The 44,853-nt window shown below is 64.4% G+C and carries 43 protein-coding genes (1 of these 43 running past the window's edge); 29 read left to right on the top strand and 14 right to left on the bottom strand.

Features of this window, described 5'->3' with window-relative positions:
- Window positions 1-167: 167 nt before the first annotated feature.
- Window positions 168-944 (bottom strand): enoyl-CoA hydratase, encoded by a 777-nt coding sequence (locus QFZ94_RS32465; RefSeq protein WP_410850280.1) that lies wholly within the window; start codon window positions 942-944, stop codon window positions 168-170.
- A gap of 136 nt (window positions 945-1,080) precedes the next feature.
- On the opposite strand from QFZ94_RS32465, the gene paaN reads away from it, so the two are divergent.
- From paaN to paaK, 4 genes are all read left to right on the top strand, one after another.
- Window positions 1,081-2,781 carry a phenylacetic acid degradation protein PaaN gene (paaN, locus tag QFZ94_RS32460; protein ID WP_429461829.1) on the top strand — a complete coding sequence of 567 codons (1,701 nt, stop codon included), beginning with the start codon at window positions 1,081-1,083 and terminating at the stop codon, window positions 2,779-2,781.
- A gap of 168 nt (window positions 2,782-2,949) precedes the next feature.
- The gene (paaG, locus tag QFZ94_RS32455; RefSeq protein WP_429461827.1) at window positions 2,950-3,741 is read left to right on the top strand and encodes a 2-(1,2-epoxy-1,2-dihydrophenyl)acetyl-CoA isomerase PaaG; all 792 of its coding nucleotides are present in this window, start codon (window positions 2,950-2,952) and stop codon (window positions 3,739-3,741) included.
- Between the two features lies 1 nt (window position 3,742).
- Window positions 3,743-4,204, top strand: coding sequence for a hydroxyphenylacetyl-CoA thioesterase PaaI (gene paaI / locus QFZ94_RS32450; protein WP_368584304.1), 462 nt, complete (start codon window positions 3,743-3,745; stop codon window positions 4,202-4,204).
- Between the two features lie 112 nt (window positions 4,205-4,316).
- Entirely contained in the window at window positions 4,317-5,621 is a 1,305-nt protein-coding gene (paaK, locus tag QFZ94_RS32445) for a phenylacetate--CoA ligase PaaK (protein WP_410850278.1), read from the top strand.
- Between the two features lie 187 nt (window positions 5,622-5,808).
- Here the strand turns inward: paaK and mltA are convergent, their stop codons facing one another.
- Window positions 5,809-6,927 carry a murein transglycosylase A gene (mltA, locus tag QFZ94_RS32440; protein WP_429461824.1) on the bottom strand — a complete coding sequence of 373 codons (1,119 nt, stop codon included), beginning with the start codon at window positions 6,925-6,927 and terminating at the stop codon, window positions 5,809-5,811.
- 28 nt (window positions 6,928-6,955) lie between these two features.
- Between mltA and QFZ94_RS32435 the strand changes: the two genes are divergently transcribed.
- Entirely contained in the window at window positions 6,956-7,117 is a 162-nt protein-coding gene (locus QFZ94_RS32435; protein WP_429461822.1) for a hypothetical protein, read from the top strand.
- A gap of 145 nt (window positions 7,118-7,262) precedes the next feature.
- On the opposite strand, the gene apaG is transcribed toward QFZ94_RS32435, so the two are convergent.
- Window positions 7,263-7,637: a Co2+/Mg2+ efflux protein ApaG gene (apaG, locus tag QFZ94_RS32430; protein ID WP_176110233.1), complete on the bottom strand. Its 375-nt coding sequence runs from the start codon at window positions 7,635-7,637 to the stop codon at window positions 7,263-7,265.
- A gap of 327 nt (window positions 7,638-7,964) precedes the next feature.
- On the opposite strand from apaG, the gene rpe reads away from it, so the two are divergent.
- The 8 genes from rpe (at window position 7,965) to QFZ94_RS32390 (ending at window position 15,315) form a co-directional block, all read left to right on the top strand.
- Window positions 7,965-8,648 carry a ribulose-phosphate 3-epimerase gene (gene rpe / locus QFZ94_RS32425; RefSeq protein WP_429461820.1) on the top strand — a complete coding sequence of 228 codons (684 nt, stop codon included), beginning with the start codon at window positions 7,965-7,967 and terminating at the stop codon, window positions 8,646-8,648.
- A 7-nt stretch (window positions 8,649-8,655) separates the two neighbouring features.
- Window positions 8,656-9,372, top strand: a complete 717-nt coding sequence (locus QFZ94_RS32420; protein ID WP_429461818.1) for a phosphoglycolate phosphatase — start codon at window positions 8,656-8,658, stop codon at window positions 9,370-9,372.
- Window positions 9,373-9,748: 376 nt separating this feature from the next.
- Window positions 9,749-11,242, top strand: a complete 1,494-nt coding sequence (gene trpE / locus QFZ94_RS32415) for an anthranilate synthase component I (RefSeq protein WP_429461816.1) — start codon at window positions 9,749-9,751, stop codon at window positions 11,240-11,242.
- Between the two features lie 13 nt (window positions 11,243-11,255).
- Window positions 11,256-11,873: an aminodeoxychorismate/anthranilate synthase component II gene (locus QFZ94_RS32410; RefSeq protein WP_429461814.1), complete on the top strand. Its 618-nt coding sequence runs from the start codon at window positions 11,256-11,258 to the stop codon at window positions 11,871-11,873.
- Between the two features lie 19 nt (window positions 11,874-11,892).
- Window positions 11,893-12,924, top strand: coding sequence for an anthranilate phosphoribosyltransferase (trpD, locus tag QFZ94_RS32405; RefSeq protein WP_368584311.1), 1,032 nt, complete (start codon window positions 11,893-11,895; stop codon window positions 12,922-12,924).
- An 18-nt stretch (window positions 12,925-12,942) separates the two neighbouring features.
- Window positions 12,943-13,728, top strand: coding sequence for an indole-3-glycerol phosphate synthase TrpC (gene trpC, locus QFZ94_RS32400; RefSeq protein WP_368584312.1), 786 nt, complete (start codon window positions 12,943-12,945; stop codon window positions 13,726-13,728).
- Window positions 13,729-13,760: 32 nt separating this feature from the next.
- A complete protein-coding gene (locus QFZ94_RS32395) occupies window positions 13,761-14,387 on the top strand; it encodes a CYTH domain-containing protein (RefSeq protein WP_429461812.1) in 627 nt (208 codons plus the stop codon).
- Between the two features lie 97 nt (window positions 14,388-14,484).
- Window positions 14,485-15,315, top strand: a complete 831-nt coding sequence (locus tag QFZ94_RS32390; protein ID WP_429461810.1) for a uracil-DNA glycosylase — start codon at window positions 14,485-14,487, stop codon at window positions 15,313-15,315.
- A 126-nt stretch (window positions 15,316-15,441) separates the two neighbouring features.
- Here the strand turns inward: QFZ94_RS32390 and QFZ94_RS32385 are convergent, their stop codons facing one another.
- From QFZ94_RS32385 to QFZ94_RS32365, 5 genes are all read right to left on the bottom strand, one after another.
- A complete protein-coding gene (locus QFZ94_RS32385) occupies window positions 15,442-16,038 on the bottom strand; it encodes an FMN-dependent NADH-azoreductase (RefSeq protein WP_410850270.1) in 597 nt (198 codons plus the stop codon).
- 195 nt (window positions 16,039-16,233) lie between these two features.
- The gene (locus tag QFZ94_RS32380; protein WP_429461807.1) at window positions 16,234-18,024 is read right to left on the bottom strand and encodes a M61 family metallopeptidase; all 1,791 of its coding nucleotides are present in this window, start codon (window positions 18,022-18,024) and stop codon (window positions 16,234-16,236) included.
- Between the two features lie 145 nt (window positions 18,025-18,169).
- Window positions 18,170-18,895 carry a DsbC family protein gene (locus QFZ94_RS32375; protein WP_429461805.1) on the bottom strand — a complete coding sequence of 242 codons (726 nt, stop codon included), beginning with the start codon at window positions 18,893-18,895 and terminating at the stop codon, window positions 18,170-18,172.
- Window positions 18,896-19,121: 226 nt separating this feature from the next.
- Entirely contained in the window at window positions 19,122-20,294 is a 1,173-nt protein-coding gene (locus QFZ94_RS32370) for a UbiH/UbiF family hydroxylase (RefSeq protein WP_429461803.1), read from the bottom strand.
- A gap of 86 nt (window positions 20,295-20,380) precedes the next feature.
- Window positions 20,381-20,743 carry a hypothetical protein gene (locus QFZ94_RS32365; RefSeq protein ID WP_410850266.1) on the bottom strand — a complete coding sequence of 121 codons (363 nt, stop codon included), beginning with the start codon at window positions 20,741-20,743 and terminating at the stop codon, window positions 20,381-20,383.
- Window positions 20,744-21,017: 274 nt separating this feature from the next.
- Between QFZ94_RS32365 and ychF the strand changes: the two genes are divergently transcribed.
- The 7 genes from ychF (at window position 21,018) to QFZ94_RS32330 (ending at window position 29,982) form a co-directional block, all read left to right on the top strand.
- Window positions 21,018-22,112, top strand: a complete 1,095-nt coding sequence (gene ychF, locus QFZ94_RS32360; protein WP_368584320.1) for a redox-regulated ATPase YchF — start codon at window positions 21,018-21,020, stop codon at window positions 22,110-22,112.
- Window positions 22,113-22,456: 344 nt separating this feature from the next.
- The gene (gene ugpB, locus QFZ94_RS32355) at window positions 22,457-23,782 is read left to right on the top strand and encodes a sn-glycerol-3-phosphate ABC transporter substrate-binding protein UgpB (RefSeq protein WP_429461801.1); all 1,326 of its coding nucleotides are present in this window, start codon (window positions 22,457-22,459) and stop codon (window positions 23,780-23,782) included.
- A 72-nt stretch (window positions 23,783-23,854) separates the two neighbouring features.
- The gene (ugpA, locus tag QFZ94_RS32350; RefSeq protein WP_429461799.1) at window positions 23,855-24,739 is read left to right on the top strand and encodes a sn-glycerol-3-phosphate ABC transporter permease UgpA; all 885 of its coding nucleotides are present in this window, start codon (window positions 23,855-23,857) and stop codon (window positions 24,737-24,739) included.
- Window positions 24,736-25,581 carry a sn-glycerol-3-phosphate ABC transporter permease UgpE gene (gene ugpE / locus QFZ94_RS32345; protein WP_429461797.1) on the top strand — a complete coding sequence of 282 codons (846 nt, stop codon included), beginning with the start codon at window positions 24,736-24,738 and terminating at the stop codon, window positions 25,579-25,581. Before ugpA ends, ugpE begins: the two co-directional genes overlap by 4 nt.
- A gap of 50 nt (window positions 25,582-25,631) precedes the next feature.
- A complete protein-coding gene (locus QFZ94_RS32340) occupies window positions 25,632-26,711 on the top strand; it encodes a sn-glycerol-3-phosphate import ATP-binding protein UgpC (protein ID WP_429461795.1) in 1,080 nt (359 codons plus the stop codon).
- Between the two features lie 317 nt (window positions 26,712-27,028).
- On the top strand, window positions 27,029-28,693 hold the full coding sequence (gene ettA / locus QFZ94_RS32335) for an energy-dependent translational throttle protein EttA (RefSeq protein ID WP_152853645.1): 1,665 nt from the start codon (window positions 27,029-27,031) through the stop codon (window positions 28,691-28,693).
- 164 nt (window positions 28,694-28,857) lie between these two features.
- Entirely contained in the window at window positions 28,858-29,982 is a 1,125-nt protein-coding gene (locus QFZ94_RS32330) for a DUF748 domain-containing protein (protein WP_429461793.1), read from the top strand.
- 14 nt (window positions 29,983-29,996) lie between these two features.
- On the opposite strand, the gene QFZ94_RS32325 is transcribed toward QFZ94_RS32330, so the two are convergent.
- Genes QFZ94_RS32325 through QFZ94_RS32315 form a run of 3 tightly spaced genes read right to left on the bottom strand, consistent with a single transcriptional unit; the run spans window position 29,997 to window position 32,754 of the window.
- Window positions 29,997-30,620: an HAD family hydrolase gene (locus QFZ94_RS32325; protein ID WP_410850252.1), complete on the bottom strand. Its 624-nt coding sequence runs from the start codon at window positions 30,618-30,620 to the stop codon at window positions 29,997-29,999.
- A 34-nt stretch (window positions 30,621-30,654) separates the two neighbouring features.
- On the bottom strand, window positions 30,655-32,469 hold the full coding sequence (locus QFZ94_RS32320; RefSeq protein WP_429461790.1) for an aminopeptidase P family protein: 1,815 nt from the start codon (window positions 32,467-32,469) through the stop codon (window positions 30,655-30,657).
- Between the two features lie 18 nt (window positions 32,470-32,487).
- Window positions 32,488-32,754, bottom strand: coding sequence for a hypothetical protein (locus tag QFZ94_RS32315; RefSeq protein ID WP_368584326.1), 267 nt, complete (start codon window positions 32,752-32,754; stop codon window positions 32,488-32,490).
- Between the two features lie 229 nt (window positions 32,755-32,983).
- On the opposite strand from QFZ94_RS32315, the gene QFZ94_RS32310 reads away from it, so the two are divergent.
- The 7 genes from QFZ94_RS32310 (at window position 32,984) to QFZ94_RS32280 (ending at window position 39,148) form a co-directional block, all read left to right on the top strand.
- A complete protein-coding gene (locus tag QFZ94_RS32310) occupies window positions 32,984-33,694 on the top strand; it encodes a response regulator transcription factor (protein WP_368584327.1) in 711 nt (236 codons plus the stop codon).
- Window positions 33,695-33,773: 79 nt separating this feature from the next.
- Window positions 33,774-35,060: a glutamyl-tRNA reductase gene (gene hemA / locus QFZ94_RS32305; RefSeq protein ID WP_368584328.1), complete on the top strand. Its 1,287-nt coding sequence runs from the start codon at window positions 33,774-33,776 to the stop codon at window positions 35,058-35,060.
- A gap of 120 nt (window positions 35,061-35,180) precedes the next feature.
- The gene (gene prfA, locus QFZ94_RS32300) at window positions 35,181-36,263 is read left to right on the top strand and encodes a peptide chain release factor 1 (RefSeq protein ID WP_013090660.1); all 1,083 of its coding nucleotides are present in this window, start codon (window positions 35,181-35,183) and stop codon (window positions 36,261-36,263) included.
- A 10-nt stretch (window positions 36,264-36,273) separates the two neighbouring features.
- Window positions 36,274-37,161, top strand: coding sequence for a peptide chain release factor N(5)-glutamine methyltransferase (gene prmC, locus QFZ94_RS32295; protein WP_429461787.1), 888 nt, complete (start codon window positions 36,274-36,276; stop codon window positions 37,159-37,161).
- A gap of 112 nt (window positions 37,162-37,273) precedes the next feature.
- Window positions 37,274-37,585: a Grx4 family monothiol glutaredoxin gene (gene grxD, locus QFZ94_RS32290; RefSeq protein ID WP_008918687.1), complete on the top strand. Its 312-nt coding sequence runs from the start codon at window positions 37,274-37,276 to the stop codon at window positions 37,583-37,585.
- 40 nt (window positions 37,586-37,625) lie between these two features.
- The gene (locus QFZ94_RS32285) at window positions 37,626-38,228 is read left to right on the top strand and encodes a UbiX family flavin prenyltransferase (RefSeq protein ID WP_429461785.1); all 603 of its coding nucleotides are present in this window, start codon (window positions 37,626-37,628) and stop codon (window positions 38,226-38,228) included.
- Window positions 38,229-38,362: 134 nt separating this feature from the next.
- Entirely contained in the window at window positions 38,363-39,148 is a 786-nt protein-coding gene (locus tag QFZ94_RS32280; protein ID WP_152853639.1) for a DODA-type extradiol aromatic ring-opening family dioxygenase, read from the top strand.
- Between the two features lie 121 nt (window positions 39,149-39,269).
- Here the strand turns inward: QFZ94_RS32280 and QFZ94_RS32275 are convergent, their stop codons facing one another.
- Complete coding sequence (locus tag QFZ94_RS32275) at window positions 39,270-40,865, bottom strand: APC family permease (RefSeq protein WP_429461783.1); 1,596 nt, start codon at window positions 40,863-40,865, stop codon at window positions 39,270-39,272.
- 422 nt (window positions 40,866-41,287) lie between these two features.
- On the opposite strand from QFZ94_RS32275, the gene QFZ94_RS32270 reads away from it, so the two are divergent.
- Window positions 41,288-41,491 carry a cold-shock protein gene (locus QFZ94_RS32270; RefSeq protein WP_429461781.1) on the top strand — a complete coding sequence of 68 codons (204 nt, stop codon included), beginning with the start codon at window positions 41,288-41,290 and terminating at the stop codon, window positions 41,489-41,491.
- A 132-nt stretch (window positions 41,492-41,623) separates the two neighbouring features.
- Here QFZ94_RS32270 and QFZ94_RS32265 read toward each other — a convergent pair whose 3' ends face one another.
- Complete coding sequence (locus QFZ94_RS32265) at window positions 41,624-42,874, bottom strand: Hsp70 family protein (RefSeq protein WP_429461778.1); 1,251 nt, start codon at window positions 42,872-42,874, stop codon at window positions 41,624-41,626.
- 187 nt (window positions 42,875-43,061) lie between these two features.
- Between QFZ94_RS32265 and QFZ94_RS32260 the strand changes: the two genes are divergently transcribed.
- The gene (locus QFZ94_RS32260; protein ID WP_368584334.1) at window positions 43,062-44,585 is read left to right on the top strand and encodes an MFS transporter; all 1,524 of its coding nucleotides are present in this window, start codon (window positions 43,062-43,064) and stop codon (window positions 44,583-44,585) included.
- Between the two features lie 42 nt (window positions 44,586-44,627).
- Here the strand turns inward: QFZ94_RS32260 and QFZ94_RS32255 are convergent, their stop codons facing one another.
- Window positions 44,628-44,853, bottom strand: the end of a protein-coding gene (locus QFZ94_RS32255) for a nitroreductase family protein (protein ID WP_184141689.1). 368 nt of this gene lie beyond the right edge of the window; only the last 226 of its 594 coding nucleotides appear in the window; the start codon falls outside the window, past its right edge; its stop codon occupies window positions 44,628-44,630.

Below are 44,853 nucleotides of genomic sequence, written 5' to 3'. Positions count from 1 at the left end.
TCCGCCGGATCGTCAACAGGTTTTTATCACCCGCTTAACCTGCCCACGCCGCTGAAGCCCTCGCCATAAAGGCTTCCCGCTTCCCCGCGCTCCGGTGTCCGGAGCACGAAAGAGCGGAATTCTAGTCGCCGCCATTGCGACTTGCAAGCGATATTTTGACAAGCGTATTAACGGTGCTTGAAAACCGGTTTGCGCTTCTCTACGAACGCGGCCATGCCCTCCTTTTGGTCTTCGGTAGCGAAGAGCGAATGGAACAGGCGGCGCTCGAAATGCACGCCCTCCGCGAGCGTCGTTTCATAGGCTCGATTGACCGACTCCTTGACCATCAGCACCGCTGGCAGCGGGAACTCCGCGATAGTGGCAGCCGCACCAACCGCTTCGTCAAGCAACGATGCCGCCGGGATCACGCGCGAAACCAGTCCGGCGCGCTCCGCTTCGGCGGCATCCATGAAACGGGCGGTCAAACAAAGGTCCATCGCCTTCGCTTTTGACACCGCCCGCGGCAAGCGTTGCGTGCCGCCCGCGCCCGGCATGATCCCGAGCTTGATTTCCGGCTGACCGAACTTCGCCGTGTCGGCGGCGAAAATGATGTCGCACATCATCGCGAGTTCGCAGCCGCCTCCGAGCGCGAAGCCCGCCACCGCGGCAATGATCGGCTTACGAATCGAGCGAACCGTTTCCCAGTTTCGCGTGATGTAGTCACCCTTGTAGACATCCATATAAGTGTAAGACGCCATCATGCCGATATCCGCGCCGGCCGCGAACGCTTTCTCGCCGCCCGTTACGACGATCGCGCCAATCGATTCGTCGCCGTCGAACTCGCGCAACGCGGCGCCCAGTTCGTCCATCAGCGCGTCGTTCAGTGCATTTAGAGCCTTTGGACGGTTGAGAGTAATCAGTCCGACCCGTCCCCGCGTCTCAACCAGAATGTTTTCGTAAGCCATGCCGCCTCCATAAGGGTTAATCGCACGCGAAAAACGCTTCGCGCATCGTTCGTAGTGATGCTACCATTCCCCAACCAACCGGTCGGTCAATTATTTGACAGTTTTTCCCCCAACGTACAGCCGAGCCCCCTTTGCCATGACACATCCGCTATTCACCAAGCACGAAGACACGCTGCACAAAGCGCTCGCCGCGCTCGAAACGCGCGGCTACTGGAGCCCGTTCGCCGAGATGCCCAGTCCGAAAGTGTACGGGGAAACAGCCAACGCGGACGGCGAAGCCGCGTTCAAGGCGCATCTAGACAAGACGTTCGACCTCGACCAACCGTCGACTGGAGAAACCGTCGGCGCGGAAGTCTCGCCGTTCGGCTTCCCGCTCGGCGTGCGTTACCCGAAAGCCGATCCGGGCGCGCTTATCGCCGCATCCACGGCGGCGCAACGCGAGTGGCGCGCGGCCGGCCCGCAGGCATGGATCGGCGTGAGCCTCGAAATCCTCGCGCGTCTGAATCGCGCCAGCTTCGAACTCGGCTACAGCGTGATGCACACGACCGGCCAGGCGTTCATGATGGCCTTCCAGGCAGGCGGCCCGCACGCGCAGGATCGCGCGCTCGAAGCGGTCGCGTATGCCTGGGATCAACTGCGTCGCATTCCTGCCGACGCGCATTGGGAAAAACCGCAAGGCAAAAACCCGCCGCTCGCGATGCACAAGCGCTACACCGTCGTGCCGCGCGGCATCGGTCTCGTGCTCGGCTGCTGCACATTCCCGACGTGGAACGGCTATCCCGGCCTGTTCGCCGATCTAGCCACCGGCAACACGGTAATCGTCAAGCCGCATCCGGGCGCAATCCTGCCGCTCGCGTTGACCGTGCGCATCGCGCGCGACGTGTTGCGCGAAGCGGGCTTTGATCCGAACGTCGTCACGCTGCTGGCCACCGACCCGAACGACGGCGCCCTCGTCCAGCAACTGGCACAGCGCCCCGAGATCAAGCTGATCGACTTCACGGGCAGCACCCAGAACGGCACCTGGCTCGAGCGCAACGCGCACCAGGCGCAGGTCTATACCGAGAAAGCCGGCGTCAACCAGATCGTCATCGACTCGGTCGACGACATCAAGGCGGCCGTCCGCAACATCGCGTTCTCGCTGGCTCTGTACTCGGGCCAGATGTGCACGGCGCCGCAAAACATCTATGTGCCGCGCGGCGGCATTCGCACCGCAGAAGGCACGCTCAGCTTCGACGATGTCGCCCAGGCGCTTGCCGGCGCGGTGCAAAAGCTCGTCGCCGACCCGGCCCGCGCTGTCGAACTGCTCGGCGCGATCCAGAACGAAGGCGTCGTGCAGCGCATCGATGAAGCCGCCAAACTTGGCCGCGTTCTCGTCGCGAGCCAGACTCTCGAACATCCGGCCTTTGCCGGCGCTCGCGTGCGCACGCCGCTCGTACTGCAACTCGACGCCGCGACCGATCACGCCCGGTTCACGAAAGAATGGTTCGGGCCGATCTCGTTCGTCATTGCGACGAACTCGACCGCGCAGTCGCTCGAGCTCGCTGGCGACATCGCCGCCGAGCATGGCGCGCTGACGCTGGCGGTCTACAGCACGGACGACGCGGTGCTCGAAACCGCGTACGAAGCGTCGATTCGCGGCGGTGTCGCGCTGTCGATCAACCTGACCGGCGGTGTGTTCGTCAACCAGTCCGCGGCTTTTTCCGACTTCCACGGCACCGGCGCCAACCCGGCCGCCAATGCCGCGCTGGCCGATGCCGCTTTCGTCGCGAACCGCTTCCGTGTCGTTCAAAGCCGCGTTCATGTTGAACCGAAAGCGGCGCCGGCGGTAGCTGGCTGAAAGGCGTAAGACACGGCTTCAACGCTACGCACGACTTCGTCCTATGCCGTTCGGCAGATGGACCGGGTCGTGCGCTCTGACTAACATCAAACATCCGGTCGGCATCACGCGCCGCCCCCAGCCGAGCCACCGCGCCCATCGGCCAAAGAGAGTTTGAGGAGACACCCCATGTCATATGAAGCGATCCGGCTGGACATCGACTCATCGAGCCACGTCGCCACCATCACGCTGAACCGCCCGGATAAGCTCAACAGCTTCACGCGCGCGATGCATCAGGAACTCCGCGCGGCGCTCGACCAGGTCGAAAAGTCCGGCGCCCGTGCGCTCGTGTTCACCGGCGCAGGCCGCGGCTTCTGCGCCGGCCAGGATCTCGCCGACCTCGATTTCACGCCCGGCGCCATGACCGACCTCGGCGCCGTGATCGATGAATACTTCAATCCGCTGATCCGCCGTCTGCAGGCGCTGCCGTTTCCGGTGATCGCGGCGGTCAACGGCACGGCTGCCGGTGCGGGCGCCAATCTGGCGTTCGCGTGCGACCTGGTGCTCGCGGCTCGCTCCGCGAGTTTCATCCAGTCGTTCGTGAAGATCGGCCTCGTGCCGGATTCGGGCGGCACGTGGTTTCTGCCGCAGCGCGTTGGCATGGCCCGCGCGCTCGGCCTCGCGGTCACCGGCGACAAGCTCAGCGCCGAAAAAGCCGAAAGCTGGGGCTTGATCTGGCAAGTGCTCGACGACGCTGAACTAGCGCCGGCAGCGGCAAAACTCGGTGCCCAGCTCGCCCAGCAACCGACGCGCGCGATCGCTGCGATCAAGCGGGCGATGCGTGCCGGCACGACGCAAACGCTCGACCAGCAACTCGATCTCGAGCGCGATCTGCAGCGCGAACTAGGCGCCTCGCACGATTACGCGGAAGGCGTGCAGGCATTTATCGAAAAACGCGCGCCGCGTTTCGAGGGACGTTGAGATGTCGACACAAACCACCCGCCCCGACCAGATGACGGCAGACGAACTCGCCCGCGCGACAGCCGCCGCAATGTACGAAAACGACGCCTGCAGTCGCGCGCTCGGGCTCGAGATTCTCGAAGTGCGCCCCGGCTATGCGCGGCTGCGCATGGCGGTGCGCGACGACTTCCTGAACGGCCATCAGATCTGCCACGGCGGCCTGATCTTCACACTCGCCGATTCGACCTTCGCGTTCGCCTGTAACACCTACAACATCAATACGGTCGCGGCCGGCTGCTCTATAGAGTATCTGCGGCCGGTCCACGGCGGCGACGTGCTGAGTGCCGAAGCGGTCGAACAGACATTGAGCGGGCGCACTGGAATCTACGATATTCGCGTCACGAATCGCGCCGGCGAGACCGTCGCAATGTTTCGCGGCAAGTCGGCGCAAATCAAGGGTAACCTGATTCCCACCGGCGACTAACAATTGACGGCGGCCAGCCAGAACCGCCCACGCGGACGATTGTCCGCGTGGCGCTCTGGCGCCAATGCGTCACATATCAGACTTAGATACTGAGGCAGCAAGGAGACATTCGATGAGCACCGCTCTTCCGCTCGATCCGATCGAGACCGCCAGCCGCGACGAGCTCGCCACGCTCCAACTTGAACGGCTCAAATGGTCGCTCACCCATGCGTATGAAAATTCGCCGGTGTATCGGCGCAAGTTCGACGAAGCCGGCGTCCATCCGGGCGATGTCAAGTCGCTCGCGGACCTCGCTCGGTTTCCGTTCACGACGAAAAAGGATTTGCGCGACAACTATCCGTTCGGGATGTTCGCCGTGCCGCAAGAGCAGATTTCGCGAATCCATGCGTCGTCCGGAACGACCGGCAAGCCGACTGTCGTCGGCTATACGGCGCGCGACATCGACACCTGGGCGAATCTCGTCGCCCGTTCGGTGCGCGCCGCCGGCGCGAAGCGCGGCGACAAGGTGCACGTGAGCTACGGCTACGGCCTCTTCACGGGCGGCCTCGGCGCGCATTACGGCGCCGAGCGCGCGGGGCTCACCGTGATTCCGTTCGGCGGTGGCCAGACCGAAAAGCAGGTCCAGCTGATCCAGGACTTCCGGCCCGACATCATCATGGTGACGCCGAGCTACATGCTGTCGATCGCCGACGAATTCGAACGCCAGGGTATCGACCCGGCCAGCTGCTCATTGCGCATCGGCATTTTCGGCGCTGAGCCGTGGACCAACGATATGCGCGAGGCGATCGAAAAACGGATGGGCATCGACGCGGTCGACATCTACGGTCTTTCCGAAGTGATGGGCCCGGGCGTCGCCTCGGAGTGCGTCGAAACCAAAGACGGCCCGACGATCTGGGAAGACCATTTCTACCCCGAGATCATCGACCCCGAAACGGGCGAGGTGCTGCCCGATGGCGAACTCGGCGAGCTCGTGTTCACGTCGCTGACGAAAGAAGCGCTGCCGATCATCCGCTACCGCACGCGCGATCTCACACGCCTGCTGCCGGGCACCGCCCGCACGATGCGGCGTATGGAAAAGATCACGGGCCGCTCGGACGACATGATGATCGTGCGCGGCGTCAATGTGTTCCCGACGCAGATCGAAGAACTGTTGCTCAAGCAGCGCGCGCTGGCGCCGCACTATCAGATCGTGCTGACGAAGGAGGGGCCGCTCGACGTGTTGACGCTGAACGTCGAACCGTGCCCCGAAAGCGCGCCGGATACCGCCGCGCTAACCGCCGCGAAAAACGCGCTGGCTTACGACATCAAGGCGCTGATTGGCGTGAGCGCCGTGGTGAACGTGCTGCCGGTGAACGGAATCGAGCGCTCGGTGGGCAAGGCACGGCGCGTGGTGGACAAGCGCAAGTCGGGCCTCTAACTCGGGCCACGCGCAACGCCGCGCAGCGTAAGAGCCCAACGAAAAACGGCGTCACGCACGGATCCTGATCCACACGTGACGCCGATCTCAACGACATCTATTGACGGCTTCGCAGCAGCCTCAAACCCGCCTCGCGAAAACTGCTGCGATTCAAGCGGCAGTCACGCTTCGTCTCCACCCCACCGCCTCACGAATTCGGCAGCAGCAACCACATCCGGCCGCCCTGCTTCATCTTGCCAGCCAGATCGCCGGCATCGTCGCCGAGGCCCCAGAAGTAGTCGGCGCGCACGCCACCTTTGATCGCGGTGCCAGTGTCCTGCGCGAACACGAGACGGTTCATCGGCGAATTCGTCAGCGGCCGCGTGGTCTGCAGGAACACCGGCGTGCCGAGCGGAATCGCGCTCGGATCGACCGCAATCGAGCGCTCCGGCGTCAACGGCACGCCGAGCGCGCCGATCGGACCGTCCGCGCCGCCGCTCGGCACACTTTCGGCCGACGGCATCTCGCGGAAAAACACGAAGCGCGGATTGGTGTCGAGCAGGCCATCGACGCGCGTCGGATTCGCGCGGGCCCATGCCTTGATGCCCTGCATCGTCGCCTGCGCCGGCGTGATCTCGCCATGATCGAGCAGCCAGCGGCCGATCGACTTGTACGGCTGATTGTTGGTCCCCCCAAAGCCGACTCGCATCACACTGCCGTCTTCCATCACGATGCGCCCGGAGCCTTGCACCTGCAGGAAGAACGCTTCGATCGGATCGTCGACCCACACGAGTTCGTTGCCGCTGAGCGCGCCCGAGCGTTCGAGCTGGGCGCGCGCCGGCAACGGCGCCCCCGCGCGGTAGGCGGCGGGCCAGCGGTATAGCGCGGTCTGATATACGCCGTGCCGCGTGCGCGAGCCCCTCAGCAGGGGCTCGTAGTAACCGGTGACCAGACCGTCGAGCGTGCCGTCGCTATTCGCGAGCTGGAACGGCGTGAAGTAGGCTTCGAAGAAGGCGCGCGCGCTGGTGACGTCGAGATCGTCGATTTGCACGGCCGCCGCGCAGGCACGCGACCAGTTCGGCTGACGCGCGAGCCTCGTGCAGTTTTGCCGCAACGCGGCGGTCACGCCGATCAGCGAGTCGTCCTGCCAGCCCGGCACCTGTTGCCATGCAACCGCGGTCAGGCGCGCCGACGCGATCTGGCCAGGGATGATCGCCGCGCCGCTCGGCGGTGAAGGCCGGATCGCGCCGCCGCCCCCGCAGGAGGCAAGCAACACTGCAACCGACAATGCTCCGAGCCACGCGCCGGCCCTGCGGATAAAACGCATACAATGTTCGTTCTTGATGGAAACCGCCATGTCTGATCTGTTCGACGAATACCCGATGCTCATCTTCGCGCTGGAATCGCTGGTCGCGCTATTCCTGCTCGTCTTTATCGTTGTGTGGACGTCGTCCGGCAAGAAAAAAGCGGGACGTGCGAGGTCGGCGGACCGGTCCCAACAGCAAAAGCCGCATTGACCCTGGCCAGCGGGCTGCACGCAACACCGCGCAACCCCTCGTGCATCAAGTGCTCGCCCGAGCGCTCATCCAACCTGCTACTCAACTGCCCGCTGCGTCGCGCGCCCACACGAACTCATTAAAGACCGCGCAGCGCCGCGCCGGTTCAATGCAACGTTCGCGGCATGCGCAATACGAACTCCGGCACAGGCGCCTCGAAGCGCTCGCCATCCTCCGCCACGCAGAAGTAATCGCCGCGCATCGTGCCGACCGGCGTCGCGATCACCGCCCAACTCGTGTATTCGAAATGCTCACCCGGTTTGAGCAGCGGCTGATGACCGACCACGCCCAGGCCTTTGACTTCCTGTACGGTGTTTTCGCTGTCGGTGATGATCCAATGACGCGCGATCAACTGTGCAGGCACCTGGCCGGTGTTACGGATGGTCAGCGTGTAGGCAAAGGCGTACTGGCGACGCTCCGGGTCCGATTCTTCGGGCAGGTATTGCACCTGCGCCGACACGCTGAATTCGTACTGGCTCATCCTGATTCCGATCTGATCAAACGGGCTGTGAAAAATCGTGGGAGGCCCCGAACGCCAATGGTCTGCAGGTGCAGCGGCGATGCGGCGCTCATGGAGTGGCATTCTGCTTGATGCGCGGCATGGCCGCAACCTGACGCGCCTTTCGGCCAGGAGTGTCTAAGACGTTGAGACACGGCCGCTTGCCGCGCTGCCTTTCGATGCCATTATTGCGCCGCCGCTTTGCAACGTTTCATCGAGCGATTCCGCCACGCCAGGCGCTGCGCGCACGCCGGTCCGCACGCGCAAAACCGGTAAAATGGCGCTTTCCCGCTTGCATTCGCCCCCGTCATGACGCAATTTCGCATCGCCCCCAGCATTCTCTCCGCCGATTTCGCCCGTCTGGGTGAAGAGATCCGCAACGTCGTCGCCGCTGGCGCCGACTGGATCCACTTCGACGTGATGGACAACCACTACGTACCGAACCTGACCATCGGCCCGCTCGTTTGCGAAGCGATCCGCCCGCACGTCGATGTGCCGATCGACGTGCACCTGATGGTGCGCCCCGTCGACCGCATCGTGCCGGACTTCGCGAAAGCCGGCGCGAACCTGATCAGCTTTCACCCGGAAGCGTCGGATCACATCGACCGCACGCTGTCGCTGATCCGCGATCACGGCTGCAAGGCCGGCCTAGTGTTCAATCCGGCGACGTCGCTGAACTATCTCGATCATGTGATGGACAAGGTCGACCTCGTGCTGATCATGTCGGTGAATCCGGGCTTCGGCGGCCAGTCGTTCATCCCCGAGGCGCTCAACAAGCTGCGCGAAGCGCGCAAGCGCATCGACGCGTACAACGAGCGCACCGGCCGCGAGATCCATCTCGAAGTGGACGGCGGCGTGAAGGTCGACAACATCGCGGAAATCGCGGCGGCCGGCGCGGACACGTTCGTGGCCGGCTCGGCAATCTTCGGCCAGCCCGATCACAAGGTCGTGATCGACAAGATGCGCGCCGCCCTCGCCACCGTCCAGCGCTGATCCGACGATGACCGCTCCGTACCCCGCCCCGTCCTTCACCGGCCCGCGCCTCGAAGCCGCGATCATCGACCTCGACGGCACGATGATCGACACCGCCGACGACTTCACCGCCGGCCTGAACGGCATGCTCGCTCAGCTCGACGCGGAAGAAACGACGCGCGAGGAAGTGGTCGGCTACGTCGGCAAGGGTTCGGAGCATTTGATCCGCAGCGTGCTCGCGCCGCGCTTCGAAACCGAACACGCGCAAGAGCGCTTCGACGAAGCGCTCGCGATCTATCAAGCCGAGTACGCGAAGATCAATGGCGTGCACACGCGGCTTTATCCAGACGTCGAAGCCGGTCTGCGCGCGCTGCGCGACGCGGGCCTGAAGCTCGCCTGCGTGACCAACAAGCCGCACCGCTTCGCGCTCGAATTGCTGCAGCAATATGGACTCGCGCAGTATTTCAGCGTCGTGCTCGGCGGTGACAGTCTCGCTAAAAAGAAACCCGACCCGCTGCCGATGCTGACCGCCGCCGCGCAACTCGGCGTCGAGCCGAGCGCCACGGTCGCGATCGGCGACTCGGAAAACGACGCGCTGGCGGGCCGCGCGGCCGGCATGGCGACGTTGACCGTGCCCTACGGCTACAACCACGGCCAAGCTATACAAACAATAAAATCCGATGGTATAGTTGCCTCGCTGCTCGACGCCGCCAAGGCGATCGCAGCGCACCAATCCACGACTTAACAGTCCTTCATCCTCATGTTTCTGAATAAAAAACGGAGTCTGATTAGCATCGACCGGGGAGCCTGGCCCTGGCGTCGCTGGTCGCGCTAACCTCGCCTGAGGTACGCTGAAGCTTGTCTTCGGCAACCGTTTTTTACTTCGCTGCGCTCACGCGCTTTTTCCATCGTTCTGTATTTGCGCTGCTGCATCGGCTGATTGGGCCTGCGCGTACCCGCAAGGTACCGTTGCTCACCGGCACCGCTCGCACGCGCCGATGGAAGACCCGCGCCGGTCGGTATTATCGTGTCGAGAACGTCGACCCATGCTCTGACCGGAGGCGCTCAGCCCCGCTTTGCCCGACGCTTGCTGCCGCCGGACCACCGTACAGGATCGGAACATGACCGAACTCGAATTCCAGTCCCTCGCCAACGAGGGTTTCAACCGCATCCCGCTGATCGCCGAAGCGCTCGCCGACCTCGAAACGCCGCTGTCGCTGTACCTGAAGCTCGCGCAGACCGAGCGCAACGGCGCAAACTCTTTCCTGCTGGAGTCGGTAGTCGGCGGTGAGCGCTTCGGGCGTTATTCGTTCATCGGGCTGCCGGCGCGCACTCTTGTGCGCACGCGCAACGGCGTGTCGGAAGTGGTGCGCGACGGCAAGGTCGTCGAAACGCACGACGGCGATCCGCTCGCCTTCATCCAGCAGTTCCAGGCGCGCTTCAAGGTCGCGCAACGCCCGGGGCTGCCGCGCTTCACGGGCGGTCTCGCCGGCTACTTCGGCTATGACGCGGTGCGCTACATCGAGAAGAAGCTCGCGCACAGCGCGCCGAAGGACGATCTGAACCTGCCCGACATCCAGCTGCTGCTGACCGAGGAAGTCGCCGTCATCGACAACCTCGCGGGCAAGCTCTATCTGGTGGTCTACGCGGACCCGACCCAGGCCGAGGCGTATACGAAGGCGAAGCAGCGTCTGCGCGAACTGCGCCAGCGGTTGCGCGTCACCGTCGAGCCGCCTGTCGTGTCGGCCAGCGTGCGCACCGAGATCTACCGGGAGTTCGCGAAAGACGATTACCTGGCCGCCGTGCGCAAGGCCAAGGAATACATCGCCGCCGGCGAACTGATGCAGGTGCAGGTCGGCCAGCGCCTGACCAAGCCGTACCGCGACAATCCGCTGTCGCTGTATCGCGCGCTGCGCTCACTGAATCCGTCGCCGTACATGTACTACTACAACTTCGGCGACTTCCACGTGGTCGGCGCGTCGCCGGAAATTCTGGTGCGCCAGGAAAAGCGCGGCGAGGATCGTATCGTCACGATCCGCCCGCTCGCCGGCACGCGTCCGCGCGGCAACACGCCCGAGCGCGACGCCGCGCTCGCGACCGAGCTGCTGAACGACCCGAAGGAAATCGCCGAACACGTGATGCTGATCGACCTGGCGCGCAACGACGTCGGCCGCATCGCGCAGATCGGCTCGGTCGTCGTGACCGACAAGATGGTGATCGAAAAGTACTCGCACGTGCAGCACATCGTCAGCTCGGTCGAAGGCAAGCTCAAGAACGACATGACCAATTTCGACGTGCTGCGCGCCACCTTCCCGGCCGGCACGCTGTCGGGCGCGCCGAAGGTCCGCGCGATGGAGCTGATCGACGAGCTCGAACCCATCAAGCGCGGCCTCTACGGCGGGGCGGTCGGTTATCTGTCGTTCACCGGCGAGATGGATCTGGCCATCACGATCCGCACCGGCGTGATCGCGAACGGCAATCTGTATGTGCAGGCGGCCGCGGGCGTGGTCGCCGATTCGGTGCCGGAATCCGAATGGCAAGAGACCGAAAACAAGGCGCGCGCTGTGCTGCGCGCCGCCGAGCAGGTCCAGGACGGCCTCGATAGCGACTTCTGACCGGAGACACACCATGCTGCTCATGATCGACAACTACGACTCGTTCACCTACAACCTGGTGCAGTACTTCGGCGAACTCGGCGAAGACGTACGCACCTACCGCAACGACGAAATCACACTCGATGAAATCGCCAGGCTGAACCCTGAGCGCATCTGCCTGTCGCCGGGGCCGAGCAATCCGCAACACGCGGGCATCACGCTCGAGGTGCTGCGCGAATTCTCCGGCAAGACGCCGATTCTCGGCGTGTGCCTCGGCCATCAGGCGATCGGCGAAGCGTTCGGCGGCCGCGTCGTGCGCGCGCAAACCATCATGCACGGCAAGGTCAGCACGATCGAAACCGACTGCAAGGGCGTGTTCGCGGACCTGCCGAAGCACTTCACCGTGACGCGCTACCACTCGCTCGCGATCGAACGCGAATCGCTGCCCGACTGCCTCGAAGTATCGGCATGGACCGAAGACGGCGAAATCATGGGCGTGCGTCACAAGGAACTGGCCGTCGAGGGCGTGCAGTTCCACCCGGAATCGATCCTGTCCGAACACGGGCACGCGCTGCTCGAAAACTTCGTCAAGCAGTCGAAGCTGGCCGTCGGCGGCAGGGCTGCGCATCATCCGGCTTCCCGCAATGCCTGACCAGAAGAGAGACGAGATCATGTCCATTACGCCCCAGGAAGCCTTGCAGCGGACCATCGAGCACCGCGAGATTTTCCACGACGAAATGCTGCACCTGATGCGCCTGATCATGCGCGGCGAGCTGTCGCCGGTGATGTCGGCGGCGATCATCACCGGCCTGCGCGTCAAAAAAGAGACCATCGGCGAAATCACCGCGGCCGCCACGGTGATGCGTGAATTTGCCCGGCACGTCGACGTGCAGGACAACTCGAACTTCGTCGATATCGTCGGCACCGGCGGCGACGGTGCGCACACGTTCAACATTTCCACCGCGACGATGTTCGTATCGGCCGCGGCCGGCGCGAAGGTCGCGAAGCACGGCAATCGCGGCGTATCGAGCAAGTCGGGCAGCGCGGACGTACTCGAGGCGCTCGGCGTCAACATCGATCTGCAGCCGGAGCAGGTCGCGGCATCGATCGCTGAAACGGGCATGGGCTTCATGTTCGCGCCGAACCATCATCCGGCGATGAAAAACGTCGCGCCGGTACGCCGCGAGCTCGGCATCCGCACGATCTTCAACATCCTCGGGCCGCTCACCAATCCGGCCGGCGCGCCGAATCAGCTGATGGGCGTGTTCCACCCCGACCTCGTCGGCATTCAGGTACGCGTGATGCAGCGCCTCGGTGCGAGGCACGTGCTCGTCGTGTACGGGATGGACGGCATGGACGAAGTCTCGCTCGGCGGCGCCACGCTGGTCGGCGAGTTGCGCGACGGCGAGATCCGCGAGTACGAGATCCATCCGGAAGACTTCGGCATGCAGATGGTGTCGAACCGCACGCTGAAGGTGGCCGACGCGAACGAGTCGAAGGTCATGCTGCTCGATGCGCTCGACAACAAGCCCGGCGTCGCGCGCGAAATCGTCACGCTGAACGCCGGCACGGCGCTCTATTCGGCGAACGTCGCGGCCACGATCGCGGACGGCATCGTGCTCGCGCGCGAAGCGATCGCGAGCGGCAACGCGCGCGCGAAGGTCGACGAACTGGTGCGCTTCACCCAGCAATTCAAGCAGTAATCACGTAGCGAGACATTTATGAGCGACATTCTCGACCGCATCATCGCGGTCAAACGCGAAGAAATCCGGGCGGCCGAGCAGAGCGTACCGCTCGAAGAATTGCGGCTCGAAGCCTCCTCGCGCGATCTGCGCGACTTCGTCGGCGCAATTCGCGCGAAGCACGCGACGGGTCTAGCCGCGGTGATCTCCGAAGTGAAGAAGGCAAGCCCGTCGAAAGGCGTGCTGCGCGAGCACTTCGTGCCGGCCGACATCGCGCGTTCATACGAGAGGCACGGCGCGGCGTGTCTGTCCGTGCTGACCGACGTGCAGTTCTTCCAAGGCAGCGTCGCCTATCTGCAGCAAGCGCGCGCCGCGTGCCAGTTGCCGGTGATACGCAAGGACTTCATCGTCGATCCGTATCAGGTCGTCGAAGCACGCGCGATGGGCGCCGACGCGATCCTGCTGATCGCCGCCGCGCTCGAAACCGCCGAGATGCAGGACCTCGAAGCGCTCGCGCATTCGCTCGGTCTCGCGGTGCTCGTCGAAGTGCACGACAGCGCTGAACTCAAGGAAGCGCTGACGCTGAAGACGCCGCTGATCGGCATCAACAACCGCAATCTGCGCACCTTCGAGACTTCGCTCGACACGACGCTCGGCATGCTCGACGCGATTCCCGACGACCGCATCGTCGTGACCGAATCGGGCATCCTGTCGCGCGACGACGTCGAGCGCATGCGCGCGCGCAACGTGCATACGTTCCTCGTCGGCGAGGCGTTCATGCGCGCGGACGAGCCGGGCGTGGAGCTTGCGCGGATGTTTTTCTGAGCACGGCGCTCGCATAAGCAAGGACACGTACCATGAGCATGGAACGCGAAATCAAGCTGGCCCTGCCGGCATCGCAGGTGCAGGCGGCGACGCAGTGGTTCGCCGCGCGCGCCGGCAAGCAGGGACGCGCGATCAAGCTCGTGAACATTTACTTCGACACGCCGCAGCTGACGCTGGCGTCCTCGAAGAGCGCGCTGCGTCTGCGGCAGACGCCGGACGGCTGGCTGCAGACCTTCAAGACGGTCGGTACGGCGACGAACGGCTTGCATAGCCGGCACGAATGGGAAATGCCGGTCGCCGGCCCGAAGCTCGAAATCGATTCGTTGCTGAGCGCCTGCGACGAACCCGCCGCCGCAGACGCTCTGAAACAGGCCGCGCCTGCGCTGATCGAGCTGTTCCACACGAATTTCACCCGCACACTCTGGCTGCTCGACACCGACGGCGCTCAGATAGAGGCGGCGATCGACCAGGGCGACGTGCTCGCCGAAGTCGACGATCAAGCGCGCCGCGCGCCGATCTCGGAGATCGAGCTCGAACTGAAGTCGGGCGACGAAGCCGCGCTTCACACGCTGGCCGCCGAACTCGGCAAACGGATTGCCGGCCTCGCGCCGGATGACATCAGCAAGGCGCAGCGCGGCTATCGGTTGCGCGCGGGATAAGCCCGAAACGGGCGCAGGTTGCCGAAACCCGCGGCACCTCATGCGCTCGCTCGCCGCAACTTGAGCTAGCCAGCGTTTGCTGCGACACTTCCCCGCCATGACCTCCGCTACCCGTACCCGCTCCAGTTCGCCGCAGGCATCGTTGTTCGACGACGCCGCGCCAGCTCCCGCCGCAGCCTCGGCCGACACCGACACCGCCACCGCCGCCCCGCCCACGCTCGAAGCCCAATTCGCCGCGCTGCCGGCGGCCTGGCGCGCGCATTTGAAACCCTTCATCGACAGCGACACCTACGCGCCGCTGTGCCGCTTCGTCGACGGCGAGCGTGCCGCCGGCAAAACCATCTATCCGGCCGACGTGTTTCGCGCGCTGCGCCTGACGAGCCCCGACGAAGTGAAAGTCGTGATTCTCGGCCAGGACCCGTACCACGGCGAAGACCGCGGCACGCCGCAGGCGCACGGTCTCGCGTTTTCGGTCGCGCCGCACGTGCGGCCGCCGCCGTCGTTGCGCAACATCTTCAAGGAAATCGGCGCGAGTCTCGGTCACGCAACGCCGCAGCACGGGTGCCTCGACAGCTGGGCCAGACAGGGCGTGCTGCTGCTGAATACGGTGCTGACCGTCGAGCGCGACAGCGCCGCGAGCCACGCGAAACGCGGCTGGGAGAGATGCACGGACACGCTGATCCACGAACTGGCTACGCGGCATCAGAACCTCGTATTCATGCTGTGGGGCGCGCATGCGCAGGCCAAGCGCGCGCTGCTCGGCGGCAAGTCGCACTATGTGCTGGAGGCGCCGCATCCGTCGCCGTTGTCCGCGCATCGCGGCTTTCTGGGTTGCGGCCATTTCGCGAAGGCGAACGAATATCTGCAGCAGCACGGCCGCGAGCCGATCGACTGGCGTCTGCCGGACGACGCGCAAATGCTTGCGTGACGGCGTCGCCGTCGGAAGATGGCGATACCAAGCGAAAACGCCACGGAGGGTGAACCCATCCGTGGCGTTTTTTATTTCACCGCTTGAGCCGCATCGAAGCGGCGCAATGCGGCACGACGAACCCGCTTAAACCGCGGCGATCGCTTCGCGTGCCGAGCTCAGCGCGGCGGTCGCGGCGTCCGGGCCCATGTTCAGGCCTTCGGCGTAGATGAAGTTCACGTCGGTCATACCGAGGAAGCCGAGGAAGCTCTTCAGATACGGCGTCTGGCTATCGTTCGGCGTGCCCAGATACTTGCCGCCGCGCGCCGACACGACGTAGACCTTCTTGCCCGTCACGAGGCCTTCCGGACCGTTCGCGGTGTAGCGGAACGTGATGCCCGCACGCGCGATGAAGTCGAAGTACGTCTTCAGTTGCGACGAGATGCCGAAGTTGTACATCGGCGCGCCGATCACGATGACGTCGGCGGCTTGCAGTTCGGCGATCAGCGCTTCGCTGCGCGCGGCGATCTCAGCCTGTTCCGGCGTGCGCTGCTCGGCCGGCGTGAAGAAAGCGCCGAGCACGGCGTCGTCGAGGTGCGGCAGCGGTTCGGCTTGCAGGTTACGGACGACGACTTGCGCGCCCGGATTCGACTGTTGCAGCTTTTCGGTCAGTTCGTTGACGAGGAGCGTCGAGTTCGCGCCTTGCGAACGGGCTGCCGAGTTGATTTGCAGGATCGTGGTCATGGTTGACTCCAGTAGGGGGCGCGCAGTGTTGCGCGAGTGGAGTCATTGTGTTTTTTTACCGGCCGGCGAAAAAGCCGTCCGGCGGCGACGGATTGTTGCATGGGTGGAACAATCCCCCGCCCTCCTCCGCCGATTGATGACGGGACAGGCGACGGTCGGTGGACCGCCGTCGGGTGCGGCCCACCAGCACGCCGATCACTTCGTCAGCCAGCGCTCGAGGGCTTTGCGCGCGGCAGGTCGGTGATCGCTGACCGCGAGCTTGTAGCGCGCCACTTCGGGACCGTCGAGCTTCACCTGCGTGACCCGCAGCTCGTCGCGGCGGAACGCGTGCACCTCGACCTTCGCGCCCGGCTGGTAGCGCGCCAGCAGAGCATCGATATTGCCGCCGGTCACGCGCAGGCCGTCGAGCGCGATCAGCACGTCGCCAGCGGAAAGGCCCGCCTTCTGCGCGGCGCTGCCTTCGTGCACCGTCGCGAGCGCGCAGTCAGCGCCGCCGCGCAGCCGCACGCCGAGCGACGGCTTGCCGTTCTTGTCGACGTCCGGCGTGAGCGTCACCCCGAACGGCGCGAGCAACGCGTCGAGCGGGAGATCGCGCGTGCCGCGCACGCCCTCGGCGAACAGTTCGGCGAGTTGCGCGCCGGTTGCTTCCGCAAAAATCGTCTCGATCTCGCTTTCGTCGACGCCCACTGGCTTGCCGCGATAAAAATCACGGCCAAAGCGCGTCCACAGCAGACGCATCACGTCGTCGAGCGATTTCTGGTTGCCGGTCTGCGCGCGGATCGTCAGGTCGAACGCGAGCGCGATCAGCGAGCCCTTCGTGTAATAGCTGACGATCGCGTTCGGCGCGTTCTCGTCCTGACGGTAGTACTTGACCCATGCGTCGAACGAGCTTTCGGCGACGCTCTGCTTCAGGCGTCCGCTGCCGCGCTGCACACCGCCAATCACCTTGCCGAGCAGGCCGAAATAGTCGTCCTGCGAGATCACGCCGCTGCGTACGAGGATCAGGTCGTCGTAATACGACGTGAAGCCCTCGAACAGCCACAGTAGCGACGTGTAGTTTTCGACGCCGAGGTCGTACGGCGCAAATACGGCCGGCTTGATCCGCTTCACGTTCCATGTGTGGAAATACTCGTGGCTGCACAGACCGAGATAGGTCCGGTAGCCCTCGCTCATCGCATCGCGGCCCTGCACCGGCAGATCGGTGCGATTGCAGATCAGCGCGGTCGACGCGCGATGCTCGAGCCCGCCGTAACCGTCGGTGACAGCCTGCGTCATGAACACGTAGCGCTCGACCGGCGCCTTCTTCGACTTCGGTTCGAACAGCGCGATCTGCGCCTCGCAGATGCGCTTCAGGTCGCGGCACAACCGCTCCATGTCGAGCCCGATCACGCGGCCGGCAATCACGACATCGTGCGGCACGCCGTGCGCCTTGAACGTCGCGAGCGCGAACTCGCCCAGCGTCACCGGATGGTCGACCAGCTCGTCGTAGTTCTGCGCGCGGTACTCGCCGAAGCCGTAGCGCCTGGTGCCGCGCGCTTCCGGCAGCGCGGTCGCGACGCGCCAGTCGCGATACGCGGCGCCCTGCGGCTTCTGGATATCGACCACGCACTGCGCGTCTTCATGGCCGAGCGGCGACAGGAACACGCTCGTGCCGTTGAAAAAGCCGATGGTGTCGTCCAGATGCGCGGCGCGCACCGACATGTCCCATGCGTACACCTCGTAGCGCAGCGTCAAAGCACCCTTGACCGGCGCCGCCTGCCACGTGTGCTTGTCGATCTTCTCGACGCGCACCTTGCGGCCCGCGTCGTTGACCGCACGCAGCGTCACGATGTTGCGCGCGAACTCGCGCACCATGTAGCTGCCCGGAATCCACACCGGCAGCATGAAACGCTGGCCGGCCGGATCGGGATCGGCGACGGTCACGGTGACTTCGAACAGATGGGCGGCGGGGTTACTCGGAACGATGGTGTAGCGGATCGGCTTCATCGGCGGCGATTGGGAGTGTCGGGAGAGTGAGGCGAAGAAGTTCGGGGCTCGATGCGAAAGGAGGCGCTACATGCGCCTCCTTTCGTTTGAACGTTGCATCTGTTGCGCGCCCGAGGCGTGCATGGCGCTTCGTGCAGCGCGATGTTCAGTGCACCGCCGACAGTTCCTTGTCGAGCCGGTCGGCCGGGACGGCGCCCGGCAGGCGGCGGCCGTCGGCGAGGAACACCGTCGGTGTGCCCTCGACGTTCATCGAACGGCCGAGCGCGAGGTTCTTGTCGATCGCGGCGGTGTCGCAGCTGGCGGCGGCGGTCGGCGCCTGACGGTCCTGCATCCACGATTCCCACGCCTTCGCGCGATCGGCCGAGCACCAGATCGACTTCGACTTGGCCGTCGAATCCGGCGACAGCACCGGGTACAGGAAGGTGTAGACCGTCACGTTGTCGATCGACTGCAGTGTTTTTTCGAGCTGCTTGCAGTACGGGCAGTTCGGATCGGAGAACACCGCGATCTTGCGCGCGCCGTTGCCACGCACGACTTTCACCGCGTTGCCGAACGGCAGGCTAGCGAAGTCGATGCGGTTGGTTTCCGACAGGCGCGCCTCGGTCAGATTCTTGCGCGACTTCGAGTCCACCATGTCGCCGAGCATCAGGTAGTCGCCGCTCGCATCGCTGTAAATGATCTGGGTGCCGAGGTTCACTTCGTACAGGCCAGCGATCGGCGTCTTCGACACGCCCTTGATCGTCACGTCGGACAGACGGTTTTGCAGGGTGGCTTTGAGCTTTTCGGTGGTCTGGTCGGCCTGCGCCGAGCAGCCGAGCGTGACGGCAGCGATCGCGAGCGCGGCGGCGGCGATGCGGAAAGTCTTTTTCATGCTGGAGTCCTGGGGGTCATTCGCGCATCTGCGCGTTCGTTACGTTCCGGCCGCGCGCTTTGGCCGCCTATCGGTCCGATCAGGTCCGATCAGGCTCGATCAGGTTCGATCGGGGGCGGATAAGGGCCGGATAGGGGGCGGATCGCAGCGCGTCGATCCGGTCATGATACCTGTCCCGGGCGCCCGTGACCGGCCATCGGCTATCCGCACGACGCCTCGTTGCGGTTTACCCCAGCGCGGCCGACACGAGCCAGCGCTTGATGAATGGCTGCGCGCCGACGAACGCCATGCCAGTATTGCGCACGGCGCGCGCGAGCGGACCGGGCACCGAAAACAGTTTCTGCAGGCCGTCGGTGGCGATCATCAGCGCGCGGATGTCTTCGCGGCGCGCGCGTTCGTAGCGACGCAGCAGCACCATGTCGCCGAGATCGCGAAACGACTCCTTGCCGCCGATCGTGCTCGCGAGCGCGGCGACGTCGCGCAAGCCGAGGTTCATGCCCTGCCCCGCCAGCGGGTGGATCAGATGCGCGGCATCGCCGACCAGCGCGACACGCGGCGCGACCAGCCGGTCGACGGTTTGCAGCGCGAGCGGGAAGCCCTGCGCGGGCGTGACACACTCGAGCGCGCCGAACTGTTCACCGCTCACCTGCTCGACTTCGGCGGCGAGCCGTTCGGGATCGAGCGCGAGCAACTGCTCGGCGTGTTCGGTGCGGGCCGACCAGACCAGCGACACGTGGCCGTCGGGCATCGGCAGCAAGGCGATGATCTCGCCGTCGCGAAACCACTGGTACGCGGTTTCGCCGTGCGGCTTCGCTGCCTTGAAATTGGCGACCACGCCGATCTGCCGGTAGTCGCGGCGCACCATCTTAGAGCCGATCTGCGCGCGCACCCACGAGTGCGCGCCGTCCGCGCCGACTACCAGGTCCGCTTCGAGTACGTTGCCATTCGCAAGGCCGACGCTCGCGCTGTCGACGGAGAAATCGAGCGCCTGCGCGCGCGTGTCGATCCACGTGAGGTTCGGCTGGAAGCGCAGCGCGGCATCGAGCGCGCGCTCGATCACCGACGACTCGACGATCCACGCAAGCTGCGGCACCGATGCCTGAAACGCGGAGAAATGCAGTTCGGCATGCGCGTCGCCGTAGACGCGCATGTCGTAGACGGGACCGAGCCGTGAGTGATCGAGCGCCTGCCAGACCCGCAGCCGTTCGAGCAAGGCCTGCGAACTCGACGACAACGCATAGACGCGCGAGTCGAAGGCAGCGCCGGCGGGCAGCGCCGCGCAAGGCTGCGCGAGCAGTGCGACGCGCAGTCCGGCTTGCGTGAGCGCGAGCGCCGCGGTCTTGCCGACGAGCCCGCCGCCGATCACGGCGGCATCAAAGGTCTGATGGTGTGCGTTCATGCGCGCATTATAGCCGCGGGGGGTGCGGGGGACGGATCGACGGGCGCGGCATTCGGGCTCGGTGCGCGGGCCCCTGATGGGTCGTGCTAACGGGTCGAGGCGCTCGCCGCGAGCGCCGCGTTCGCCTCGCGCATGCGCATGAAATCGCGATCGGACGAGAGGTTGCGCCATGCGGCCGCCTCGAGTTCGGCCTTGCGATCGCGCTGATCGCTGCGCACCGCGCAGTCGGGGAACACGCGGTCGAACACGCTCCACAACGAGTCGTAGTCGTTCTTGTCAGCGAACCGCGCGATGTCAGCGCGATCTTCGTGCGACAGGTGGGTCGACAAACAGTCGATCGTCTGACGGTCCGTGGGGGCCTGGGCTTCGTCGAAATCCGGCGCGACCCATACCGCGACCAGGCCAACTACGATCGCTGCGGCGACGCCAATTCCGACCCATCTCATCATTCGCACGCTGGTCCCCCGGAAATGGAGCTCAACCGGCTTTGAACTGACGATTCTACAGTGGCTATGCGCAAATGCGCCGCCCGGTACGCGCGGGCGAACGGGTTACAATTGCGTTTTCCGTGAAAACTCGCACCCAATCGTCGAGCCAACGCCCCGATTCGGTGACTTGTCCGCTCCGCTGAGCCTGCCGCGCCCCACCCTACGCGAAGGCTTTCCGAATCCGCGCGCAGCGTCGAGCCCGTCACGCAACTTACTGATTCACTGAAGGATTTCCATGAGCCTCCAATGCGGCATCGTCGGCCTGCCTAACGTCGGCAAGTCCACCCTGTTTAACGCACTCACGAAGGCGGGCATCTCCGCCGAGAACTATCCGTTCTGCACGATCGAGCCGAACGTCGGCATCGTAGAAGTGCCGGACACCCGTCTGAAGGCGCTTGCCGAAATCGTCAAGCCGGAGCGCATCCTGCCGGCGGTAGTCGAGTTCGTCGATATCGCGGGTCTGGTGGCCGGCGCGAGCAAGGGCGAAGGCCTCGGCAACCAGTTCCTCGCGAACATCCGCGAAACCGATGCGATCACGCACGTCGTGCGCTGCTTCGAAGACGACAACGTGATTCACGTCGCGAACAAGGTCGATCCGCTGTCGGACATCGAGGTGATCAACACCGAACTCGCGCTTGCCGACCTCGGCACCGTCGAAAAGGCGCTCGCGCGCTATTCCAAGGCGGCCAAGTCTGGCAACGACAAGGAAGCCGTGAAGAACGTGGCGGTGCTGGAAAAGGTCCGCGCGCAACTCAACGAAGCGAAGCCAGTCCGCGCGCTCGATCTGAGCGATGAAGAAAAGGCCACGCTCAAGCCTTTCTGCCTGATCACCGCGAAGCCGACAATGTACGTCGCCAACGTGAAGGAAAACGGCTTCGAGAACAATCCGCACCTCGACGCGGTCACGAAGTTCGCGGCCGCGGAAGGCTCGCCGGTCGTGGCCGTGTGCGCGGCGGTCGAAGCGGACATCGCCGACCTCGACGAAGCCGACATGGAAGTCTTCCTCGCCGACATGGGCATGGAAGAGCCGGGCCTGAACCGCGTGATCCGCGCGGGCTACAAGCTGCTCGGCCTGCACACCTACTTCACGGCTGGCGTGAAGGAAGTGCGCGCGTGGACGATCCACATCGGCGATACGGCGCCGAAGGCGGCCGGCGCGATCCACACCGACTTCGAGCGCGGCTTCATCCGCGCGCAGACGATCAGCTTCGCCGACTACATCACCTACAAGGGTGAACAAGGCGCGAAGGAAGCCGGCAAGATGCGCGCGGAAGGCAAGGAGTACGTCGTGCACGATGGCGACGTGATGAACTTCCTGTTCAACGTGTAAGCGCGAAGCGGCGCACACTGCGCTGCGCGAGTAAGGCCCGCGAACCCTCAGGGGTTGCGGGCTTTTTTGTTTGCGCGCTACGACTTGCGCAACGCGTCAAATTTCAACCATGGTAATGGTCGCGCAACACACTATCCGGCACCTCGCCATGCTCTGCATGGCCCGCGATCCTCCCGAACCACCGCCCATTTATTTCCTTTCCGTGACAGCCAATGCTAAATTTCGGCTTCCGGCGCGCCGTCACCCTTGGACCGCGCCGCACGGCATCCGACGCCGGAATGTCATCGAACACAACTAGAATCGCGCGATTCGCGTCCGCGCCCTTACGAACAGGAGATAAATCGATGAATTACAAGCCGCTGTTCCGCTCACTTTCCGTCGCCGCGGTATTGAGCATCGGCGTCAGCCAGCCAGCTCACGCCGCGACCGAAATCCAGTTCTGGCATGCGATGGAAGCCGCGCTGGGCGAACGTCTGAACGACATTGCGAACGACTTCAACAAATCGCAGAGCGACTACAAGATCGTGCCCGTGTTCAAGGGCACCTACGACCAGACCCTCGCCGCCGGCATCGCCGCCTATCGCAGCGGCAACGCGCCGGCGATCCTGCAGGTCTACGAAGTCGGCACCGCAACGATGATGCAGGCGAAGAAAGCCATCGTCCCGGTCACGCAAGTCTTCAAGGACGCGGGCGTGCCGCTCGATCAGAAGGCCTTCGTGCCGACCATCGCCAGCTATTACAGCGACTCGAAGACCGGTGAGCTGATTTCGATGCCGTTCAACAGCTCGACGCCGGTGCTGTACTACAACAAGGATGCGTTCAAGAAGGCCGGCCTCGATCCGAACCAGCCGCCGAAGACCTGGGCCGAGTTGCACGCCGATGCGCAGAAGCTGAAGGCGTCGGGCATGTCGTGCGGCTACTCGTCGGGCTGGCAGAGCTGGATTCAGCTCGAGAACTACAGCGCGTGGCACGCGGCGCCGTTCGCGTCGCGTAACAACGGCTTCGACGGCATGGACGCGCAGCTCGAATTCAACAAGCCGCTGCAGGTCGCGCACATCCAGTTCCTGCAAAGCATGGCGAAGGACGGCACGTTCACCTATGTCGGCCGCAAGGACGAACCGGTGTCGAAGTTCTATAGCGGCGACTGCGGCATCATCACGAACTCGTCGGGCTCGCTCGCGACGATCAAGAAATACGCGAAATTCAACTTCGGCACCGGCATGATGCCGTACGACGACAGCGTGAAGGGCGCGCCGCAGAACGCGATCATCGGCGGGGCGAGCCTGTGGGTGCTGTCGGGCAAGGACCCGGCCGTCTACAAGGGGGTCGCGAAGTTCCTCGCGTATCTGGCCACGGCGCCGGTCGCCGCGAAGTGGCACCAGGACACCGGCTATCTGCCGATCACCACCGCCGCGTACGAGCTGACGCGCCAGCAGGGCTTCTACGACAAGAACCCGGGCAGCGACACCGCGATCCGCCAGATGCTGAACAAGCCGCCTCTGCCGTTCACGAAGGGCCTGCGTCTGGGCAACATGCCGCAGATCCGCACCGTGATCGACGAAGAACTCGAGCAGGTGTGGGCGGAGAAGAAGACGCCCCAACAGGCGCTCGATTCGTCCGTCTCGCGCGGCGACGAACTGCTGCGCCGCTTCGAAAAGGCCGGTAGCTAAGCATCGCCTGCTGGCAGGGTTCCGGCGCCACCGCGCCGGAACCCGTTGTTGCACCACACTCTGGACATCCCGATGGATAAGCGCTCTTACTTCGGCACCAGCGCGCTGCCCTACCTGCTCGTCGCGCCGCAGCTGATCATCACGCTGGTGTTCTTCCTGTGGCCGGCCGGCGTCGCGCTCTGGCAATCGACGCAAACTCAGGACGCATTTGGCACGTCGAGCCAGTTCGTCGGACTCGCGAACTTCAAGCAGCTGTTCGCCGATCCTTTATATCTCGCGTCGTTCAACACGACGATCGTGTTCTGCACGCTCGTCACCGTGTCGGGCCTCGTGATCTCCCTGTTGCTTGCGGTCTGCGCTGATCGTGTGACGCGCGGCGCGAAGGCCTATCAAACGTTGCTGATCTGGCCGTACGCGGTCGCGCCCGCGATCGCCGCGGTGCTGTGGTCGTTCCTGTTCAACCCGAGCATCGGTCTCGTCACGTATGCGCTCGCGAAATACGGCGTCGTGTGGAATCACGCGCTGAACCCCGGACAGGCGATGTTCCTCGTCGTGCTTGCATCGGTCTGGCAGCAGATCAGCTACAACTTCCTGTTCTTCTACGCGGGACTGCAGGCGATTCCGCGCTCGCTGATCGAAGCGGCCGCGATCGACGGCGCCGGTCCGGTGCGCCGCTTCTTCGGCATCGCGCTGCCGCTGCTGTCGCCGACCACGTTCTTTCTGCTGGTGATCAACATCACCTACGCGTTCTTCGATACCTTCCCGGTGATCGACGCGGCGACCGGCGGCGGACCAGGCCAGGCGACCCGCACATTGATCTACAAGATCTTCGCCGAAGGCTTCCAGGGGCTCGACATCGGCAGCTCCGGCGCGCAGTCGGTCGTGCTGATGATCATCGTCGTCGCGCTGACCGTCGTGCAATTCCGCTTCATCGAACGCAGGGTTCAATACTCATGATCGAGAACCGACGCGGTTTCGACCTGTTCTGTCACGCAGTGCTGATCATCGGCGTCGCGCTGGTGGTGTTTCCGGTGTACGTCGCGTTCTGCGCGGCGACGATGAACGAGCACGAGGTGTTCACGGTGCCGCTGTCGCTCGTGCCCAGCACGCACCTGTTCGAGAACATCGTCACAATCTGGACACAAGGCACCGGCAACGCGGCGGCGCCGTTCAACCGCATGCTGCTCAACAGCCTCGTGATGGCGCTCGTAATCGCGATCGGCAAGATCGCCGTGTCGATGATCTCCGCATACGCGATCGTCTACTTCCGCTTTCCGTTTCGCACCGCCGCGTTCTGGCTGATTTTCATCACGCTGATGCTGCCGGTCGAAGTGCGCATTTTTCCGACCGTGCAGGTGGTGTCGTCGATGCATCTGAGCAATACGTACACCGGTTTGACGCTGCCGCTGATCGCGTCGGCGACCGCGACGTTCCTGTTCCGCCAGTTCTTCAAGACGCTGCCCGACGAGCTGATGGAAGCCGCGCGCATCGACGGCGCAGGCGCGCTGCGCTTCTTCTGGGACGTCGTGCTGCCGCTGTCGCGGACCACGATGGCCGCCCTCTTCGTGATCACCTTCATCTACGGCTGGAACCAGTATCTGTGGCCGATCCTGATCACCAGCCAGCAGTCGCTGATCACCGCGGTGATCGGCATCAGGGGCATGATCGCCTCCGGCGATACCGCGACCGAATGGCATCTGGTGATGACGGCCACGCTGCTCGCGATGCTGCCGCCGCTCGTCGTCGTGCTGACGATGCAGCGTTGGTTCGTGCGCGGCCTCGTGGATTCGGAAAAATGACGCGGTATCGCGGACCGCGACAAGCACTCAAAAATTAAGGCTAGAACGGCATGGCTGCACTGACTCTGCAAAGCGTTAAGAAAACCTACGACGGCAAACAGTTCGTGTTGCACGGCATCGACGTCGACGTCGCCGACGGCGAATTCGTCGTGATGGTCGGCCCGTCCGGCTGCGGCAAATCGACGCTGCTGCGGATGGTCGCCGGGCTCGAGCGCATCTCCGACGGCAGCATTTCGATCGCTGGCAAGGTCGTCAACGATCTGGAGCCGAAGGACCGCAACATCGCGATGGTGTTCCAGAACTACGCGCTATATCCGCATATGAGCGTGGCCGAGAACATGGGTTACGCGCTGAAGATCGCGGGCGTCGATCGCGCGCAGACCGCGAAACGCGTCGAAGCCGCCGCGCAGATTCTCGAACTCGGCGCGCTGCTGCAACGCAAGCCGCGCGAACTGTCGGGCGGGCAGCGGCAACGCGTCGCGATGGGCCGCGCGATCGTGCGCGAGCCGGCGGTGTTTCTGTTCGACGAACCGCTGTCGAATCTCGACGCCCGTCTGCGCGTGCAGATGCGCCTCGAAATCCAGCGCCTGCATGCGCGCCTGAAGACCACGAGCCTGTACGTCACGCACGATCAGATCGAAGCGATGACGCTGGCGCAACGCGTGATCGTAATGAACAAGGGCCACGCCGAGCAGATCGGCGCGCCGACCGAAGTCTACGAGCGGCCGGCCACGGTGTTCGTCGCGAGCTTCATCGGCTCGCCGGGGATGAACCTGCTCGAAGGCCGCGTTTCTGACGACGGTTCTACCTTCGACGTCGCCGGCAACGGCCCGAAGCTGCCGCTCGCGGGTGTGCCGTCGATCGGCCGCGAGGTCGCGACGGGCCGCGAATGGACGCTCGGCATTCGCCCCGAGCATCTGAGCCCTGGCACGGCCGATGCCACACTCACCGTCGACTCCTGCGAGATTCTCGGCGCGGACAATCTCGCCCACGGCCGCTGGGGCAAGCACGACGTGACCGCGCGACTGCCGCACGCTCATCGTCCGGCGGCAGGCGAGGCGCTGCAGCTCGCGCTGCCCGCACGACATCTGCACTTCTTCGATCCGGTGACGGGACAGCGCGCGAACTGACACTGCGGCTGGACGCCGCCGCCTGCTCACCGCACGGCGGCGTCGCGCAATGGCTCCGAAGATCGGCGACACAGCGCGCGCAAACAGCGCACCACCCGGTCCGTGAAGCGGCCCGCCAGCGGTCCGGCCCCTGCCGCCTGCCCCCCGCCGCGAAGTACAATGCCACCTGAACCACACGCCGCGCGCGGCAGCGTCGTCGAATCCGACGCCGCGCCGGCCGGCGCCGGATGTTCCGCCCGGCCCTGACACCGATTACCCATTCAACCCCGACTGCCCGCCCGCACGCGGCCGGCATCGTCAACGTCTACTGCAAGCAAATGGCCCAATACGTTTTCACCATGAACCGGGTCGGCAAAATCGTGCCGCCCAAGCGCCAGATCCTCAAAGACATTTCGCTATCGTTCTTCCCCGGCGCGAAGATCGGCCTGCTCGGTCTGAACGGCTCGGGCAAGTCGACGCTGATCCGCATCATGGCGGGTGTGGACACGGAGATCGAAGGCGAAGCCACGCCGATGCCGAACCTGAACATCGGCTATCTGCCGCAGGAGCCGCAACTCGATCCGCAGAAGACCGTGCGTGAAGCGGTCGAAGAAGGTCTCGGCGACGTGTTCAATGCCCAGAAGAAGCTCGACGAAATCTACGCGGCCTACGCGGAGCCGGACGCCGACTTCGACGCGCTCGCCGCCGAGCAGGCGAAGTACGAAGCGATCCTCGCGACCACCGACGGCAGCGCCGAGCAGCAGATCGAAATCGCCGCCGACGCACTGCGCCTGCCGGCATGGGACGCGAAGATCGAGCATCTGTCGGGCGGCGAAAAGCGCCGCGTGGCGCTGTGCAAGCTGCTGCTGCAAAAGCCCGACATGCTGCTGCTCGACGAGCCGACCAACCACCTCGACGCAGAATCGGTCGAATGGCTCGAGCAGTTCCTGACGCGCTTCCCGGGCACCGTGGTCGCCGTCACGCACGATCGCTACTTCCTCGACAACGCCGCCGAGTGGATTCTCGAACTCGACCGCGGCCACGGCATTCCGTGGAAGGGCAACTACAGCAGCTGGCTCGATCAGAAGGAAGAGCGTCTGAAGCAGGAAGAAGCGTCGGAGTCGGCGCGCCAGAAGGCGATCAAGAAGGAACTCGAGTGGGTGCGCCAGAACCCGAAGGGCCGCCAGGCGAAGTCGAAGGCGCGTATCGCTCGCTTCGAGGAACTGAACAGCCAGGACTACCAGAAGCGCAACGAAACGCAGGAAATCTTCATTCCGGTCGGCGACCGCCTCGGCAATGAAGTGATCGAGTTCAAGAACGTCAGCAAGTCGTACGGCGATCGTCTGCTGCTCGATAACGTCAGCTTCAAGATTCCGGCCGGCGCGATTGTCGGCATCATCGGTCCGAACGGCGCCGGCAAGTCGACGCTGTTCCGTATGCTGACCGGCCGCGAACAACCGGATTCGGGCGAAATCGTGCAGGGCCCGACCGTCAAGCTCGCTTATGTGGACCAGAGCCGCGAAGCGCTCGCAGCCAACAAGACGGTGTTCGAGGAGATCTCAGGCGGCGCCGACGTGCTGACGGTCGGCAAGTATGAGACACCGTCGCGCGCGTATATCGGCCGCTTCAACTTCAAGGGCGGCGACCAGCAGAAGATCGTCGGCAATCTGTCCGGCGGCGAGCGCGGTCGTCTGCATCTGGCGAAGACGCTGATCGCGGGCGGCAACGTGCTGCTGCTAGACGAACCGTCGAACGACCTCGACGTCGAAACGCTGCGCGCGCTCGAAGACGCGCTGCTCGAATTCGCGGGTTCGGTGCTGGTGATCTCGCACGATCGCTGGTTTCTCGATCGTATCGCGACGCATATCCTCGCGTTCGAGGGCGACTCGCAAGTCACGTTCTTCGACGGCAACTACCAGGAATACGAAGCGGACAAGCGCGCTCGTCTCGGCGAGGAAGGCGCGCGGCCGAAGCGTCTGCGCTACAAGCCGATCTCGCGCTAATAAGCGGGGCACACCGGCCCCTCTGGCGCAATGCCGGACGGGCCACGGGGCATGCGCGTTGCTATTCGTCACTTGATGCAGGCGCGCGTGAAAGTCCCGCGCACACGACAGACGGTCAACACGGCGCTGCGCGACGCGCGGCGCCGTGACGAGGAGACACAGGCATGGCGATGTCGAAGGGCAGGCGCTGGATCGTCGTCGTGGGCGGAACGCTATTGGCGTTGATTCTGATCGCGGTCGGCGCGATGCAATTCGCGCAACAGGAAGTCAAGAATCGCGTCAGCGCGGCGCTCGGGCCGCTCGGCAGCGCCGACCGTATCGACGTCGGCCTCACCTCGGTACACCTGACCCACGTCGTGCTGAAGGCGCCGCCAGGCTGGCCGGCGGGCGAACCGCTACGCGCCGACGAAATCACGATCACCCCCGACGTGCGCGATCTGATCGCGCGGCGCATGCATATCCGCGAGGTCGTCGTGCGCGGCTTCGACATGTCCGTGCTACGCACCAAGGACGGCTCGCTCAATCTGCTGCCGAATCTGCGCGAATCGCTGAACCGCGGCGATCGTCCGGGCGGCGCTAACACAGCGCCGTCGATCCCACGGGAACAGCAGGTCGACCGTATCCGCTTCGAACACGGCAACTTCCACTTCTACGACATGAGCGTCGGGCCGCCGCCATTCAAGGTCACGGTCAGCAACGCAAACGCGAGCGTCGACAATCTGCATCTGCCGTCGCTTGCTGAGCCGACCAACGTCAGCGTTCGCGGCTCACTGAGGGGTCCGGCGCATACCGGCACCGTGACGTTCGACGGCTGGATCAGGATCGCCAGCCGCGACTCGCAGACCACGACCACGCTGCATGGTGTCGATGTCGCGATGCTCGATCCCTATCTGCTGAAGAAGGCCGGCACGCGCGCGCAGGTGACGGGCGGTACCGTCGATCTGTCGATCGAATCGACGGTGCGCAACTATCACCTGCACGCGCCCGGCACGGTGACGGTCCACAATCTGCAGCTCGCCGAAACCGACAATCCGCTCGAGACGTTCATGTCGATTCCGACCCGCGCCGCGGTCGCCGCGCTGAAGACGCATGACGGCAACATCACACTGCATTTCGTGCTCGACGGCGATCTGCGCGATCCGAAGTTCTCGGTGCGCGAAGGGATCCTCAAGCGCATCGGCGAGGGGTTTGCGAAGGCGCTCGGGGTCAGCGTCGAAGGGGTCGCGAAGGGCGCGGGCGAGACCGTCAAAGGCCTCGGCAATGCGTTGAAAAATCTGCTGGGACAGTAACGGCAGCGCTCAGCTCAAACCGGCAAGCCCAACTCGCGCAGCTTCGCCTCCGTTTGCGCGGCGCTCGTGTGATGCACGCCGTGCCAGCCGAGCTCCGTCGCGGCTTCGGCGTTTTTCGCGTTGTCGTCGATGAAGACGAGCTCGGCCGGCTCGACGCCGGGCATCTGCAGCTCGATGCGCCGGCGCATCTCGGCGAAGATCGCCGGATCGGGCTTCACGAGCTTCACGCGCCCCGACACGACGATGTCGCGAAAGCGCCGCAGCACCGGATAATGCTCCCACGCATACGGGAAGGTCTCGGCCGACCAGTTGGTGAGCCCGAAGAGCGGTACATCGGCCGCTTCGAGCTTTTCCATCAGCGCGATGCCGTCGTCGAGCACCCCCGCCACCATTTGATGCCAGCGCTCGTAGAACGCGCGAATCAACGATTCGTGATCGGGAAACTGCGCGATCAGCTCGTCGGTGGCTTCGACGATCGGCTGCCCCCCGTCCTGGCGGATCACCCAGTCCATCGAGCAGACGTGCGTGAGGAACCAGCGGCGCTCCGATTCGTCGGGAATCAGCTCGCGGTACAGGTACTCGGGACTCCAGTCGATCAGCACGCCGCCGAAATCGAACACCACTGCCTTGATCGCCATGCACCACGCTCCGTTTGGAAGATCGCCGCTACGCTCAGATCGGTTGTGTGCGCAGTTCGAGCCACACCTTTGCGTCACCCGACACATGCGGCGAGAGGCGCGCGCGCACCGTCTCGTGATACCCGTTGAGCCACGCGCGCTCGTCGTCGCGCAGCAGCGACAGCTCGATGCAGCGCGTGTCGATCGGGCACAGCGTCAGGGTTTCGAACTTCAGGAAGTCGCCGAATTCGGTTTTTTCGGCGGCCACGTTCAGCACGAGGTTTTCGATGCGCACGCCCCATTTGCCCGGCCGATACAGACCCGGCTCGTTCGAGGTGATCATGCCCTCTTCCATCGCGGTCCACGGTTCGGCCGGCGCGTAGTGCGAGATCACCTGCGGGCCTTCGTGCACGTTCAGGAAGTAGCCGACCCCGTGACCGGTGCCGTGACCATAGTCGGCGCCGGCCTGCCAGATCGGCGCGCGCGCAATCGCGTCGAGCATCGGCGAGCGGATGCCACGCGGGAACTGCGCGCGTGACAGCGCGATCATGCCCTTCAGCACGACCGTGAAATCGCGGCGCTGTTCATTGCTCGGCGTGCCGATCGGCACGACGCGCGTGATGTCGGTCGTGCCGCTCAGGTACTGGCCGCCCGAATCGATCAGCAGCAGGCCGTTGCCTTCGATCACCGCATGCGACTCTTCGGTCGCGCGATAGTGCGGCATCGCACCGTTCGCGTTGAAGCCCGCGATCGTCGCGAAGCTCAGCGACACGAACCCAGGACGGCGCGCGCGGGCGGCCGTCAGACGCTCGTCGATCGTCAGCTCGGTGATGCGTTCGCGGCCCAGCGCGCTTTCGAACCAGGCGAAGAATTCGGCGAGGGCCGCGCCGTCCTGCTCCATCGTGTCGCGCACGTGCGCGGCATCGGCGGCGGTCTTGCACGACTTGAGGAACGTGGACGGATTGACCGCTTCGACCACCTTGACCCCCGACGGCACCGCCTGCAGCGAGCCGTACGTGATGCGGCGCGGGTCGACCAGCAGCGTGCTGCCGGCTGGGAGCGCGGCGAGCGCGTCGGCGGCTTTGGCGTACGGCTCGACGCTGATACCGTCACGCGCGAGCACGTCGGCGAGCGCCGGCGACACTTTGCCGTCAGCGATAAAAAGCGACACGCGATCCACGCCGACCAGCGCGTGCGCGACGAACACCGGGTTGTAGCTGACGTCGGCGCCACGCAGGTTCAGCAGCCAGGCGAGGTCGTCGAGCGTCGAGATGAAGTGCCACTGCGCGCCTTTGTCGGCCATCGCGTGACGTACCTGCGCGAGCTTGTCCGCGCGCGCGACGCCCGCTTGCGGCGCGGAGTGCTCGAAGACGGCGTCGGCGGGCAGCGCCGGGCGCTGCGCCCAGATCGCGTCGAACAGGTCGACGTCGGTGCGCAGCTGCACGCCGCGTGCGTTCAGCGCTGCGCTCAGCGCACGCGCGGCCGCGACGCCGAGCACCGCGCCATCCACCCCGACCGTGCCGCCGCTCGCGACGTTCTGTGCGAGCCATTCGAAATGCGGCGTCGTGAGCTGGCCGCCAGTCATCTTCATCAGCTCGACACTGGTGCCGGCGAGTTGCGCGCTCGCTTGCTCCCAGTAGCGGCTATCGGTCCAGACGCCGGCGAAATCGGAGGTGACGATCAGCGTGCCGGCCGAGCCGGTGAAGCCCGACAGCCACTGGCGGCCTTGCCAGCGACCTGGCAGATACTCGGACAGATGCGGATCGGCCGACGGCACGAGGTAAGCGGCGATGCCTTCGCGCGCCATCGCGGCGCGCAGGCTCGCGAGGCGCTCGGGAATGGAGGAGGTTTCGGGGAGTCGGGCGTTCATGGAGTTACCTGCAAGGATTCATCGACGGATTGACCGGCGCGAAAAGAGGCCGACCGTTACGGCGACGGCGATAAGCGCGACGGCGGTGCATACCGGCCACTCGAGCATGTCGCCGTCATGGAAAAGACCTGTCACGTTGCCGGCCATGCGCGCGATGCTCGTGCCGAGCACGCCGGCCAAGAGCGCGACCCACCAGCGCGCGCGGCTCACCCTGGGCAGCGGGTGCAACCACCAGCCCGTGAGGCCGATCACGACGCCGAGAACGAGAATGCCCGGCCAACCCATCAGGCGTGGGCTCCGGATTGGGTGCCGAAACAGGACAAGTTCAATTTCGGATTCGTCTCATAGGCCGACGGAGCCGCCAAGGCTAGCATTTTGGGCTCTTTAACTATAGAAGTTCAGCACGGCGCTTTCCGCATAGCGGTTGAGTTTAGGGGTCGGGGTGTGCTTAGGCAAGTTGCAAGCCTGACGAAAACACCTCGCGCTCCGCTCGTTGCCCGGCTGACGCCGTGCCATGCGCATCGCCCTTATCGAACCCGACCTGCAACACGCCAAACTGGTCGACCGGCTCATTTTCGCCGGCGGCCATGTGTGCCTTCACTTCACCACCAGCGCCACCTTCCTGCAGCACGCCACCGATGAATTTTTCGACCTGCTGATCACCGAAAGCTGGGCCGGCGACCATTGCGCCGAAGACGTTATCCCGCGCGCGCGCTCCATTCTGCCAGGTCTGCCCATCATGATGCTGATTTCGGCACCGCGCGAGTGCCAGATCGTAGCCGCGCTGCACGCCGGCGCCGACGACTGCCTCAGCAAACCAGTGCGCGGCCCCGAAATGCTCGCGCGCGTCGAGGCGCTGCAACGCCGCGCGGGCCTGCGCCGGCCGCCCAAACGCCGGCGCGACGTGATCGGCGGCTATACCTTCGACGCGGCGAATTGCGCCGTGACCTTCCGTGAGATGACCGTCATCCTCACGCCAAAGGAATTCCGCCTCGCGCTACTGCTGTTCAACAATCTGGCCCGACCGGTGTCGCGCGCGCATATTCTCGAAACCGTGTGGTCGCGCCGCCGCGACGTAAAGTCGCGCACCATCGACACTCACGCGTCGCGCGTGCGCGGCAAGCTGCAGCTACGCCCGGAGCTTGGCTACGCGCTGACGCCGGTCTATGGTTACGGTTACCAGCTCGACGCGATTCCGCCGGAGCCCCAGACAGGCGAGAGCTGACACATGCGGGGTATACCGCGTGCAGGATGTGAGAATCGTGAAAACGCTATAATATAGGGCTGAACGATAGCTCCCCCAAATGCAGCTTCTAACGATCGGAATTAACCATCACACTGCGCCTGTCGCCTTGCGCGAACGCGTGGCGTTTCCGCTCGAACAGATCAAGCCCGCTCTGGATACGTTCAAAGGCATCTGGGTGGGCCGCATGGCCCCCAATGCGCCGGAAGCGGCAATTCTGTCCACCTGCAACCGCACCGAACTGTACTGCGCGACCGACGATCTCGCCGCGCGCGAAGCCTCGGTCCAGTGGCTGTCGAAGTACCACAACCTCCCCATCGATGAACTCGCGCCGCACGTCTACGCGCTGCCGCAGTCCGAAGCCGTGCGTCACGCGTTCCGCGTCGCATCGGGGCTCGATTCAATGGTGCTCGGCGAGACGCAGATCGTCGGACAAATGAAGGACGCGGTTCGCACCGCCTCCGAAGCCGGCGCTCTCGGCACCTACCTGAACCAGCTGTTCCAGCGCACCTTCGCCGTCGCAAAGGAAGTGCGCAGCACCACCGAAATCGGCGCGCAGTCGGTGTCGATGGCCGCCGCCGCGGTACGCCTCGCCCAACGCATTTTCGACAAGATCGCGAACCAGCGCGTGCTGTTCATCGGTGCTGGCGAAATGATCGAGCTCTGCGCGACGCATTTCGCCGCGCAACATCCGCGTGAACTCGTCGTCGCGAACCGTACCGCCGAGCGCGGTATGCGGCTCGCCGAGCGCTTCAACGGCCGCGCCATTCCACTCTCCGAGCTGCCCTCCCGGATGCACGAATTCGACATCATCGTGTCGTGCACGGCGTCCACGCTGCCGATCATCGGTCTCGGCGCGGTCGAGCGCGCGGTCAAGGCGCGCCGTCACCGGCCGATTTTCATGGTCGACCTCGCGGTGCCGCGCGATATCGAACCCGAAGCCGGCCAGCTCGAAGACGTGTTCCTGTACACCGTCGACGACCTCGGCGCGATCGTCCGCGAAGGCAATGCGTCGCGCCAGGCCGCAGTCGCGCAGGCCGAAGCGATCATCGAAACGCGCGTGCAGAACTTCATGCAATGGCTCGACGCGCGCAGCATCGTGCCGGTGATCCGCCACATGCACACGCAGGCCGATACGCTGCGCCGCGCGGAAGTCGAACGCGCGCAGAAAATGCTCGCGCGCGGCGACGATCCGGCCGCAGTGCTCGAAGCACTGTCGCAGTCGCTCACCAACAAGCTGATCCATGGTCCTACTCACGCGTTGAACCGCGCGAGCAGCGACAACCGTGACAAGCTGATCGAGCTGATGAGCGGCTTCTACAAACACTCCGGCTCTTCCGAGCGTTAGCGGCGCAGTGCTCGCCGCACCCCGCGCGCCACCGCCGTGGCTCGCGAAGTGCTTCCGCCCCGGGCATTCGCCCTTTTCCCTGGCCGCATCCTTTCCGGAGTCCGCTCCGCTACCCGCCCGATGAAAACGAGCATGCAACGCAAGCTCGACCAGCTGACCACCCGGCTGGCCGAACTGAACGACCTGTTGAGCCGCGAGGACATCACCGCCAACCTCGACCAATACCGCAAGCTCACGCGCGAACACGCGGAGCTCGGCCCGGTCGTCGAGCATTACGGTCTGTGGCGACAGGCGCAGAACGACGCAGCCACCGCGCAGGAACTGCTCGCCGACGCGTCGATGCGCGATTTCGCCGAAGAGGAAATCCGCGCGGCGCGCGATCGTATGGAGACGCTCGGCGTCGAACTGCAGAAAATGCTGCTGCCGAAAGACCCGAACGACGAGCGCAACATCTTCCTCGAAATCCGCGCGGGCACCGGCGGCGACGAATCCGCGCTGTTCGCTGGCGATCTGCTGCGCATGTATCTGCGCTATGCCGAACGCAACCGCTGGCAGGTCGAGATGATGTCGGCGAGCGAATCGGATCTCGGCGGCTATCGCGAAGTCATCGTGCGAATTGCCGGCGATGCCGCATATTCGAAGCTGAAGTTCGAGTCCGGCGGGCATCGTGTGCAGCGCGTGCCGGCCACAGAAACGCAGGGCCGCATTCACACGTCGGCCTGCACGGTCGCGGTGATGCCGGAAGCGGACGAGATCGGTGAAGTCGAGATCAATCCGGCCGATCTGCGCATCGATACGTTCCGCGCGTCGGGCGCGGGCGGCCAGCACATCAACAAGACCGATTCCGCGGTGCGTGTCACGCACTTACCGACGGGGATCGTCGTCGAATGTCAGGACGACCGCTCGCAGCACAAGAACAAGGACCGCGCGCTGAAGGTGCTCGCAGCGCGCATCAAGGACAAGCAGACGCACGAGCAGCAGACGAAGGAAGCGGCGACGCGCAAGAACCTGATCGGTTCGGGCGACCGCTCGGAGCGCATCCGCACGTACAATTTCCCGCAGGGGCGCCTCACCGATCACCGCATCAACCTGACGCTATATCGCCTCGACGCGATCATGGACGGCGATCTCGAAGAACTGATCGCGGCGCTCGTCAGCGAGCATCAGGCCGAGCTGCTGGCCTCGCTCGGCGACGCGGACTGACGCCCCGACAATGACCGACGCCTCCCCGGTCCCGCTCGAGCCCGCCGCTGCCCCCGCGACGGCCGACGTGCTATTGCGTGCATCGCCATTGCCGCCGCTCGAAGCGCGGATTCTGCTCACGCATGTGCTCGGCTGGCGGCGCACGCAGCTGATCACGCGCGGCGAAGAGCCGCTCGAACGCGCGAGCGTCGATCGTTATCGCGCGCTGGAGGCGCGGCGCATAGCCGGCGAGCCGGTCGCGCAACTCGTCGGCGCGCGCGAGTTCTTCGGGCTCGAATTCGAAGTAACACCACAGGTGCTGATTCCGCGTCCCGAAACCGAGCTGCTGGTAGAGACCGCGCTCGCGGCGATTGAAGCCCGGCCGCGTCCGCGTGTGCTCGATCTCGGTACCGGAACCGGCGCAATCGCGGTGGCGATCGCGTCGATGCGGCCCGACGCCAAGCTCTGGGCACTCGACCGCTCGGCCGACGCGCTCGCCGTCGCTGCGCGCAACGGCGCGCGCCTGCTCGACGCGAAGCGTCCCGGCGGCGCCGTAACGTTCCTGCACAGCGACTGGTACGGCTCGCTCGACGCCGCGCCGCGCTTTGACGCGATCGTCAGCAATCCACCGTATATCGCGAGCGGCGACCCGCATCTGGCCGAAGGCGATCTGCGCTTCGAGCCGCGCGGCGCGCTCACCGACGAGGCCGACGGCCTCAGCGCGATCCGCGCGATCGTCGCCGGTGCGCCCGAGCGTCTCGTCGCCGACGGCGCGCTGTGGATCGAACACGGCTACGACCAGGCCGAAGCCGTGCGCGCGTTGCTGCGCGCGCGCGGTTTTGCCGAGGTCCGCTCGGAGCGCGATCTCGCCGGCATCGAGCGCATCAGCGGGGGCGTGTTGCGCGCCGCCGCGGCCTAAGCGCGGTCGCCGAGGCTAAAACCCCAGGCGCGACGCGGCTGCGGCCGCCCGTAGCGAAATCCGCTATCATTTCAGCCTATTCCCATCCTTTATCGGAACCGCAAGGTCAGTCATGGATACGCAACAACGCATCAAGCAAATCGTCGACGGCAACAACGTCGTTCTCTTCATGAAGGGCACGGCCCAGTTCCCGATGTGCGGTTTTTCCGGCCGCGCCATCCAGATCCTGAAAGCGTGCGGCGTCGGTGAAATCAAGACCGTCAATGTGCTCGAAGACGACGAAATCCGTCAGGGGATCAAGGTGTTCTCGAACTGGCCGACCATTCCACAGCTGTATGTGAAGGGCGAGTTCATCGGCGGCTCGGACATCATGATGGAGATGTACGAATCGGGCGAACTGCAGCAGCTGTTCGCCGCGGCCTGAGCGTTCAACGCTTCGTTCGCTTTATCAGGCGCCGCAAGCCATGCAGCAAGCACGCACCGCGGCGCCCCGCCGGCTGATCGTCGCGATCACCGGCGCCACCGGCGCCATCTACGGCATCCGGCTGCTCGAGACGTTGCGGCGGCTCGGCGGCGTCGAGAGCCACCTGCTGATTTCGAGCGCGGGTTGGCTCAACATCCAGCATGAACTCCAGTTGGGCAAAGAAGACGTGCATCCGCTCGCGGATGTCGTCCATTCGGTGCGCGACGTCGGCGCAAGCATCGCGTCCGGCTCGTTCGCGACCGACGGGATGGTCGTCGCGCCCTGCTCGATGAAAACGCTCGCGAGCATCGCGCACGGTTTCGCCGACAACCTGATCACCCGCGCCGCCGACGTCACCCTGAAGGAGCGTCGCCGCCTCGTGCTGCTGGTGCGCGAAACGCCGTTCAACCTCGCGCATCTGCGCAATATGACGGCCGTCACCGAAATGGGCGGCGTGATCTTCCCGCCTCTGCCCGCGTTCTATAACCAGCCTGCTTCGATCGACGAGATGGTCGACCACACGGTCGCACGCGTGCTCGATCTGTTTGCGCTGGGACCGGCGTTGTCGCCGGCATGGCAAGGACTGCGGGACGCGCAGGATTAGCTGCGGCAACAATAATTAACAACAATCACGACACAATCAATTCCCCGCGAGCCCATTTATCAAGCTGGCGTGTGGACTTATATTGGTAGTAACCCAATTTCTCCGTGCCGTGCTGTCACGGCCGCGTTGCTGTCATGAACCGCTTACCTTCGCTCTTTCTGTCCCACGGCTCGCCCACGTTGCCGATCGATCCGTCGATGCCGTCCGCCGAGTTCGGCGCGCTCGGCACGCAATTGCCCCGTCCCGAGGCAATCCTGATGCTGTCGGCGCACTGGGGCACCGCGCAGCCACTCGCCAGCATCGCGACGGCGCCTGAAACCATCCACGATTTTTATGGCTTTCCGCGCCAGCTCTACGAAATCCAATACCCGGCACCGGGCGCACCCGACGTCGCGCGCAGCGCCGCCGCGCTGCTCGGCGCGAGCGGCATCGTCGCGGACGTGCAGCCGCACGGACTCGACCACGGCGCATGGGTGCCGATGCTGCTGATGTTCCCGCAAGCGGACGTGCCGATCGCGCAACTGTCGATCCAGCCGCACAAGGACGCCGCGCATCATTTCCGCGTCGGCCGGGCGCTGCGCGCGCTGAAAGACGAAGGCGTGATGGTGGTCGGCTCCGGTCAGATCACCCATAACCTGCGCGCCGCCGATTTCTCCGCTCGCCCGGAAGACGCCGATCCGCGCGTGACCGAATTCACCGACTGGTTCGAAGACAAGCTCGTCGCGCGCGATATCGACGCGCTGCTCGACTATCGCCGCCAGGCGCCGCACGCGGTGCTGATGCATCCGACCGACGAGCATCTGTTGCCGGTGTTCGCCGCCCTCGGCGCCGCCGACGACGACTATTCGCTTGCGATCCAGTCGCTCGGCACCTACCAGCGCTCACTCGCGATGACGAACTACGTGTTCGGCACCGCCTGATCCGCCGCGGAACCAGCCAGCCGTAACGACCAACGAAAAAGCCCGCCTGATCATCGATCAGGCGGGCTTTTTTCTAACGTGAAGGCCCCGCTTCGAGCGGCCCCTTCGCTTGGACGAACGCTCAGTGCGCGCCGATACCTTCGAGCACTTCGTCGTGCACGAGCCGCTCGTCCAGATACTCCGAACGATAGCCGCTGTTCACGCCCCAGAAGTAGAACACCAACGAGAAGGCGATCACGACGAGCATGTCCCAGCCGTACGGCAGGACGCCGAAGCCGCCGAACTGCTTGCTGCCGATCAGCGACAGGATCGCCATGATCGGCAGGTACGCGACCAGCCACCAGGCGGCCTTCAGATCGCGGTTCCAGCCCTCGAAGCCCTGCTTGGCCTGGAAGTAGAAGTACACCGGCAACGCGACGACCATCAGGAGAATGATTTCGCCGGTCAGCGGCCACTTCGCCCAGTACAGGATCAGCGACGCGCAGACGAACGCGAACGGCGCAATCACCTTCATGCCGGCGATATGCAGCGGGCGCTCGAGATCGGTTGCCGCGCGACGCAGCGCCATCAGGCTAATCGGGCCGGTCAAGTACGAGATCACGGTCGCAACCGAAATCACCGCCGCGAGCGAGCTCCAGCCGCGGAAGAAGAACAGGAAGATGAACGACACGAACAGGTTGAACCACATCGCCTGACGCGGCACGCCGTACAACGGATGCACCTGTCCGAAAATTTTTGGCATGGTGTTGTTGCGCTCCATCGCGTAGATCATCCGCGTCGTGGTCGCCATATAGGTCGTACCGGTGCCGCTCGGGCTGACGAACGCGTCGACGTACAGCAGGAACGCCAGCCAGTTCAGGTTCAGCGCGATCGCCAGCTCCGCGAACGGCGAAGCGAAGTTGAAGTGGCTCCAGCCCTTCATCACGTCGGCCGGATTCACGGCGCCGATGTACGCGATCTGCAGCAACACATAGATTACGAGCGCGAGCAGGATCGAGCCGATCACCGCGAACGGCACGCTCCTCGCCGGATTGCGCGCTTCACCGGCCAGGTTGACCGGACTCTGGAAACCATTGAACGCGAACACGATCCCACTCGTCGCGACCGCGGTCAGCACCGCCGACCAGCCGTACGGCGCGAATGTGCTCGCCTGGCCGAAGTTCTCGGTGTGGACGCCGGTCATCATCAGACCGACGATCGTTGCGCCCGGGATCAGGAATTTGAAGATCGTGATCGCGGAATTCGCGCGCGCGAACAGCTTGACGCCCCAGTAGTTGAGCAGGAAGTAGATGATCACGAGGCCGGCCGACAACACCAGGCCGTTGGTAGTCAATGAACCGTCGACGAACAGCGCATGCGCCCACGGATAGGGCCACGTGCTCATGTATTGAATCGATGCTTCGGCCTCGATTGGAATCACCGACACGATCGCGATCCAGTTGGCCCACGCGCTGATGAAACCGACCAGCGCGCCGTGCGAGTAGCGCGCATAGCGCACCATCCCGCCAGATTCCGGAAACATCGCGCCGAGTTCCGCGTAGGTCAGCGCAATCGCGAGAATCACGACCGCGCCGATGATCCATGCGCAAATTGCAGCGGGACCGGCAATCTTTGCAGCCTTCCACGCGCCGAACAGCCAGCCCGATCCGATGATCGAGCCCAGACCGGTCAGCATCAGCGCGAATGGCCCGATGTTCCGTTGTATAGAACTTTTCACGTCTTCTCCTAAATCAGAACCATGTCGGCACCGCGTGACATCGCTCGTGGCGGTGAGGACGTGGTGACGCGCATGAAAGCGCGTCCAGATGCGGAATAGGTGCAACCGACGCGCGGCGCGTAGTTTAACGGTTGCACCGCGTTGCTGCAGGGAAACCGACTAAGGGTTCTCCCTGGCAAAAGATCGTCCAGATATGTAAATTTTGTAAGAAACCATCGCGCCAGTCCGATAAGTTTCGTGCAGACTGTTGACCTTCGTCCGAATTCGCCGTATAACGTTCCAGCAGGATTTCAAGTGGCGAGTGAAGTGGTTCTTTCGTAGTTCGCCCATCAACGGTACTCCGGTTGGTCCCATTACCCCCTTCCTTGATTTTCATGCACCCCGGGCTTCGGCCTTATTCACCATTTTTAGGAAAAAGTAATATGGAAACCGGTACCGTCAAGTGGTTCAACGACGCTAAGGGCTTTGGCTTCATCACTCCGGACGGCGGCGGTGAAGATCTGTTCGCGCATTTCTCGGAAATTCGCGTCGACGGCTTCAAGACGCTGCAAGAAAACCAAAAGGTCACGTTTGAAGTGAAGACGGGCCCGAAGGGCAAGCAAGCAGCTAACATCAAGCCGTTGTAAGCTTCTAGCTTCCTTCTGGACGCAAAAAACCCCGCCTCGGCGGGGTTTTTTCTTTATCGGCGGCAAATCGAAATCAATGATTAAATTGCCGTATTCGCAATTCGCGGCGGATTATTTTCCGATTATTCGCGATTATCCGAACATGCGCCGGGCATGAATACCGAGGCCAGTCGCCACGCTCGCGAGACGATCGCCGAACACCGCTTTCGCGTCCGGGAACGCCGCCGCCAGCGCGCCCGACAGAAACGCGAGGCCGGTCGAACCGCCGGTGAAATAAATCGCGTCGACGTCGCGCGGTGCGACACCCGCCGCCTGCACCGTATCGCGCGCGGCCTGCACGATGCGTCGCGTTTCGTCCTCTCCGGCTTTGACGAGTTGCGCTTCGTCGAAGGCGAGGCGCAGATCCTCTTCCACTTGCTCGAGATCGATCACGGTCTCGCCGCCCGCCGCCACGCCGATCTTCGCCTCTTCCGCGTGCGCCGCGAGCGCGTGCCCAAAACGCTGCTCGACCACGCGCATCAGCCGGTCGTGGTGCTTCGTTTCGGTGAAAAGGTGCCGCATCAATGCGAGTTCGCTGACGCGCTTCGGCGTGTAGACGGTGTTGATCAGGTGCCAGGTCGCGAGATCGAAATAAATCCGATTCGGGATTTCGCGCCCTTGCGGATCTAGCGATTGATAACCGAGTTCGCGCAGGATCGTCACGAGTTCGACGCGCCGGTCGAAGTCCGTACCCGCGACGTGCACACCGTGATGCGCGAGCACGTCGTCCTTGCGTTCGACGCGCTTCATCCGTTCCGGCCCCACTCGCACGAGCGAAAAGTCCGACGTACCACCGCCGATGTCCGCCACAAGCACGAGTCCTTCGGCGCTCAGATGCGATTCATAGTCGAACGCAGCGGCGATCGGTTCATACTGAAAGTGGATATCGCGCAAGCCGACCGTGCGCGCAGCGGCTTCGAGCTGTTGCTGCGCCATCTGGTCGGCGCGCGGGTCGTCGTCGACGAAGAACACCGGGCGGCCCAGCACGGCCCGCTCGATCGCGCCGCCGGCGCTCGCCTCGGCCGCGCGCTTCAGATGGGTCAGGAAGGTCGCGATCACGTCGGTGTACTTGATCGCAGTGCCATCGCCGAGATCGGTCGTATTTTCGGCGAGCGGCGAGCCGAGAATGCTTTTCATCGAGCGCATCAACCGGCCGTCGAAACCGTCGATGTAGGCGGCAAGCGCCGCGCGCCCGAATTCGGTGGTGTTTTCGTCGGTATTGAAGAAGACCGCCGTGGGCAGCGTCGTGTACGCGCCTTCGACCGGCGCCAGCTTCAGCTGCGGGCCGCTCGGAATCGCAACGGCCGAATTGGAAGTACCGAAGTCAATCGCGCAATAGTTCATGGCAGGAATGGCCGCTCACGGCTGGCGCGCACAGAAAGGGGAGCGGCTTTGTATCACGAAAACTCCGGCAGCATCAACTGAAGCTGACGGAACCGCGGCAAGATCGTCCGAAATCGTGGCGCGGAACAGATCTTGCTGGATCGGACCGGATACGCCGCCGCATTTCGCCATCGAGGAGACTTCGCGTATGAGCGTGCCGCCCACCGCCGCCGTCGATGCCCACCACGCCATGCTGATCGAAACCGACCTACCGTCGCGGCTAGACCGCCTGCCGTGGGGCCGCTTTCACACCCTGATCGTAGTCGCGCTCGGCGTGACGTGGCTGCTCGACGGGCTCGAAGTGACGCTGGCGGGCGCGGTCGCGAGCGCGCTGAAAACCAGCCCGGCGCTGCGCTTTTCGAATGCCGACGTCGGCCTTGCGGGCAGCGCGTACATTGCCGGCGCGGTGCTCGGCGCACTCGGTTTCGGCTGGCTGACCGACCGGCTTGGCCGCCGCAAGCTGTTTTTCATCACGCTGACGCTTTATCTGGCCGCGACCGCGGCGACCGCGCTGTCGTGGAATCTGATGAGCTTCATGCTGTTCCGCTTCCTGACCGGCGCGGGTATCGGCGGCGAATACACGGCGATCAACTCGACGATCCAGGAATTCACGCCGGCACGCGTGCGCGGCTGGACCGACCTCGGCATCAACGGCACGTTCTGGGTTGGCGCGGGGCTCGGCGCCGCGGGCTCGCTGGTACTGCTCGACCCGCATCTGCTGCCTTCCGACTGGGGCTGGCGCGCGTGTTTTTTCATCGGCGCGGTGCTCGCGCTCGGGATTCTGCCGATGCGCATCTGGATACCCGAAAGCCCACGCTGGCTGCTCACGCATGGTGACGAGCGTGACGCACGGACGATCGTCGAGGGCATCGAAACGCGTTTTCGCGAGGACGGCCACACGCTCGCCGACGACGCCCTCACGCGGCTACGTCTGCGTGCGCGCGACCATACACCGTTACGCGAGGTGTTCCATACGCTGTTCAACGTGCACCGGCGCCGCTCGCTGGTCGGTCTCACGTTGATGACCGCACAGGCATTCTTCTACAACGCGATCTTTTTCACCTACGCGCTCGTCCTCACCGACTTCTATCACGTGCCGGGCGGCGACATCGGCTGGTATCTGCTGCCTTTCGCGCTCGGTAATTTCCTGGGGCCGCTCGTGCTCGGGCGGCTATTCGATGTGATCGGCCGACGCAAGATGATCGCCGCGACGTACGCGATGTCGGCGATCCTGCTGACGCTGTCGGGCTATCTGTTCGAGCAGCAACTGCTCACCGTCGTCACGCAGACGGTCGCCTGGATGGTGATTTTCTTCTTCGCGTCAGCGGCCGCGAGTTCCGCGTATCTGACCGTCAGCGAATCGTTTCCGCTCGAAATCCGCGCGCTCGCGATCGCGGTTTTCTATGCGTTCGGCACCGCGCTGGGCGGCATCATCGGGCCGGCGTTTTTCGGTCGGCTGATCGACACGCATCAGCGCAGCGAAGTGTTTTCGGGCTATCTGGTCGGCTCGGGCTTGATGCTCGCGGCGGCGCTCGTCGCAGCGATCTGGGGTGTCGACGCTGAGCGCAAGCCGCTCGAGCATGTGGCGGCACCGCTGTCGAGCGTGACGGATGAAGAGCTCGGCGCACACAGCGCCGATGAAAAACGCGCGGACCGTGCCGCGCGTACCTGACTGCCTGGCGAAGTCACGCGGCAAGCGCCGCGAATCCGTTGCTCAAAACGCCTTCTTCCAGCCGCCGCCGTACGCGATTTCCGCGAGCGCCACGCGCTGACGCGGCGCCTTCTCGCGTTCGCGCAGGACGGGGTCCAGTTTGTCGACGTCGCCGTAATGGCCAAGCGAGATCATCGCGATCGGCTCGACGTCTTTCGGCAATTCGAAGGTGGTGCGGAACGCGTTCACGTCGAAGCCGCTCATCTGGTGCGCGGCGAGGCCGAGCGCG

Origin of the sequence: Paraburkholderia sp. JPY465 (assembly GCF_050436725.1) — a bacterium.
GTDB classification, from domain to species: domain Bacteria; phylum Pseudomonadota; class Gammaproteobacteria; order Burkholderiales; family Burkholderiaceae; genus Paraburkholderia; species Paraburkholderia youngii.
This window is presented reverse-complemented; position numbering and strand designations above follow the sequence as displayed.

Excerpts from the sequence above, each read along its gene's own strand:
- QFZ94_RS32385 (WP_410850270.1), bottom strand. The coding sequence starts at position 16,038 with ATGACCACGATCCTGCAAATCAACTCGGCAGCCCGTTCGCAAGGCGCG.
- hemA (WP_368584328.1), top strand. The coding sequence starts at position 33,774 with ATGCAGCTTCTAACGATCGGAATTAACCATCACACTGCGCCTGTCGCC.
- ychF (WP_368584320.1), top strand. The coding sequence starts at position 21,018 with ATGAGCCTCCAATGCGGCATCGTCGGCCTGCCTAACGTCGGCAAGTCC.
- trpD (WP_368584311.1), top strand. The coding sequence starts at position 11,893 with ATGTCCATTACGCCCCAGGAAGCCTTGCAGCGGACCATCGAGCACCGC.
- grxD (WP_008918687.1), top strand. The coding sequence starts at position 37,274 with ATGGATACGCAACAACGCATCAAGCAAATCGTCGACGGCAACAACGTC.
- QFZ94_RS32375 (WP_429461805.1), bottom strand. The coding sequence starts at position 18,895 with ATGAAAAAGACTTTCCGCATCGCCGCCGCCGCGCTCGCGATCGCTGCC.
- rpe (WP_429461820.1), top strand. The coding sequence starts at position 7,965 with ATGACGCAATTTCGCATCGCCCCCAGCATTCTCTCCGCCGATTTCGCC.
- QFZ94_RS32285 (WP_429461785.1), top strand. The coding sequence starts at position 37,626 with ATGCAGCAAGCACGCACCGCGGCGCCCCGCCGGCTGATCGTCGCGATC.
- QFZ94_RS32280 (WP_152853639.1), top strand. The coding sequence starts at position 38,363 with ATGAACCGCTTACCTTCGCTCTTTCTGTCCCACGGCTCGCCCACGTTG.
- QFZ94_RS32465 (WP_410850280.1), bottom strand. The coding sequence starts at position 944 with ATGGCTTACGAAAACATTCTGGTTGAGACGCGGGGACGGGTCGGACTG.
- ugpB (WP_429461801.1), top strand. The coding sequence starts at position 22,457 with ATGAATTACAAGCCGCTGTTCCGCTCACTTTCCGTCGCCGCGGTATTG.
- ugpA (WP_429461799.1), top strand. The coding sequence starts at position 23,855 with ATGGATAAGCGCTCTTACTTCGGCACCAGCGCGCTGCCCTACCTGCTC.
- QFZ94_RS32315 (WP_368584326.1), bottom strand. The coding sequence starts at position 32,754 with ATGGGTTGGCCGGGCATTCTCGTTCTCGGCGTCGTGATCGGCCTCACG.
- QFZ94_RS32260 (WP_368584334.1), top strand. The coding sequence starts at position 43,062 with ATGAGCGTGCCGCCCACCGCCGCCGTCGATGCCCACCACGCCATGCTG.
- QFZ94_RS32320 (WP_429461790.1), bottom strand. The coding sequence starts at position 32,469 with ATGAACGCCCGACTCCCCGAAACCTCCTCCATTCCCGAGCGCCTCGCG.
- prfA (WP_013090660.1), top strand. The coding sequence starts at position 35,181 with ATGAAAACGAGCATGCAACGCAAGCTCGACCAGCTGACCACCCGGCTG.
- apaG (WP_176110233.1), bottom strand. The coding sequence starts at position 7,637 with ATGAGCCAGTACGAATTCAGCGTGTCGGCGCAGGTGCAATACCTGCCC.
- trpE (WP_429461816.1), top strand. The coding sequence starts at position 9,749 with ATGACCGAACTCGAATTCCAGTCCCTCGCCAACGAGGGTTTCAACCGC.
- QFZ94_RS32410 (WP_429461814.1), top strand. The coding sequence starts at position 11,256 with ATGCTGCTCATGATCGACAACTACGACTCGTTCACCTACAACCTGGTG.
- QFZ94_RS32270 (WP_429461781.1), top strand. The coding sequence starts at position 41,288 with ATGGAAACCGGTACCGTCAAGTGGTTCAACGACGCTAAGGGCTTTGGC.
- paaG (WP_429461827.1), top strand. The coding sequence starts at position 2,950 with ATGTCATATGAAGCGATCCGGCTGGACATCGACTCATCGAGCCACGTC.
- QFZ94_RS32265 (WP_429461778.1), bottom strand. The coding sequence starts at position 42,874 with ATGAACTATTGCGCGATTGACTTCGGTACTTCCAATTCGGCCGTTGCG.
- QFZ94_RS32370 (WP_429461803.1), bottom strand. The coding sequence starts at position 20,294 with ATGAACGCACACCATCAGACCTTTGATGCCGCCGTGATCGGCGGCGGG.
- QFZ94_RS32420 (WP_429461818.1), top strand. The coding sequence starts at position 8,656 with ATGACCGCTCCGTACCCCGCCCCGTCCTTCACCGGCCCGCGCCTCGAA.
- ettA (WP_152853645.1), top strand. The coding sequence starts at position 27,029 with ATGGCCCAATACGTTTTCACCATGAACCGGGTCGGCAAAATCGTGCCG.
- prmC (WP_429461787.1), top strand. The coding sequence starts at position 36,274 with ATGACCGACGCCTCCCCGGTCCCGCTCGAGCCCGCCGCTGCCCCCGCG.
- QFZ94_RS32310 (WP_368584327.1), top strand. The coding sequence starts at position 32,984 with ATGCGCATCGCCCTTATCGAACCCGACCTGCAACACGCCAAACTGGTC.
- ugpE (WP_429461797.1), top strand. The coding sequence starts at position 24,736 with ATGATCGAGAACCGACGCGGTTTCGACCTGTTCTGTCACGCAGTGCTG.
- QFZ94_RS32390 (WP_429461810.1), top strand. The coding sequence starts at position 14,485 with ATGACCTCCGCTACCCGTACCCGCTCCAGTTCGCCGCAGGCATCGTTG.
- QFZ94_RS32365 (WP_410850266.1), bottom strand. The coding sequence starts at position 20,743 with ATGATGAGATGGGTCGGAATTGGCGTCGCCGCAGCGATCGTAGTTGGC.
- QFZ94_RS32435 (WP_429461822.1), top strand. The coding sequence starts at position 6,956 with ATGTCTGATCTGTTCGACGAATACCCGATGCTCATCTTCGCGCTGGAA.
- QFZ94_RS32330 (WP_429461793.1), top strand. The coding sequence starts at position 28,858 with ATGGCGATGTCGAAGGGCAGGCGCTGGATCGTCGTCGTGGGCGGAACG.
- QFZ94_RS32380 (WP_429461807.1), bottom strand. The coding sequence starts at position 18,024 with ATGAAGCCGATCCGCTACACCATCGTTCCGAGTAACCCCGCCGCCCAT.
- QFZ94_RS32340 (WP_429461795.1), top strand. The coding sequence starts at position 25,632 with ATGGCTGCACTGACTCTGCAAAGCGTTAAGAAAACCTACGACGGCAAA.
- trpC (WP_368584312.1), top strand. The coding sequence starts at position 12,943 with ATGAGCGACATTCTCGACCGCATCATCGCGGTCAAACGCGAAGAAATC.
- QFZ94_RS32325 (WP_410850252.1), bottom strand. The coding sequence starts at position 30,620 with ATGGCGATCAAGGCAGTGGTGTTCGATTTCGGCGGCGTGCTGATCGAC.
- paaK (WP_410850278.1), top strand. The coding sequence starts at position 4,317 with ATGAGCACCGCTCTTCCGCTCGATCCGATCGAGACCGCCAGCCGCGAC.
- paaN (WP_429461829.1), top strand. The coding sequence starts at position 1,081 with ATGACACATCCGCTATTCACCAAGCACGAAGACACGCTGCACAAAGCG.
- QFZ94_RS32395 (WP_429461812.1), top strand. The coding sequence starts at position 13,761 with ATGAGCATGGAACGCGAAATCAAGCTGGCCCTGCCGGCATCGCAGGTG.
- paaI (WP_368584304.1), top strand. The coding sequence starts at position 3,743 with ATGTCGACACAAACCACCCGCCCCGACCAGATGACGGCAGACGAACTC.
- mltA (WP_429461824.1), bottom strand. The coding sequence starts at position 6,927 with ATGCGTTTTATCCGCAGGGCCGGCGCGTGGCTCGGAGCATTGTCGGTT.